Genomic DNA, 57,671 nt, shown 5'->3' on the forward strand with positions numbered 1-57,671 from the left:
AGCAGGGGTAGAGTTTGTGGAAAACATTAATGAGTTTTCCAAATTGGAAAAGGATCATACAGAACTTAAGAAGGAGATAACTCGCCAACTTGATTTAATTGATAAAAAGTATAACGAATATGAAAGAAGTATAAAATCATCAGAGCAAATGCAAAATCAAATAATTGAGGTAGTAAAAGGTATTGATAAATATCTTATCGAAAATAAGTGCGACTCAAATGATGCAATTGAAACGATGCTAAAAAAGGAATTGGAAAAAGCTCCAAATTTAATTGAAAATGTATCAAATCCTAACTTTATTGATTCTGCTTATATGTTCATAGCGGCGACAATTAACGTAAAAGGTAAAGATAGGTGGGGTAAAAGGCTATATCTCTTTTCAGCTCCTATTTTATATAAGGGAGATATTTATGATTCTAAAGAGAAAGCTATAGAAGAGTTTTTTTCAAAAGCCGAAAAAACAATACCTGACATTAGAACTAAATACAGTGGTATGCTTATTGTTTCGGAAAAAAGAAACATTGATAACTCGTACGAAAAGTTTTTGAATATACAAGACTGTTTGTCATATATGATAGAATACAAGAAAGGTTGTATGAAAGGTTGGAGTAGTCCTGATTCATTTGAAATTATTGATATTAAATAACAATCTAAACCGCTGAATTATGAAAAAAACACTTTTACTCATATGTCTCATCTCATTAATATCCTTACATCCAGTTCATTCACAAGCAAAAATAGAACTTAAATGGAGTCAATGGATTCCAATAATCGATAGAAATGAGAACAAAATTCTGTTTTCAGTCGCATATGAAAAACCACCATATAACCCTGGTGTAGTTATGTATTTTAGAATTCAAAATAAATATAATGAACCAATAACAGGGAGATTTAATATAAAACACGCTACAAAAGATGGTCGTGAAAGATTTAATAGCTTTCTATTTCATTGTATACAACCACAAAACATTCAAGTCGATGATGGAATAAAGTGGATTGGTGATGGAACACAAATGATTATGAATGTTCAGGAAATTAAAGAATTAAAATTTATAGAATTTAGTTCCTGTTCTACTACAAGCAAAATAATTGCCTACACAAAAAAAGATACAGCATTATTTCGTTTGCAGAATGCAATGATTAAAAATCAAATTCAACGGATTAAAAATGACAATGTTTCAGTTAAAGGAAATAATAAAACCAATACGTCCGCTACTAAAAATATTACTGGTAATTTTTCCGATGCTATAATTTATTATAAAGGTAAAAATCAGGAAAACATAATACAACTTCTTTCAAAAGTTAAAGGTTGGCGTACTAATTCAGGATTAAACATTCAGGACGGCATACCACCACAAGTACCGATTAATAATGCTTGCCAACGAGATCAATATGTTTTTTCTGCTGTTTTATATTCATGGGCTACCGAAAGTTATTATAGACTTAATGAAAAGAAAAAAGCAGAAACCTCAGCAGAAAAGGTTGGAGAACTTATAACTACAGTTAATAGACTTTGTGGTGATGGTATTTCCCTTATTGATATTAACTGTAAAACAGCTGAATTGTATCCATGCTCAGAAAGCTCAGCCAAATTAAATATTTCAACGAATTCTTCAGGTTCGACTATAGTAAACAGTAATATTAAAAATGATGACACAAAAAAAGAGAAGGAATTATTATATGGACTATTACCATTAGCGGCTATGGCTTTCAAATCTGACTATAACCCGTCTGACGAGAAATATATATCGGACATTATGAGTAAATTAGATGCCTATGTAGAAGATGATGACCAAAGCGATCTTGGAACCAAATTATTCATGAAACTTGCTTCTCTTAATATTCAAGATCAATTAAGCGAACTAAATGGAATGACAAACAATATGACTGGTTCTGTTATTAACAATACAAACCCAATAAACAATTTTGGAACAGTTAATTCTACTAATTCGTTCAGTGAAATGTCGGATACTGAAATAAAGCAGACATTAGCTCCATTAACTGATGCAGTTTATCAATTACTCATGGGTACGGAAGATGAATATGGACAAACGAAAACTGAAGAAAAATATTTAAATAAAAGATTAGAGGAATACAGGGAAACAAACCGGGAACTAAAATTAAAACATGGGTATACCATGGACGATTTTACATTAGCTATAAGAAATTTTGATGATGAGTTACTGGATAAAATACTTGCTACTGGTTTCCCAGTAAACATACCCATTCGATATAAAAAATCAGATGCAGGACAAGAGATTGGGTTCGACAGATATGGATTAGCCTTCGGCAACCAGTTGGAAAACCCGATTCACTATGCGGCTAAATATGGAAATGTTTATGCAATTAAAAAACTTGTTGCCAACGGGGCAAATATTAGAGGACCTAAGACTTCGACTTCTTGGAAACCACCCATTTTTCATGCAATTGAAAACAACCATTATGAAGCTGTACAAGTTCTTTTTGAATTAGGTATTGATCCTGGAGAAAAAATTTGGGGAAAAAGTAAACCCATAGACCTCGCAAGGGAGTTGGGGAGAGATGAAATTGTAGACTTAATCAAGAGTTTTGCTAAAAAGTAAATACAGATAGAATTTTAAAACGTAGATACAAAAATAAAAAGCCTATCCATAACAGGAGGGCACTGAAAAAGTCCCTCTTTCCAAAAAACTATTAAAAAAGCGACTAAATAAGGCTTTGATTTTATTTAATCTCCGTTTTTTATTCAAATTTAATTTTATGAGACCACAAGGTCTTTATAACAACTAAAAGGAGCGAAACCATAGTGTTTTCGCTCCTTTTTAGGTATTTTCATTTTCCGTATTTCAGGTAGTTTTTCAGTGCCCTCCATAACAGGCTAGGCTTTCATATAAATTCGGAAAAAGGTTACCAAGCCAAACCCGAATTATTTCTTTTTAAATTTTGTCAATCCTTTTAAAAGGAGCGAAACCGTAAAACTTACAATTGCTCCAACGACCGCTAAGATAATTGTTTTTACAATATCTTCAGAAAGGATGTTGGGTACAATACTCAACAAAGTTCCTGATGCGGTGCCAATTCGGAGGGAAATATTAGTCTCCATCACGAGGCCTATTTTGGTTCTCTTGCTTATTTTCGGTTTTATCACCCACGGTCATTTGACTAACTGCCGAAATAACACCTCCTGCAACGGCCAAATATCCCGCTACCGTAACAACTGCCACTGGCAAAACAACTGGCGCTGCAATGACACTTCCGCTTATGGCCAACAAAGCCAATCCAATACTTCTCAAAACCCTAAAAAACTTCGGGGTTGGCGATTTTGCTCTTTCAATTAAATTCATAGTTTATCTATTTGTTTTTCTGTCTTGTCGTCCTGAGCAGAGTCGAAGGATTAGATTGGACAATTATTTTTACTTCTTCTTTGCGATCTAAAGCGGCATAAACCAAAGCTTTCAGCTTTTCCAACGCTTTTCGGGAATAACTTCCCTTTCCAATTCCAGTGTGAGAAGTTACAGGAGCAATACAGCCCAATAATTCTGTTGCGGCGTCATTGGCGGGATGGATTAAAATCAAATCTCGTCCCGGAACATTTCTCAAATGCAAGTGCCATTTGAATTTTGGGCTAAACCGCTTCTGCAAAACATATTCCCCTTCGGGAATACAAGAAACTCGTTGTTGGTTATTCAACCAGGGCAACTCGATGGTATAACAAACTATTGTGCCGTTCCATTCTAAAGTCCCTTGCGTTCCCTCGGAAAAATACGTTCTATTCAACACCAAAATCATCTTACAATCCGCTCACCTGAACCAACGCCAATGGGTTATATGAACCATTTTTCAAAGGATACATTCTACCATTTACCTCTTGATAAAACTCAACTCCAAGAGCTAAAAACAAAGGTTTTGTACTATTGGGAGTTACCGCATTCAAATGATTGATAGCTACAGTTGGAGTCATATCCCAAGGAAGAATTGCCGTTTCTGAACTTGTAGTAACGAAAACTTCCGCTTCAAAATCAATTTCTGCCCCAGCTGATATAATTTTGAAATGGGTTGTTCCACTTGGAGCTGCAATCATATTGGCAGGAATAAACGATTCTAAATCAACAGTGATTTCACCAGTAACTCGATCAATTGTTCCTACAAATGGTACAAATAAAGTAGTTCCCAATTTCCCACCGATATTGAACTCAAATCCTACAAGCAATTCTGCTTCGCCATCAATTACATTACGTAAACCACGTTCGTTGGTTAAATCCGCTTGAATTACCTTAACCATTGTTTGAGTAAGTCTACTCACCATTCTACTATCCGCAGAATTCAAGAGCAAAGTTCGCAATGCAGTTCGCAAAGTTTTGCCTGCCTTCCCTGCTCTACCAAATTCAGAACCATTTTCACGTGTTCTCTGGAACGCTGGATCATTTGCAATTCTGCTGGCATCGATTCCTCCTTTTTCACGTGCTAAATGACCATCTTTGGTTTTGTAAAAAGTAATATCCCCGATAGTACCTTTCAATTTAATTATGCCCTTCTGTCTTGCCATAATTACTAAATTTAGATTAAATTATTACTTAAAACTCTTTCAATCATCATCTGTTGCAACACCTTTCGATTGATTATGAAGCAAATTTTAGCCAATTAAACCACATAAAAAAGACTCCCCTATTCCATATGTCACTTTGTGACACAAATGGCAGAAATCGACATAAATACCCATTTAAACCCATCATAAATGGAAACAAATCGTCGCTTCTGAACGAAAGGAATTATTTACTATTTTTATTGAGTGCAAGAACTTGGATCATAAGGGTTTCAAGTTAGGCAAAGCCCAATCAAAGCTATATATAGAGTATGAGAACCGAAAACAAGAGATTATGTATCTACCCAAAAGATATACAACGCATAACTGGAAAGAGTTATCGTCAAAGCATTAGACTACTACAAAAAATAAGAAAGGAGCTCAATAAGCTCCAGAATGAGTTCGTGTCAATCGAGGAATTTTGCCAATACACGAGCTTAAAAATTGAACAGGTTGAACCTTTGATTATTGGTTAGAATTCATCTTTTAGATGTTCAAAATTTAAACTTTATCAGTTCAATAAATAATAGTTAACCTGTTCATATTTTGATAAATAAGAGCCCTTTTTTAGACGTATTTTTTGTAAATTTACATTCATCAACACAGCTGAAAAACTGTAAAAATTTGAAGGGGCACATGTAGGGGCACTTGAAAAAAAAGTATATATAGAACTCTATATATCAACCACATAGCAAAGAGTTTTCAATCCCTCTTTCTCCGCCAGTAGAAATACAAAACGAAGCAAACCCCACTAAATCGTACGATTTAGTGGGTTTTTCGCTTTTATACCATTCCAGATTATTCAAATAATCGCATAACTAAAGTGTCTTTATCGGTGTCTCTAAAAATTGTCATTTTACAGACACCGAATTTATCGAAAAGACTTGTATAGCAAGGTGTTCAGCTAATGAACATCTTGTAAAAACTAATCTTAAACAATAAATTTAGTATTAACTTAAAGTCACCACACAATGCAAAACAAAATCTCCATTCTCTATTACATCAAGAGAACAAAACCCAACTCTAATGGACAAGTTCCAATCTATTCCAGAATTACTGTAGATGGCAAACGATTTGAAATAAGTGCCAATCGTTTTATTGAACCTAGCAAATGGTCATCAGAAGGTAATAAAATGAAGGGACAATCAGAGGAAGCACGTTCAATTAATAGTTACCTTGATATTCTAAAAGGCAAAGTCAATGATGCACAAAAAGAATTAATCCATAATAACATTCCAGTTAATATTGATACAATCAAAAATAAGGTTATTGGAGTTGAGTAAAGAGCCAGAATGTTAGTTCCCATTTTCCAAGATCATAATAACAAAGTAGAAATTCTAGTAGGTCAGGAATTTGCTCCAGGAACATTAGAGCGTTATGAAACATACGATTGAATTTCTACAATGGAAATATTCCGTTTCTGATATCGACATTAAACATATTGACCATTCTTTCATAACAGAATATGAATTCTATCTGAGAAGTGTCCGCAAATGCGCCAACAACACTGCAGTCAAATACATTAAGAACTTCAAGAAAATAATCAAAATCTGTATTTCAAATGGGTGGTTAGACAAAGATCCATTCGCAGACTATAAATCAAAAATTCGTGAAGTCGAAAGAGATTATCTAACACAAGAAGAAGTTCAGGACATCTATTCTAAAGTATTTGCAACCGAGAGATTGAACCAGGTTAAAGATATTTTCGTTTTCAGCTGCTTTACTGGTTTGACTTACATAGATGTCAAAAACTTAACGGTATCGAATATCAGTATGGGTATTGATGGTGGAAAATGGATATTCACCCATCGTCAAAAAACAGAAACAGCTTCTCGCATTCCCCTCCTCCCTATTCCGGAAGAATTAATTCTGAAATATGCCAATCACCCACAATGCATAAATGAAGACAAATTATTACCTGTTTTAAGCAATCAAAAAATGAATAGCTACTTAAAGGAAATAGCGGATGTTTGCGGCATCAAAAAAGATTTAACCTTCCACATTGCTAGACATACTTTTGCGACAACTGTAACACTTACAAATGGTGTTCCCATGGAAAGCGTGAGCAAAATGTTGGGGCATAAAAATATAAGAACTACACAACATTATGCAAAAGTCTTAGATAGAAAAGTTAGTGAGGATATGGATTTATTAAAATCAAAGCTGAGTAATTTTAAGGGTCGTAATGTCTCGAATGGAACAAATTTATAAAGAAGCCTTCAAAGATCACAAATAAAAATGTTTGCTATTTCAGACAAATAAGATGAATTTATCTGAAATAACAAACATTCAAAAAATGAATTACAAAAAAACCTATTCTTTTAAAACCAAAAATATTAAGAGTAAATAGCGAATCTTATTTACGTATTTTTCGTATTATAATCGTTAGCTTAAGGAGTCAATTTGGTGTGAATATGTGGAATTACACCCAACGCGTTAATAGAATCACAAACTATTTTTTTATACTTTTTTTCTCAATTTTCATATAATCACTAACTACTTTTTCAGAAATCTTAGGATTAGCTCCTTCTTGTCCAGCTACTAAAGCACCTATTGCACAAGCATAATTCAATGATTTTTGAGGTGACTTCCCTCTTAGTAATCGTACTATTATTGAAGCTAAAAACGAATCCCCAGCACCAACAGTGTCTACTACTTTTATAAAATAACCACTATTATAATAAAATTTATCATTATAGTACAAAACTGCTCCAAATTCTCCCTTGGTAACGCAAACCTGTTTTGTATTTGTCTTTTCCGCAATAAATTTAATATTTTGTTCAAATGAATTATATGGTGATCCTAATTCGCTGCTTATTGCACGCAACTCTTCATCATTCAACTTAATAAAATCAGCTTTTAACATAAGTTCATTTAAGACATCGGTGGTGTAATATGGAGCTCTTAGATTTACATCAAAAATTTTATACTTTGCTTTCTCTAAAAGATTGTTCAAAGTGGTTCGAGTAACCTCATCCCTACATGCTAAGCTTCCAAATACAAAAACATCCGCTTCAGCAGTTACCTTTTCCATCATTTCTGTTTCTATGATCTTGTCCCAAGCTGACGGATATAAAATGTCGTAGGAGGCATTTCCCTTTTCATTAATCATTACATGAACAGCTCCCGTTTTATATTCCTCCGTAATTTGAATTAAATCGGTAGTAAGCTCTTGATCGTTTAAAAAAGATAATATGTTTTTTCCATTTTCATCATCCCCAACACGACTTATCATAGTCGTTTCTACTCCCATAGAATTCATTCGCAAAGCGACATTCAATGGTGCTCCCCCAATTTTTTTATGAGTAGGAAAAATATCCCATAAAACCTCTCCAAAACAAACCGCACTTAAAGTATATTTTTTTTCCATTTTTTAATAAATTAAATTAAAGGGCAGGATAAACCTGCCCAATAAAACCACAAGCCAAAAAATTATTATTTTGTATTTAAATAGTCTATCGAATTACGGTAGATTCCTTGTATATTAGATGCATAGGCATTCGTTCTTCCATCATTCATAGCCCATTCCATACCACCTATACCAATTGCAATAATAGTTCCAGCATAAACTGAATTCGATTTGAACTCAATAATACCCGGACAACATTCATCTCCAACTCCAGCCCAAACAGCAAGTACTTTACCTCCGTATAAATTTTCGAATTCAGCGAATTGTCCTTTTTGATGTCCTGGCGCCAATAATGATCCTAAATCCCAAAGATTGTTGTGATCTTCTTTGTATCCCCCATTAATCACAGGAAAATACCCATTAGAATCAGTAGAAATTACTTGAGTAAAGTTATAAATAGGATTGTTTCTTTGATCATTTTGGAAGTTCACTCCACCATCAATAGCCCAAGTTCCACCATCCACGAATCCAATACCATTCCCTTTTATGGTTAAAAGACCACTTTTATCACGTCCTATTACTTCAGCATAACTAGTTGCCATACCGCCTAAGAGCATTTTACCCCCTTCAACAAGATATTGAGTTAATATATTCTTTTTATCTAAACTTACTTGCGGCAAAGCAGATGTACCTTCAGTGTCATAAAAAAAGAAAACAACATTGACTGTTTTTAAAGAATTAATAGTTAAATCTGAGAAAGGTATAAATACAAACCTACTACCATAGGTGTTTTTAGCCCATTGAGCAGCCGCTTTTACATCTTCGTCAACAATCTTATCTATAGATGTGGCGTCACTAACAAAAGCTATTTGATTCGGCAGTACACGTGCATTAATAATATAATGTCTGGTTTTACCTCCTGATATTGCAGTTACTTCAAGAGGATTTGTCAAATCTACAGTTGTTCCTGATGCAGGATTTATAATTACACCCTCTGGGGTATTAATTTCCAATACAACTGAGGCTATATCTGTTTCAGAAGGCAAAACAAAATTTACAACTCCTGACAAATTATCTATCGTAGCACTTGTTTGACCTATTTTAACTGATTCAATTACATTCAACGTACTTGGCAATTGGTCGTCATAATTGAGACGTTCTTCACAAGAGTATGTGATTGTTGCTATTACTAGCAACAATACATACTTAAGTTGAAATGTGTTTATAAGTTTATTTTTCATATTAAAATTTTTGAAATTAATTAATCGTTATTGATGCTATATAAGTAATCAATAATATTTTTTGTGAAATCTTTCACATTATTTTGATACGCATTTGCTGAACCATTTGAATTCCATTCGTAACCTACAATTGTATTTGAAATTGTAAATACATGCCCTTTGTAATCTGTTGGTATTTGAGAATCAAATGAGGCATCATTTGTCAAGTCTGTTCTTTTGAATTCAACTGCTCCATATCCAAAAGCATCGCCAATGTGTCTTAGAGTTCCAAATTTAACAGCTGCCAACGTTTTTTCAAATTTAACCGCTGCATCAGAGCCACAACAGCTTGGGTTAAGAATTCCGTCGAAGTGTTGCCACCAGATTAATCTAACTTCTCTATTGGCACTATTTTGTAATGGCAAGTATTCATTTCCAGCTCCTCCATCAAAAGTCAAACCATTAAAAATAGCGTGAGTACGTCTGTTTCCAGAATTGTTTGTGTCTCTCATTCCCAATCCCCAAACATCATCAGCAGGTTTACCCGTGTCATAACATCCTGATGCACCAGCACAACCAAATTCAGAGAATACATAATTTCCAGGTGCTCTTGCAGCTCCAAAATTAGCAGGAACTCTTCCTAAAGAAAAGATAAACGGACTAGGATCTCCAGCAATTAACATATCTCCACCACCTTTTACCCAAGATTTAAGAACATTTGCTTGAGAAGCTCCAGCTCTTAAAGCCGCTGGCAACATTGTTGAAACATCGGATGGTGATGCTGAAAAGTTTTGATTTTCTGAAGGAGTAAGGTAATACAACATCGCAACCTTAACATCTCCTATATTTTGAGCTGAAATATCCGCAATTTTAATGTATTTAAAATTTGCACCGTAGGTAGTTTGCATCCAAGTTGCGGCCGCTTTTGCATCATCGTCAACTAAAGAACTAATATCATTTTCCAACCCTAAGAAAGCATATTTAGTAGGGGCTATAGATTCAACAGTTACATCATATACTTTTGTTAGATTTTCCTTGTTTTTAACCGTATAGGTAACTTTACCAGTACTAAAGTCTTGTATTACACCAGAAGCAGGTGTTACTGTTTGTTCAGCAGGCAATGTAATTACTGGTGCTAAACTAGCTAGGTTTGATCCTGGAGGCAAAATAACCACAATTGAATTTGCAGCATTATCAATAATACCAACAGTTCCATTTATTACAAATGAGTCAATTCTAGGCACTTGTATTTGTGTAACCGTTACAGTATATTGTTTAGCGGTGTATCCATTATTTGATAAAACAGTATACACTTTTGGAGAAGTAAAATCACGGGCAACTCCAGAAGCAACATCTACTGTAGTTCCTCCAGCAATTACAAATGAAGGTGCTAAATTATTTAAATTACCATCTTGACTTCCGATTTCAACTGAAATAGTATTATTTGCTTCATCAATTACACCCAATTTATCTCCAATCGAGAATGATAATATTTTGGGATCACCATAAGACCCAATACTAGCTGTATAGGTTCTATGAGCTCCATTTGTAGAAACTACCTCAAAGGTTACTGGACCATTACTGAAATCTACTGTAGATCCTGAAGCTGGTGTTACTGTAGCAGATTCTGGTAGTCTAATTTCAGGTATAACATTTTTCAAATCAGTTCCAGAAGGCAATGTCATTGTAATTGTACCAATGGTATGATTAATATCGGCATATTTAGATCCTACTTTAAAAGATTGAACAATAGATTCCGTATAATCCGGAACATTATCTGAAAAATTATCATCTTTTGAACATGAGATTACAGTAAAGATAAGTATCAAAAATGCTAATGCTATTTTATATATAGCTAGGTGGTTTTTAATTGTTTTCATATTGTATAATATTTGGTTAGTTTTTTAATTAATATCCGGCTCTTTGTATATACACTCCTGAACTTGCATCAATTTCAATTTGTGGTATAGGCAAATATTGTTCGTGAGCTTGTAATGAAGCACTTTGTAAATAAGTTCGACGAGTTTTTTCAACTTGAATATAGTTGTTTACATAAGTTTCAGCTATGCCCCATCGTACTAGGTCATAAAAACCGTGTCCTTCATTTGCCAATTCTAATCGTCTTTCCATTCTAAGGGCTTTTCTTGCTGCATCTTGCGACAAACTCAAAGGATATAGATTTATTAAATAATTAGCTGCATTTACTGATGGATTATTGAAATCTTTCACATAAGGTGAATTTTTGGCTCTATTTCTAATTTCATTAATTATGGCAACCCCACCGGAAACATTTGTTCCAGATTCAATTAAAGCCTCTGCTTTCCATAACATCAAATCACTGTATTTGATAAGAGGAAAGTCTAAATTACCTAGTGCCCAAGGGAATCCTGTAGGATTTGAAGCCAAACCGTTTGAATTTGGAGAAATCATATTTTTCTTAGGTTCAAAATAACCATAAGTAGCAGCATCTCTACTCCAAGTAGTTTGTTGAGGTTGTGCTTTCCAGTCTTTCCAAGAAATTCCAGGTCTACCAATAACGTGGTCCAATCTTGGATCTACAATATCCGTAGCAGTAACATTAGCGTTATTATAACTGTCAAATAGAGGAAGTCCATCGGCACCAACTTTAAATACATTCGCTAGATTTTGTGAAGGTTTGTCAAAATCATCTCCATTCAAATACGGATGGTTTATATCGTCTCCTGCGCTATCAGGGGAACTTAATAAATTTCCAAAATTTAGATTTCCAAATTGAGAACCGTCATTTATAGAAAACTGAACTGCAAATATGTTTTCACGATTTCCGTAACCCGGGATTGAATATAATTTTTCGATATCGGTTACTAAACCATAATTTCCAGAATTAATAACATAGTCTGCACTTACAATTGCTTCAGGCCATTTTTTTTGAAAGACTTGTGCTTTACATAAGTAAGCATAAGCTACCACTTTGTTTACTCTACCTAATTCCGTTTGTGTATCTGGTAAAAGAGCAATTGCTTCGGTTAAATCACCTTCGACTTTAGACCACATAAAACTAGTATCAAAAGTGTTTGGAATTTTATTAATATCAGCAACGGGTGTATTTTCATCATACCAAACTATAGATCCAAAATTTTTAATGGCTTCAAAATAAAAATGAGCTCTCAAGACTTTTAGTTCACCAATCCTTTCTTTCTTGTTAGGAAATTGAGCTTCATCTATTGTATTAATAGCTCTTAAAGCCGAATCCACCCTTTTAATTCCAAAATAAATCGCTCTCCAAACATTGTAAGCATTTTCACTTGAAGGGAATAAATCGTGTGTTTCAAGCTGATGCATTCCTCCTCCAGGATTATCACCAGTTCCACCACCCCCTTTATAGGAATCACCACAACGTATATCACTTGTTGCCCAATTGGACGGAGCGTGGTCAAAAGGCCATAAGTCTCTAAATTCACCTGTATTATAACGATAATCAAGTGCACTATATGCCGCTATTACTAATTGCTCAGGGTCAATATTATCTGCCGATAACACATAATTCTCCTTTACATCTAAATCACTGTCATTTACGCAAGAAAGCAATTGAATGCTTATCATTATAGTAAATGCTATTTTAAATTTTGTTTTCATGTTTTAATATTTTAAAAATTTGCGTTAATCCCGAAAGTCATCGATTTTGTATGAGGAATTCCGTAACCTGCCACACCAATTCCTCCAGCACTTAAACCAGAAACCTCATAGTCAAAGCCCGTAAAAGAAGTTAGAGAAAACAAATTTTGTCCCACTAGATAAAATCTCAATTTATTCATTCCTAACTTTTTGGTAAAGTCATTATCAAAATTATACCCGAATGTTATTGTTTTCAGTCTCACATAAGAACCGTCTTCAACAAAATAACTAGAAGGTTGTAATTCATTATTACTATTTAAAGTTGATAATGCAGGAATATTAGAATTTGCGTTACTTGGTGTCCAAGCGTCTAAAGTATTTGTATTGTGATTGAAACTAAAATAATCAAAATCGCCTATTGAACGCTGTGCATTATACAAATCATTTCCTTGTTTCCCATCAAAATATAAGGTCAAATCAAATCCTTTGTAAGAAGAATACAAGTTTACTCCATATATGAAATCAGGATGTGGGTTGCCAATGATTGTTCTGTCAAATTGGTCAATTTTACCATCAAGATTTACATCTCTGTATCTAATTTTACCCAATGCTTTTCCGGGTTGATCTGCGTGAACAGCAACTTCTTCTGGGGTTCTAAATAGTCCGTCAGCAATTAATCCGTAAAAAGAAGCTATTGGGGATCCTTTTTTAGTTATTGACACACCATTAAGTAAAAAATTGGACTCTGTATCTAAACTTTCTACGTTATTTTTATAGGTTGAGAAATTCAAATCAACCCCATATTTGAAATCATTTTTGGAATTACTTTTGTAACTCAATACCGCTTCAAAACCTTTGTTACTAACTGAACCTGCATTAATTAATGGCGGTTGACTTTCTCCATTTATGGATAAAGCAATTGGTCTTAAAATTAGATCATTGGTAGTTTTCGTATAGAAATCAGTTTGTAACGATATTCTTTCGTTTAAAAATCCTAAATCGAATCCAACATTATATTGTTCTGTTGACTCCCATTTAAGATCAGGATTCGCCTGACGTGATTGCAATACACCACCTGAAGTACCAAGACCTGTTCCACTAATGTCATAATCTGAAAACTCGACAACATTACCAACAGTATTATCTACATAACTTGAAAGATAAGAGTAATCAGCTATTTGATCATTTCCATTTACACCCCAAGATGCTCTCAGTTTGAAATTAGAAACGTACTTATTGTCCGTTAAAAACTTCTCGTTTTTTGCATTCCAAGCTACCGAAGCTGATGGGAAAATACCATATTTATTATTTTCTCCAAACCTTGATGATCCGTCTCTTCTTACTGTACCCGATACAATATATCGGTCATCAAAAATATATTTAACAGAACCAAATTGTGAAATCTTAAATGTTTCCACTTTTCCTACTAATGTTTTATATTGCGCATTATCATTTATCACATAACCGGCAGGATCAGTAATGTTTACACCATTAATTTGGTTGTTATGAAAATTTTCTTCTCTGGCTGAATTTTCTATACCTCCTAATAATGACAACCTATGTTTTCCAAAACTTTTATCATATTTTAAAGTATTAGTAAAAATGGTAGCTAGATAATCATTATCCACATCATCAGTAGTGATTTTCTGAAATACAGAAGGAATTGTTCCATTTGTTGAAAATGCTTGAGTCGCAGTATTAAATCTATAGGTGCCTTTATCAAAATTTAAAGTTGTATTGAATACCAATCCTTCAATAATTTTAAAATCCAAATAAGCATTTCCTAAAAACCTTTGATTCTTTTGTTCGTTTTTTCTATTACTCCATAAATTTGCTACAGTGTTTGGTTTATCTTGCATTCCACCAGTTATTAAAGTAGCGTAATCTCCAAGATTAGAATATACTGGAAGCAATGGGTTTTGTAGAATGGAATTTTCAAATTCATTTGCTTTCACCTCATTAAATTTAGAGTACAAGAAATTTTCACCTATAGTTACTCTTTCCTTAAAGAGTTTATATGAGGTATTTATTCTCGCATTGAAGCGGTCATAACTTGTATATCTCTGTACACCATTATCTTCCGAATAACTCAATTGAGTATATAAACTTAAGTTTTCAGTTCCTTTTCTATATCCAAAATCGGTGTTGCTCGAAAATGAATCATTTGTAATTTCATTTACCCAATTTGTATTGGCTGCCGTTTGTAAACCATTTGGATCTAAATATTGAGGTATTGTAAAACCAGACCCATTATTAATTAAAACGGGATGTGTCGGAGAGGCAATTCCAGCACCTAATTGCGCTTGATATTCCACATCTGCCCATTGTTGTGAATTAAGCAAACTGATTTTATCTCTTAAGGTATTGACAGTTACTTCAGATTTGAAACTAAATTCAGAAACTCCTTTTTTACCTTTATTAGTAGTAACTATGATAACTCCATTTGCAGCAGAAGTTCCATAAATAGCTGCAGATGCTCCATCTTTTAATACTTGAATAGATTCTATTTCTTCAGGATTTAATGAGGATGAGCTTGTAGTTTGAACTCCGTCAATTACCCATAAAGGTGCAGAACCACTAGTTACAGTAGTTAAACCCCTAATTAATATTTGAGAGTCATTTCCTCCTGGCGTTCCTCCGGAATTAATTTGCAAACCAGCAACTCTACCTTGTAAAGCTGTTAAAATATTAGGACTTGATTCTTGAGCAATGTCTGATACTTTAACAACCGTAATAGCACCTGCTAAATCTGATTTTTTCTCTTTTGTATACCCAACAACTACAACTTCTGAAAGATTATTTGAACTAGATTGTAATTTAATACTGTAAGTTACTTTTGAAGTTACTTTTATTTTAGCATCTAAGTAACCAATATAAGAAACCATCAAATTTACTCCTTCATCAACAGAAATTTTAAATTTACCATCTATATCTGTAGTTGTTCCATTTTTTGAACCCTCTACTAGAATATTAGCCCCTGGTAAAGGTTGACCATCGTCTGCTAAGACTGACCCATTAATTTGTCTTTGTTGCCCTGAAGCAATAAACACCAAGAAAAACAAGCATATTGACAATATGTTTTTCTTGTTTTTAAAATACTTAATTTTCATACATTTATAGTTTTAGTTGTTAGTTTTTAAGTTTGTTTTTATTCTTTCAATTTGCTTTTTTACATTTATTATTTACTTTTTAGTTGGTTTATCATTACATTTTTAAGTTCGAAATCAGAATTCGATTTAACTATTGAAAAAGAATCCATTGGTTTATCCGAGAAATAAATCTCAGTCATAACTGTCTTTCCATTATCATAAAATACTTCGATTGAGGTTTTATCGATAATCACTCTCACTTCGATTGAATTAAAATCTGTTGTAATGGGTGCTTTTGATATTTTATTGGCAAATACATCAGAGAAAGTGGTTTGACTTACCTTTTTTCGATCAATATAGAAATACTTGTCTTTTTTATTAATTCCAAAATGGATGGCATTATTTTCTTTATTGGAAAGGATAAAATCATAGTTGTCATCCTTTAAACCATTCATAGTAAAACGAATATCTAAACTTGACATATCTAGAGTAGATTTGTCGACAATTACAGTTGTATTATCAATGGTAAGAAGATCCTTTTTAATAGTCTTTGAAATATACTTTTCCAATTCTTTTACTGGCAGAGAAACAATTCGATAATGCCCCTCAGTGTTTATAAGTTTCAATTCTCTTGGAATGGTCATAGCACTTCTCCACTTTTCAGTAGGTACTTTTTCAGCATATTGCCAATTGGACATCCAACCTATAAATAATTTACGACCATCAGAATCTGGAATATTAGACCAAGTAACTCCTGCATAATTATCCTTGCCGTAGTCAACCCACAAAGCTTCAAATTTGTTTAAATCTTGGGCAAATGAATTATCTAGTGTAAAAGTTTTTCCATCGAAATCACCGACAAAATATTGAGTAGCCGATCCTCCATTTGGACCTCCTGGATTAATACTTTGTAAAAGCACCCATTTCATTTCGGTTGAACCTTCAACTTTAATAGGAAAAAAATCCGGGCACTCCCAAGGCGCTCCATGCGCACCTAGATTCTTGCCAAATCCAGAAGCCAATTCCCAGTCAATTAAATTGGAAGAACGATATATTATAGTTTCCACATCGGCAGCAAGAACCATTATCCATTGATTATGAATGGCATCCCACGTTATTTTTGGATCTCTGAAATCTTTAATATTTGGGTTTTTAATTACCGGATTATTCTTGTATTTTGTCCAAGTCATTCCTTCATCTAAAGAATAAGCAATAGCTTGCGATTGAAAATCTATTGCTCCAGTTTTTGCTTTTACAGCATCGTGATAAGTAAACATTGCTACAATTGGTGGATTTTTTAAACTCCCAAATCCAGAAGTATTATTTACATCAACTACTGAACCTCCTGAAAATATATACCCCATCTCATCTGGATAAAGTGCAATTTTTTCTTCCTTCCAAGTAATCATATCTTTACTTGTAGCGTGTCCCCAATGCATCGGACCCCAAACGTTATCATTTGGATAATGCTGAAAGCATAAATGATACAAGCCTTTGTAGAAAAACATCCCATTGGGGTCATTCATCCATCCACTTTTAGGCGTGAAATGAAAATTGGGTCTATACAATTCTTCGTTGGTTACTACTTTTTCATTACTTGTTTTAGTAGAATTACAACCATTCATTACAACCAATATTAAGATAATAAATACTCTTTTAAAAATTCCAAATTTTGCTATATTCATCATAATTCTTATTTATTAATTAATCCCTTACTTACGTCTTCCAAAGAAATTCCTTTGGTTTCCGGCATCATAAAAATGACAAACAGCAATTGGAAAACCATCATAAAAGCAAAAAAGGCAAATACATTTCCAACGCCAAAACTTGTAAAAAGGATGGGTACCATCGAAGGGATAATAGCTGCTAAAACCCAATGTACAGAACTACCAAAAGACTGTCCGGAAGCTCTCAAATGATTGGGAAATATTTCAGAAATAAATACCCAAATAACAGCTCCTTGACCGATTGCGTGAGATGCAATGAAGAGAAATAAAAACCCAGGCACTGCCAGTCCAGTCCAGTTTAAGTAAAACGAAGTTGCCACCATTGAAAGTGAGAAAATATAACCAATAGATCCGAAAATCATTAATTTGCGTCTTCCCAATCGATCAATAAGATAAACTCCAATTAGTGTAAAGATTAAATTTATAAAACCAATACCGATGCTACTCAACAAGGCAGTTTTTGCACCTAATCCAGCTTCTTCAAATATTCTGGGAGCATAATATAGAAAGGCATTAATTCCTGATAATTGATTAAAAGCGGCAATCAAGAAAACCAATATCAGTTGGAAACGGTATTTTTTCATAAAAATATTTTCGTTCAATGGAGTACTATTGCTATTATTACTTAATTCCTCCAAAATACTTTGGACGTCTTCTTTTGAACCAATTTTATCAAAAATAAGTTTGGCTTCTTCAATTCTAAGCATTGAATACAACCATCTTGGACTTTCAGGAATGCTAAATGCCATTAGTGTATAAAGGATAGACGGAAAAACCTGAACACCAAGCATCCATCTCCAAGCATTTGGACCTACATCACTTAGAAGATAGTTAGATAAAAAAGCAATTAAAATTCCCAATACAATATTAAATTGATACAATCCCACTAAACGCCCTCTATCCTTAGCAGGTGCGATTTCAGATATATAAGCTGGTGCCGCAATTGTTGAAGCGCCAATTCCTAAACCTCCCAGAAACCTAAAAAAAGCAAATACAAACGGATCATTTGAAAGTGCTGAACCAGCAGCAGAAATAGAAAATAAAACACCTATAATTAATAAGGTCTTTTTTCTACCTAACTTATTTGTTGGAATTCCTCCAAAAATAGCACCTATAACCGTGCCCCAAAGTGCCATTGCCATCACTACTGAACCGTGGAAAACATCACTTGAATTCCATAACAACTGTAACGTTTTGTCTGCCCCTGAAATCACTACTGTATCGAAGCCAAATAGAAATCCTGCGAAAGACGCAATGAGTGACCATCTCAAAATTTTATTATTCATAAATCATGTTTTTAATTATTATCAAACTTATTATTAAACAGTAAGATAACGTTTTCGTAATGTATCCATTTACTTCAAATTTGTTACACAAATCACAACTATTTGATTTTAAACAAATTAACATACTCGTAAGACATGATTGTATAATATTGTAACATGAAATTATGATTTCGAAACAAAAAATAAATTAAAAAAAAGTTTTAAATAATTTAAGTAGCCTGAAATTGCATAAAGTGTTTTTTTAATTTTAATTTTTTACACTTATAGCAATAACAAGACTCTAAAAGAAATAGTAATAGTTTAAAATTTTGGGATTATCACTTTAAAAAAGTAATTAATCTATAGTATTCAAACAGCCTAATTTTTGAATTTACAGATCCAAAACCTGTAGATTAACATAGGATATAGACTTTAGATTGGTTGGAATGAAATGCTAGCTTATGTGAAGTATACTACTCTGATAAAGAACAAGGCAAACGTTATGGACTACAGCATAAACGCATTGGTAAAGAAAATCTAGACGATAACCAAGAAAGAAGATTTTTATGAATGTCTTACTGGCAAAAAATGACAAAAACCCACCAGAGAGAACGCATCACAGAAGCAGTTGACAGACAAAAATTAAAACACTGGCAAGCCAAAAACAATGAAGGTCCATACCAGGGCAATGCGTTAAAGACAAAGGAAACAGGAGTAGTGAACTTACCTTTTTTTGACATATTCCAAAAAAGAATAATAACACTAAAGAATACCAAATAAAAAAACCGTCTCAATTTTTTTGAGACGGTTTCATTCAAAATGAGAGATTAGTTAATAATTGCTGCGATTGTACTTGATTTATGAACAAAAAAAGACAAACAATTATAAACTACTAATTTTGATTTCTCATTACTATTCTACTATTATTTTAGCATCAAACAATTCATTTTTCAATAGCCCTTTTATTATATAAACACCTCTGATGGCTTTATTTCCATTATCCATAATACCATCCCAATGAATTATTAGATCATTGGCATCTACTATTCTTTCAATCTTTTTAACAGGAAATCCTGTTATATCAAAAATATAAGCATAAACAGGAGTCGCCGCAGTTATATCTCCAAATTTAATGTTGAAATTATCACTTGATGGATTCGGAAAAACAACTGGATGCATTATTTCATCTTTTTTTTCGATATACTTTGATGTAGATGCAGTTCCGCCTCCTTGAATATTGTATATTTTTAAATCGGTTGCTGTTGCTGAACCTCCCTGGGCATATAAATCAATTAAATTATTCCCGGTTGAAGGAAAAGAACGTGTAGCAAAAGCTAATTCTTCATTAACGAAAACCTCTATTACAGACGCATCGACAAAAATCCTCCAATTAATATTTCCTGCCGGTAATACATAATTAGTAGATTGATTAGATAGCGGGACCCCCGTAAGAATTGACGATTTACTTCTATCTACTACAAAACTACTTGTAGTATAATCATAGTAAATTAATGTTTGTTCTCCAGTTGCGGTATTTTTATTTAAAGAAAAACCAACTTTTGTAGTAGTTCCTGGATTAATAGTAGCAACGATTTCATATTGAGATCCTGTTGAATTATTTAATACATTTGAGCTATTTTGGTCAAAAATCACATTGGTGAAATTTTTAGAAGCTCCTCTAAGACTTAATACATTTGGATGTGGAACTTGTTTTATTTTACCATTGACAAGTGTCCAAACTCTAGGTAAACTAAATGTGTGCGCCCAGCCTTGCTCTTTGTGTTTTGCAGAAGTAACGCCATCTGGAATAATTCCTATTGCGGTTAAATTTCCATTTGCATCAGGATGAATAGAAGGAGATAATAATTGATTAATTACATCTAATCGTTCCGGAACGGGATTATCCCTAACGAATTGCGATCCATTAAAATTTCCAGTCCAATACAGTGCATTTGCATTAGGTAGTTTGTTAATTAACAAAATTGATTTTGCGCCAAAATTATAATAAATAGGCATTTCCCAATATTCTCCAGTTCCATCTGCTGAAGGATTTCCCTCTAGCATTGTTCCTTGAGGGGACCAATTTTTAAAATCGGATGAAGTAGATTTATACAAATACAATGCTCCTCGTGAGGTTCCACTTCTTAAACCAGAACCAATCATCATATACCAATCAGAATTGTGTTGAAATACAAAAGGATCTCTAAAATCAGCATTTGCTGAGGAAGTTGGCGCATTTGGTATAATTGCATTTGAATTTTTAGTCCATGTATCGTAAGGAGCTATTGAAGTCGCAAGTCCTATAGCGGCTCTAGCTTTATTTACACCAGTATAAAAAATAAAGGGTTGACCGTTACTTATTATGGCATGTCCTGACCAAATCCCTACTTCGTCAAATCCAGGTTGAGGCCATAAAATTTGTTTTTTTTCTTCCCAGGTTACTAAATCACTACTCACATAATGTCCCCAATTAATATGTTCTAAATAAGGCCCGTTCAAATTTCTTTGACTAAAAATATGGTATTTATTGTCAATATATAGCAATCCGTGCGATTCATTAGTCCAACCCGCAGATGGAAGTAAATGGTATTTTGGTCGATGAATATCATTGGCAAAACGAACCGCAGTCGGAATTTTAAGATCCGGATCTGATGGTGTAAATTTAGTGTACTGAGTTAGTATCTCAGCAGCTGTTAGGTCTTTATTCCAAAGTGCTACTTTATCTATTGCTCCAGTTAAACCATTGGTATCAAATCCAGCGATTGTTTTAGACTTTGATTCTTTTCCAATATAAATTGTGGCATTATTATCCCATAAAAGTGTCCCAATATCAAACGTAGTACTTTTAATTTGAACACCATTTAAATACAATGAAGCTGTTCCGCTTGAAGCATTTATATTTAATGCTATGTTGCTCCACTTTTTAAGCACTACTTCTTGATCAGAAACAATCTGAATCACATTTGTCCCCACTTTAAATTGACCAATAACTTTCCCGTGATGATTGATTCCTAAAGCAACTCCAGCACTAGTAGATGTGTTTACATTGGAAAAAATAGCAGCGTTTGTATTTTCGGTAATTGGATCTAAATCTTTTCTTTGTACAGGAAAAGCTGCTGGTGCAATCCAGCCAGAGACACATACTTTTGAGGTTGGATAAGTTACACTTGCATTTCCGGTAGCCCAACCATAAAAACCATTAACTCTTAATGAATTTCCTTCAACGCCCACAATTCGTTCAGATGAACCAGAAGGTCCATTTATATTAAAACTGGCATTTGTTTTGGTTTCTGATAGTGTTTGTCCAGAAGTTTCATTAAAACTAAATGATAAAAGCTCGGTAGCCACATTAGGGTTTGGATTCGGATTTGGGTTCGGACTTGGACTTGGATCATTTTTGGATTTACATCCAATAAGTATAAGTCCTGACAGGATAATTGTTATGTACTTTTTCATTTTATACTATTTTTTTATAAAATTACTAGAATACTATAATGACCTAATTAAGTATTGTTACACCTGCCTAGTAATTTTAAAAAAAAACTTAACCCCAATAAAACAAGGAGTTAAGAAAAAAACAATGCTACAAAATCAATATAAAAAGACACTAAAAATCACTATATCTATAAAAATGTTACATTGTTTTAGCACAATTAATTATTTCTAAAGTCTTTTGGGGGTATTCCGTACTTAGTTTTAAAAGTAGTTGAGAAATAATTAGGAGAAGCAAAGCCGCAAGAATAGGCAATCTCGGAGATGTTCATTGTTGTGTTCATTAATAGCTCTTTTGCTTTCTCTAATCTAAAATTATTAATATAATCTCCCACTCCTATACCTAAAACTGCTTTTACTTTTCTATACAGTTGCACTCGTGAAATATTTAATTTACTGGCAAGATTTTCAACAGAAAAAGAGGAGTCATCAATGTTTGTTTCTAAAATCAAATTAATCTTATTCAAAAACTCTCTTTCAATTAAGCTAAGTCCATCGTTTTCGATTTTATTTATATTTTTAGTATAGTAATAACGTAACTTTTCTCTGTTAAACAGTAATCCTTTTATAGATTGCTTTAAGACTTTTAGATTAAAAGGTTTTGTTAAAAATAAATCTGCTCCAACTTCTAATGACTTTATATAAGTATTATTATCATCCATTGCTGTTAAAATGATTACAGGAATATGGGAAGTAATCATATTTGTTTTTAAAACTTCACAAATTTCAAAACCATTCTTCTCCGGTAAATTTAAATCACAAACAACAATATCTGGCATTAACTCCAAGGCCATTTCAATTGCTTTGGTTCCGTTACACCTGCTAACTATGTAATTTTCTTTTAATTTTGTAGCAATAAAATCTAGTAAATCAGCATTATCCTCAATAATTAAAACAGAAGGTTTGTTTTCTGGAATTAGGGATTCTGTACTAGGAGTTAATTCAGATTCTAAATACTCATATCCATTTTCACTATCTGAAGAATAAGTGCTTTCATCTATAATTTTTGATTTATCGATATGGCTATCTCCTAATTTTAAATAAACAGAAAATTCGGCGCCATTAATTGACTTAACTTCTATTATACCCTCGTGCAAATCAACAAAGTTTTTAGATAAATTCAATCCAATACCTGAACTATTTCTATAGTTATTAGAACCTTGGAAAAAGGGACTGAAAATTTGATTTATTTCCTTTTCAGGAATACCAATACCGGAATCTTTGAAATTAATTTTAACAAGCCCTTTGTCTTTTTCTTGACGTATTTTAAGTTCAATTTTACCTCCATCTGGAGTGAATTTAAAACAATTAGATAACAGGTTATAGTAAACCTTATCCATTAAATTTGGATCAAAATAAACGTCTAAACCCTCATTATCCGTTTCAATTGTATAATTTATTTTTCTTTTTTTGGCCTCTCTTTTAAATTCTTTGAACATATTAACCGAAAATTTCCAAAGATTATTTTTGGATAGTTGCAGCGTGAATTTTTTATCCTCGACCTTTCTAAAATCCAACAATTGATTAATCAATCGAAGTAATCTCAAAGAATTATTATACATTATGTCTAAATCTTTTTTAACAGAATGACTTTTATTTTGAAATTCATCGTGTAAAGATTCAACGGAACTTAATATTAGGGTCAAAGGGGTTTTAAATTCATGAGAGATACCGGTAAAAAAATTAATTTTGGATTCATTACTTTCTTTAAGTTTCTCTACAAATTTTTCAATTTCATTCCTTTGGCTAGTAATTTTATAATTAGTCACTTCTAATAGTCTTTTCTTTTTTCTCATTGAAAATATGGAATAAACACTAAAAACAGCTAAACAGAATATTACTACTAAAAGAAAACTTAGCAACTTAATTAAATTATATAATGTTAAGTATTTCTTTTCTTGTTCTTTGATTACATTCTGTTGTGTTTCAATATTAGATTGCTGTTGCGTCACTTTGTCAAATTGATTGCTCATTATATCAGCATTTAAAGAGTCAATCAAAATGGTGTTAAGTACGTTATTTTTAGAGACTATTTCTTTATTTGCAAGTTTAATTGCCAGCTTTATCGCTTCACTACCGCCTGTTGGATATAATATAGTTGCTGTCAACTTACCATCTTTAACCGCCTGTATTCCACCATTTGGATCATTCAATCCATCTATCCCTATAAATTTTATATTTTTTTCTCTACCTTTTCGTTTGGCTGCCTCCCATGCTTGAAGTGCAATAATATCATTAAAAGCAAAGACATAATCTATTTTTGGCATACTGTCCAAGACCTTACTAAAATTAGTATTTAGTGATGCTAAATTCGGAGCAGTTATACTTATCTTTTTAATGTTTGGGTATTGGTCGATAATTTGTTTAAATCCTAAACTTCTCTCTACGCCAGGTGAGATATCCGTCGTTGCCTTAATTTCCAGAATAGTTGCATGAGCCTTAGACATCGAAACAATATATTTTCCAGCAATATGACCTACTTCAACATTATCAGCTCCTAAAAATGAAGTGTAATTTGATGTATTAACTTTTCTATCAACTATAATTACAGGTATTCCTTTTTTATTAGCTTTTTCTATTACCGGTACTATAGAATCTGATCCATAAGGTGCCACTATGATAACATCTAATTGGTTATCAATCATTTTTTCTATATCTTCAATCTGCTTTTTTGTACTGCTATTTGCATTGTAAATAGTTAAGTCAATTTCTGGATGAAGTGAAGCTTCAATCTTGACAGTATTATCCATTGATTTCCTCCAGCTATCATCCTCCGATATACTTTGTGAAAATCCAATTGAAATAGTTTTTTTACTATTATCATTTGAATTACAGGAAAACAGTGTAATTAGTACCAATACTATATATATTCTTCTTGACATAAAATTTGAGGTATTCATAAAATTTATATTGAGTACTCTAAGAATTCAATTTCACTAAGTAAGACTTACTTTTCTTAGAAATTATTTAAAAATAATTCACTCTGTAAAAGTGGTCAATAATATTGAGAAATTATTTTTAATTAGGTGATTTAATAAGCTAAATCAAAAGTTAAGCAAAAGTAATTATTTTTAGAATAAATTAAGAATATCATATTTATTTCTTTAAATATAATTGCGAAAAATATTTATTTTTAGAATTAACTAAATACTTACAATGCAAATTGAAATGGAAACAGCTTTTTTTGTAATTTGTAATATATTTATCTCAGTATCTTTTATTTATGTCTGTTCCTCCAACTGCAATTATAATACCTATCCCCTAGCTCATAAATCTTCCCTCTCAGGTAAAGACCTAAAAACCAAATCACAATAAAACCTATTATTTCATACCATTCCATAACTCAAATATAGAGTGCATAGAGAATGACTTTTTTACTATGAAATTAAAAAACGATTCACCGCTCACTATTCACTCAAAAAACACAACAGCGCATAAAGGCGATTTACCAAATGCTTTTTGAAATGACAACCGAGTACGAAGCCGATTGAGGGAAATGATAAACCTTATCGCCTACGACAAAACCATCAAAAACAAACGGTAACCGTCATTGCGAGGATCAAAGCAATCGCATACTTTGAGCAAAAATTGTATCGTGTAGCAACTTTAAATATTTTAACCTTTAAACTTTCCTCACCATGAGAGCAATCAACACCTTCTGGAATTACTTCAAAAAAAACGAGCAAGAAATCGTATATGCAATCCTTCTTGGAATCAACACCGAAGAAGTCTTCTTCCAATTTGAAAAAAAACTCACTTGCGTTTCAAAAAGAATTAGCTACGTCATAAAATGTCCAAAGAACAGTCAAGACAAATACACCATAATATTCACGGGAGCGGGATACAGTAAACTATTCGCTAAAATCATTGCCTTGGAAGAACAGGCACCAACATTGGAACACTTCACTGCCCAAGCTTTTATAAAACCATATGAGGATGTTTCGAAATACCAAAACGGTTCCGACGCAGCAGTTATTTGTGATAACTACGAAATAAAAATCAGTGAAATTCAAATAGCACTAATGGATTACAATATCGCAACCAAGCAAATAAAAATCAATTTGTACCTGCCCCACTACAACGAAATCAAGCATGACGATAATCTAAAATCAAATATCGATTGGATTGTAATGCTGATTGTGGGCGAAATAGCCTTCCGGAAACACATCAAACACATCAAACACATCCAGTTAAACCAGGTACCCCAATCTGCAATTGGCTTGTTGAGTTTAGTGGAACTTCCTGAATTCATTGACTACCTCTACAAAATAAATTCAAGAAAGAAAACAAATTTGGTATCGTCAATTAACCCCAACCTATAATAAACCCATTTCGACAGCCATAAGACATTGAGGATAACAAAAACCAGCAAAATCGATGTTTATTAAAATCCGTGCTCTTTATACTGGCGATTAATTATTGTTTTTTATCTAAAGCAAATGACAATCCAAAAGTGCCTGAAAACATATGTCCATTCGAGTTATTGGCAACTTCAGAATGTTTACCGTTCCAAGTCAAATTTTGGCCATAATTATTGAAAGAACTAAAATCTAGGAACACAGCTGTTTTTTTTGAAATTCTTATTATTGGTGTAATACCAAAAACAATTCCTCCATAACTATCTCCATTGCTAACTTTTTTATTATAATCTGCTGAGATAGGTTTCAGTATGGCAAGATGTATTCCTGCATGAAACAATAAATTAAATCTAGAAATCTCATTTTTAGGTTTGACAAGACTATTTAGATTGAATATTCCTTGAATAGAAGTTCTATATTGAGCTACTTCAAAAGGTTTGCTTGTACTCTCTTCGCTGTTGATAAATCTATCAAAAGCAATATCCATTTTTAAACCAATAGTATTAGAAAAATTATATCTAGTTCCAACTGTATAACAATTCAAAATAAAACCATTAAATAATTGATTGTTGCTGCTAGTAAAATATCCATCAGTATAAGGTCTTGTGCCATTACTTACACCTGTTCCTATTTCAATAGACCATCTATTATGATTCCTTTTTGTGATTGTAGAATCTTTTGTAATATTAGTAGAATCAGTTGCGATTGAAGAGGCATTTTTCTGCTGGGAAAAAACAGTATTAAATACAAATATAAATAGAATAATAAGTTTGTTGGTTTTCATAAAAATAATATTCGGTTGAAACTATTTCGCAAATGTATTTAATTAATTTCTCAATAATTCAGTGACATGATATATATAACGATTTCTAAACATTCTATTGTTTTTCAATCTTTTTTAAAATAGATTAGTGTCTCTATTTGTCAAAAAAATAACGTTATTTTTTATTTAAAACACATTAAATCAATTATTTGCACTAGTTTATGTGTTGTGATTGTCGCTTAGAATCATTCATCATAAATTGTTAATTTTAAGTTAACCTCCATTGTGGGTTTTTGCATTTATTTTGCGATTATATTTAAAAAATTAAACATGAAGTTTTTTTACACCTTTGTTATTTTAATGATTTCGCATTCTTTTTTTGGTCAAAATAGTACTATAAGTGGATCTGTTTTGGATGATTCTAATGGTAGAACTTTACCTGGAGTAAATGTTATTATTAAAGATTTAAAATTGAGTGTTTCTACAGATTCGGAAGGAAAATTTATTTTTAGAAATATTGGTACAGGGATTTATGAAGTTGAACTTTCTTATATAGGATATAAGTCAAAAATTATTTCTGAGGTAGTTACAACAAATAATGAAATCACTTATTTAAACACAACCCTTGTAGAAAATAAAAATGAACTTAACGAGGTTGTTATTACTAGGACTAGGGCTAAGACAGAATCTGTAAAATCTCTATTGGTAATGCAAAAAAATAGTGTTAGCGTATCAGACGGTATTTCGGCAGAAACCATTAAAAGAACACCGGATAAAACTACTTCGGATGTTTTAAAAAGAGTAAGTGGCGTCAGTATTCAAGACAATAAATTTGTAATTATAAGGGGGTTGAACGATAGATACAACACAGCCTTGATTAATGGCGCTCCTTTACCAAGTTCCGAACCTGATAGGAAAGCCTTTTCATTTGATATTTTTCCTGCAAATATGTTGGACAATTTAGTGATTACAAAAACGGCTTCTCCAGATTTACCGGGCGAATTTGTTGGAGGTGTCATTCAAATCAACACAAAATCGGTTCCTGACAAAAATTTCCAATCGATTACCATTGGTGCAGGATACAATTCAATTACCACTTTTAAAAGTAAAAAAGACTATAAAGGCAGTACTACAGACTGGTTAGGGTTTGATAATGGAGCCAGAGACATAGCACCTACTATTCCTAGTAGTGAAGTTTTTAAGCCATTAAATGGTAAACCAGAAGCAGCGGAAATCGCAAAATCATTTGAGTATGATTGGGCTATTAATAAAACTAAATTTAAACCAAATACTGGTTTCCAATATTCAATTGGCCACCATTTTGATTTTGGAGAAAAAGTTTTTGGAGTACTCTTCTCTTTATCACACAGTATAACCAATAATTTAAATGAAATTAGTCGAAATAAATGGGATGATTCAAATCAAAGTTTGCCTTCAGTATTGCAAGAGACAAAAAAAGACATCAATTATAGTCAGCAAGTGCTAACGGGATCATTGGCAAATTTCACAATGAAGTTCGATGAAAATAATAGTATCTTTTTTAAAAATATTTTGAGTATCAATTCTAATGACCTAGTAGTTGAGAGAACTGGGAAAAACGATGTAAATGATGTAAGAGTGCTCAATTCGAACGTGAGATGGTTTACCAGCAATATGATTTATTCTGGTCAGTTAAATGGAGAACATTATTTTACGAAACCTAAAATTAAAGTGTTTTGGTCTGGTTTTTACAGTAATATTCAAAGGACAATCCCAAATTTGAGAAGAAACGTTTATATCATTGCGGATCCTAATAGTAATGATCCAAAGGAGTCTTCTCCACGTGCTATTATTGGTGCTCCTGGTAATAGTTCGGATTATGGTGGCGGTATGTTTTTTTCAGAAAATAAAGAATCAATTTCTGGAGGTAAATTTGATGTATCTAAAAAATTTGACATCGGAAAAGTACTCAACAATGAAATAAAGTTAGGTGGTTTTATTCAAAATCGAGAAAGGGATTTCTTCGCAAGACAATTTTATTACAGTCAGTATCAAAGTATCGGTGGAATATATGATCAAGAATTGGAGTATCTATCGGATGAACTAATTTTTAAAACGGAAAATATGGGATTACTTCCTTCTGGCAAAAATGGTTTTACCTTGTATGAATATACGAAAAAAGAAGATAGCTATGTTGCAGGTTCGAAATTGAATGCTGCTTATGTGATGCTAGACAACCGCTACAAGAAATTTAGATTAATTTGGGGAGTTCGCGTGGAAGACTTTTTGCAAACACTAAATGCAGATACCCAAACAGAGGGTGTAGTTGATCTTAATGTCAAGAAAACTGATTATTTGCCTTCGGCTAATTTAATATTTTCAATAAATAACAAGCAAAACCTCCGTTTGAGTTATTCAAAAACCTTGAACCGACCAGAATATAGAGAATTGGCTCCTTTTGGATTTTACGATTTTACAACACAGTTTTTTACGCAAGGAAATCCAGATTTAAAGAGGGCTTCTGTGCAAAATTATGATTTCCGATATGAATTTTATCCATCAAAAGGACAGTTATTTACAATATCTTATTTTGTTAAAAAATTTAAAGATCCAATCGAAATCATACAACAAGCCTTAAACAATACGATTAGTTACGCCAATGCGAATAGCGCTGTGAATAATGGTATTGAAATGGAGTTTAGAGTACTGTTAAGTTCTATATTCACATCCGAAAACACCACCGTTTTTGATGATTTTACTTTGTTTTCGAATGTGGCCATTATAAAATCCAAAGCAGATGTTACCGGAATCAACGGAGCAAATCCAGAAACTTCCAGAACCATGCAAGGGCAATCTCCTTATGTTTTTAATGGGGGTTTGCAATATTTGAACAAAGAAAACGGTTTGATTGTTTCGGCTAATATCAACAGGGCAGGTAACAGAATAGCATATGCGTCCAGTGAAAATGATCCTGCAATATGGGAAAAAGGAAGAACTTTCCTAGACATGCAAATTGCAAAATCTTTCAATAACAACAAATTAGAATTAAAGTTCAATATTCAAAATATATTGGCCCAGGACTTGATTTTTTATCAAAATAATTATAAAAATACTGTTGAATATGGTTCGTTAGAAACGTTAGCTAATCATGTTTTTACTGGAGATTATCATTATGAAGATGGTTATAATGCTGCGGATGATGATATCATTTGGAAAACTAAATTTGGAAGATCTTTTTCTTTATCGGCTACTTATAATTTTTAATTATTCATGATTTAAGATGATTTTAGATAATTTAAAAAAAAATTCGTTGTTATTGAATACTTATGATTTTGGGGATGACTTTTTTTGGGGTATGTCCTCCAGCGAATATCCAATAACTAAAAAGGCAGACGAGACCCTTTTTTCAAACCCGAAACATCAATTTTCAACTATTGATGTTTCTTTTTATAAGACGGAATTCGAAAAATACAAGCAAGATATCGATTTAATAAAGCAATTAGGAATTCCTAATTTTAAGTTTTCTTTATCTTGGTCCAAAATACTTCCCGATGGTATTGGAAGAATAAATACGGAAGCCATTAATTTTTATAATGATGTACTTGATATTTGTAAAGAAAATGGAATTGAATCCTTTGTAACACTGTATGACTCTTGTTTGCCATTAGCACTAGAGAAAAAAGGCGGCTGGTCAAATCGTGAAATCTTAGATTGGTTTGAAAACTATGTGACAATTTGTGTGACTGCATTTAAAGAGAAAGTTAATTATTGGATTGTATTAAATGAACCTTCCTTTTTTACTGGCGCAGGTCATTTTTTAGGTATTGATTCTTCAGGAAAGAAGGGGTCTAATAATTTTTTACCCGCTTTGCACCATGCTTTACTATGTCAATCTATTGGTTTTAAGGCTATAAAAAAAAACACATCTAAAACTACTCAGGTAGGAACTTTTTTTTCATGTCATTATATTATTTCAGATACATATAGTGATAAAAATATGAAAGCTGTTGAGCGAATTGATGCGTTGTTAAATCGAACTTTTATTGAGCCTTCGTTGGGGTTGGGTTATCCAATAAAATCATTGCCTTTTTTGAAAGGCTTATCTAAATATAAAAACATTGGCGATGATGATTTAATTAAAGTTGATTTTGATTTTATTGGTCTGCAAAATTGCGCTAGAGAAATAGTATGTCACGATTCATTCGTTCCTTATTTGAATGCTAAAATTATAAAAGATGACAAAGCAAGAGTCAAAAAAAATTATTTAAGTTTTAACATCTATCACGAATTAATTTACCTTATTATAAAAAAGTACAGCAAATATGAAGGTGTAAAAAAAATATTCATTGTTGAGAATGTGGCTCTTCCTTTTGAAGAAGTAGACTTAGATCCTACTATAGGTGTTCAAAAAACAAATAACATGCAATCTTTTTTGAATCAAATGTTAAATGCAAAATTAAGCGGAGGCAAAGTTAATGGTTATTTTGTTTCAAGATTAAAAGAATTTGACATCTAAATATTAGTATGCCTTTTAAATTCTCCTAAAGGGCTACTTTTCCCCATACTATTTAAATAATAATAATATTTTATTTCTTTAAATGGATTCTGTATTACTCACTATTTACTTAAAAAACATCTTATAATGGTTTTGTTATAATATAGAAATTAACTTTTTTTTGCTTAAAATGAGTTATTTACAATTCGTTAAATTTGATAACAATCAATTTACTTAAATGTTTTGTTTATTTAATTTTTAGTTGGCATTCAGTTTTTTAGTTAAATATAGATTTGTCCTGTTTAACTAAAAACAAAAAAAATGAAAAAAAACTATTTTATTGTAATGTTGGCATTAGTTTGCAACTTTGCGATTGCACAAATTCAGCAGACTTCTTATAGAGGTGCTTTTGCTCCAGCGCCTACAACAATGTGGACAGATGCATGGACTAATTTCGATCCCAACAATGCCTCCTATGGCACTGTTACAACTGTAATTTCTACGGATATTACATCAAACACCACTTGGACTAAAGACAAGGTGTATGAATTAAACGGTCTTATTACCGTAAGAAACAATGCAACCTTAACCATTCAAGCGGGTACAGTGATTAGAAGTAGTGTTTCTTCTTCTGCTTTGGTAATCACAAGAGGTTCTAAATTAATTGCTATCGGTACTGCTGCAGAGCCTATCGTTTTTACTTCTAAAAACAATGCTGGTTCAAGAGTTAGAGGTGATTGGGGAGGAATTGTTCTTTTAGGTAAAGCTAGATACAATACTAATAATGGAGTGAATTTCATTGAAGGTTTGTCTCAAAATGTTAATACTGAATTTGGTGGTGGTACAACCCCAATTGACAATGACAATTCTGGTACATTAAAATATGTTAGAATTGAGTTCGCAGGTTTTGTTTTTGCTCCTAATAATGAGCTTAATGGTTTAACCATGGGAGCTGTAGGTAGTGGAACTACTATTGATTACGTTCAAGTATCGTATTCTAATGATGACTCATTCGAGTGGTTTGGAGGTTCAGTAAACTGTAAGCACCTTGTTGCTTTTAATGGTCTAGATGATGATTGGGATGTTGATAGCGGGTACAAGGGTGTTATTCAGTTTGGATTGTCTATTAAAGATCCACTTGCAGCCGATATTTCTACTTCGGAAGCTTTCGAAGTTGACAATAATGCAGCAGGTTCAGATACTACTGTTGCAGGTCAGCCTTATGGAGATTTTACTTCTGCTATTTTCACAAACATTACCTGTATTGGAGCAAATCAACGTCCTAATGGAGTTGGTGGTTTTGTATCTCCAAATTCACTACATGACAAAGCTTTACGTTTAAGAAGAGCTAGTCAACCAAAAATCTTTAACTCTATCTTCTTAGATTTCAAAAAAGGCTTAGTAATTGAATCTCTTTCTTCAAATTTAGCCGCTACTACTGATAAATTGAAGTTCAAAAACAATTTAATTGTTTCACCAGCACCGTTTTCATCAGTAAATACGACTACTGGTACTACACCAACAACTGCAGCTGTTACTGCTTGGTTTAATGCTAGTGGTAACACAACTTATACTACAAATACAGGTTTGTTAACTCGTCCTTACGATTTAACAAATGCTCAAAATTATAAAACGATTACAAACAATACTGATACGGTAAATATTGATTACAGACCAGCAAGTATTGATGCCACAACTGGAGCTTCATTTACTGATGCTGTTTTTAATGGATTAATTGCTGTTGGAGATGCTCCAGGAGTGAGTCCTCTAGACTATTGTAAAGGTGTTGTTGCCCCTGCCTTAACTGCAAATATGACTGCTACCGGAGTTTCTTTGAGATGGTATACTACTGCAACAATTGCAACTTTCACCACCACGGCTCCAGTACCTGCTACTACAGTTGTTGGTACAAAATCATACTGGGTTGCAGAAGTTGATGCTTCAGGTACAGCGAGCAATAGAGCTAAAATCGATGTTACTATAATAGCAGTTCCTACAGTTGCTCTAGGAACAATCACTAGTACATTTACCGCTAGTGGATTAGTTGCAACTGCAGCCGTAGGTCCTTATGTAGGTACTGCAACTGAATTTACTTATACTGTTCCAGCTTCAACTGAAGTAGTTGTAACGTCATACTACTGGACAGTTCCTTTGGGAGTAAACATTATTTCAGGTCAGGGTACAAATACTTTAATTGTTAACTACAACAATGTAGCTGCTGGATTACTTAAAATTGGAAATATTGCCGTTCAAGCAAGAAATGCTGCACTATGTGGTGGTGCTTTGAAAACATTGGCAATTACTGCCGTTTTACCTGCTGCTCCTGCTGCCTTGAAAATGACGGATGCTTTATTGCCATTGCCTACTACTGGAATACCTACTGCTGTAACAAGTTTTGCTAAATATATGGGGCAAACTACTCCATTGACATTGACGGCTACTCCTGTTGCTGCTGCATCTTCTTACATATGGGAAATACCTACAGGTGTTAACTTATTGCTTACTGGTACTCCTACAGTTACAACTTCTTATTATACTGCTTTTCCTTTTACTGTTGCTGTAAGTCAGCCTTCTGCTGCGGGTAATGTTTATTATAAAGTTGTTAAAAGCACTTATGCTGATGGTATTTCTATTTCAACAGCCAGAAAAATTAGGGTTGCTGGAATAACTGGTGGTACTACTTTTACATCATATGATGTAGAATTAACAAATCTTACTAATGAAGGTGTAACAATTAATCCTGCTTATCCTATTGTTGCTTCAACATCAAATATAATCACTGTTGATTTCGCTGGTGTAACTAGCGCAAATACTTTTAGTTACGATGTGGTAAATGCCACAACAGGTGCAATTACTCCAACAAATGTATTGAGAATAGGTGTGAAAGCTAAAAATGGTGTAGGTTCTTCAGTAACTGCTAACGCAACTGCTGTAAACCCTACAACTACCTCTACCGCTAAATTGTTGACATTAAAAGCTGTTTTACCGGCTGCTCCTTCCGCAATAAAAGTAACAAATGATGCTGTTAGTACAACTACAGCCGTAACTGTTATCAGTAAATTTATAGGAACAACTACTCCTTTCACGGTAACTGCAACTGCTTCTGCAACTGCATCTTCTTACCAATGGGAATTGCCTTCTGGTGTTAATCAACTATCTGGTGGTACATCTAATGTAATCACGGTTAATTTTGCAGGTGTTGCTGCTGGTACAACATCTTTATACTTAGGTATAAAAGCTGTAAATGGTATGGGTACTTCTGTAACTAGTACTAATGGTACACTTGTTCCTGCAACTTCATCTACGGCTAAATTGTTGAAATTAACTTCAACTGTTCCGGCTGCAATTACAGCATTAGCAGGTCAAATAGTTGGTGTATGCGGAGGTAGTTCTTACAATTATACAATCACTCCTTCTTTACTGGCAAATTCTTATGTAATTACTGCTCCAACAGGTTCAGTTGTAACATCTGCAAGCAACGCATCTAATGCTACTAATGTGTTGGCAACTGCTGACTTGACATTTACAGTTGCTTATCCTGCTGGTTTTGTTGCCACTCTTGCTGCTCCTAAATCTATTGCTGTTGCATCAGTAAACGGAGTTGGAACTAGTCTTACAAACAAATCACTTGCTTTATCAACTTTGATGCCCGCAATAGGTGTTGCTACAGGTGGAACTACATTCCAAAGATGTACTAATCAAACATTTACCATTCCTGTTGTTCTTGGAGCTACAAATTATGTTTGGACAGTAGTTGATGGTGCGGTAATTGTTTCTGGTCAAGGTACAAACTCGGTTGAAATTAATTTCGCTGTAGTTTCTACATTAAAAACTACAAATAAATTAACCGTTGCTGCTGTAAATGCTTGTGGTGTTTCTAGCGCTATTAAGTCAATTACATTAGCTACTACTTCTTGTCCTACTGCTAGAATGTCCTCAACTACTAAAGAGGCTCTTACAGTTAGTACTACCGAGGTTTATCCTAATCCAGCATCAAGTGATTTCAATATTGACATAACTGCTTCAAAAGCAGGTGTTCTTGAAATTGCAATTTATTCTTTAGATGGTACTATTGCAGTTAATCCTAAATCAGTACAATTGCAAGAAGGTGCTAACACGATCAATGAAAATATTTCTTCATTAAAAAGTGGAATTTATTTAGTTCAATTAACTAACTCTTCAAACAGTGAAGTGATAACTAAAAAATTAATTAAAGAATAATTCAAGTTTTTCTTAAGTTATATTTAGGCCGCCAATTTTGGCGGCCTTTTTATTTAAATGCTTTAAAATTTGATTTTTGACTTTTAGTGTTTTCCAAGCTTGAATGCCTACTATTACAGATTTTTTTAGTTGATTTAAATAGTGTTATTAAATGATTAACTTTAAGTTTTACATATTTTTTTTATAAGTATTTATATATTTTTACATCATCAATTTATTGATGATTTTTTTTAAATACCATAAATTATTCAAGTTGAAGGACAAAAAAAAAATATATTTATCTTCTCCACATATGAGAGGTAATGAACAAAAGTATATTAGGGAGGCTTTTGATTCTAATTGGGTTGCACCCATGGGTACCAACGTAGATTTATTTGAAAGGGATTTAAAAACATATTTAAATAATGTTCATGTGACTACATTATCTTCTGGCACCGCAGCAATTCATTTGGGATTGATACTTCTAGGTGTAAATGCAGGAGATGAAGTTATTTGTCAGTCATTGACATTTGCAGCTTCTGCTAATCCAATTTTATATTTGAAAGCTATTCCTGTTTTTATTGATAGTGAAGAGGATACTTGGAATCTTTGCCCGATAGCACTGGAAGAAGCAATTATTGATAGAATTAAATTAGGTAAAAAGCCAAAGGCTATAATTACAGTCCACTTATATGGTAATCCATATAAAATTGAAGTGATACGATCAATTGCCGATAAATATCAAATTCCAATACTTGAAGACGCTGCAGAAGCTTTAGGAAGTTCCTACAAGGGTCAAAAATGTGGTGTTTTTGGAGACATAAGTGTTTTGTCATTTAATGGCAATAAAATCATTACCACTTCTGGTGGTGGAGCTCTCGTAAGTCATTCAGAAGACATTAAGTCCAGGGCCATTTTCTTGGCAACACAATCTAAAGACGATGCAATTCATTATGAACATTCGGAAGTCGGTTATAATTATCGACTGAGCAATATTAGTGCGTCGATAGGTCGTGGTCAAATGGAAATTTTAGATGAGTTCGTAAATTTGAGAAGAAAAATGCAGGTCTTTTATAAGCAACTATTTGAAGACGTACCTGGTGTTTATGTGTATGATGTCCCAGATAAGGATTACTTTTCTAATCATTGGTTGTCGGTGATAACAATTAATCCAGCCGAAACTAATGGAATAGATTGTAATGATTTGCGCTTGGCATTTGAGGCTGAAAACATAGATTCCAGACCATTCTGGAAACCCTTGCATTTGCAACCCTTACACCAAGATTTTCCTTATTATGGCGGTAACGTTGCCGAAAGTTTATTTGCAAAAGGGCTCTGTCTTCCTTCAGGATCGAATACTTCCGAAGAAGAAAAAGCAAGAATCCAAAATGTTATTGACTGTGTTTTTAAAACAAAAAAGAAAATTAAAATCAAGTCTCTTTTTTCCAAAAACAAAAGTCTCTTCGAGAACAATGTGTTCGTTAATTTTTTCTCAAAAATCAGGTTGGAAACCACCTAAATTATTTTTCATTAAAAAATTAAGGCCTAATTTTTCAACTATCCCTATTTTTTTAATTGGTTAATAGTGAATTGTTTTGACTAAAGTTGGTGTCGAAAATGGGACTGGCATTAGCGAAGCTACAATAAAATGTAATATATTATTAATTAAAAAAAATGTCTTTAAAACAACAAGCACTCAATGGATATATTTGGACTTATGCAGAACAATTTGGAGGGCAAATCATAAATTTTTTCGTAAACATAATATTGGCAAGAACACTATTTCCTTCTGATTTTGGGGTTTTGGGCATATTGTTTGTTTTTATAACAATATCCAATGTTCTTGTGGATGGCGGTTTGACGATTTCTATAATCAGAAAAAAAGAGGTTACTGAAAAGGATTATTCCTCGGTTTTTTTCGCAAACATTTTGATTAGTATTATCCTTTATGTGATAATTTTCTTTTTGGCACCCTATATTTCTGATTTTTATAAAAAACCAGAATTAGTAGCTATATTAAGAATTTTTTCTTTGACCATATTACTACAAGCTTTCGTTGTTGTTCCATCTGCAATTTTGACTAAAAGTTTAAATTTTAGACAGCAGACCTTAATGAAAATACCTTCCATTATATTAAGTTCTGCTATAGGAATAATTTTGGCATTACTTCATTATGGCGTTTGGAGCTTGGTTTGGATGTATTTAACACAAAGCTTTTTTTGGGCACTTTTTCATTGGCTTTTTAGTGATTGGAAACCCAAATTAATATTTGATAAAGCACTTTTTAAATCCCATTTTAATTTTGGCTATAAACTATCTTTAGTTGAAATTTTAAATGCTATTGTAGCTAATATTTATCAAATATTTATAGGTAAATATTACAATGTTTTGAATGTTGGTTATTATACGCAATCACTAACATTAAGACAATTACCGATATCCAATATTTATGGTTCTGCAAGCAAGTTGTTCTTGCCTATTTTTTCTAAAATTCAGGATGATGAAGTTAGACTAATACAGACATACAAACAAATTCTTTCTGTTTTGATAGTTGTAATTGCACCTATTTTATTTTTTTTAGCGGTTTTTTCTGAACAAATTATCGTTTTTTTTTATTCTGAAAAATGGAGAGTAGCGGCTCCTTTCTTATTTCATTTAGCTATTGCAGGGATTTTTGCGGTTGTCTGTAATTTTAATTTAGCTGTTTTAAAAATTATAGGAGAATCAAAATTGATATTAAAAATCGAATTTATTAATAAATTACAAACTTTTATTTTTATAGCAGCTACAATTATTTTAGGTTTATCAATTGAATATTTGCTTTATACAATTTCAATTTCGGCCGTGGTTGGTTATTTGATTGTTACTTTTTTTGCAGCGAAGCATTTAAAAATAAAAATTTTAGAGCCATTATTTATTCTTTTGCGCTTACTTACTATTACCTTTTTATCTGCTTTTTGTGCTTATGTGCTTTTCACGTTTTGCTTTCAATTAATTTTTATACAGTTTATAAATCTTTTGATATCCGTATTGATTGGGTTAATTTTGTACGTTAGTTTGACATTTGCATTTAACAGAGTAATTGTCAATAATTTAATTTGGTTTTTGAGAAATGGGAAATAAAATTACACCTTAGTAATTTAAATAATGGATAAAAATCCAAAGAATTAAAAATGAAAATAATTAGATTAACAACATTACTGGATTTTGGAGGTCAAGAACGCCAATATATTTCATTTGTTGAAGATGGAATGAGTGATATTGAAAATGAATATATTTTTGCAGCCATTGGCTATGGAGGTTATGCAGAAAATTATATTCGTGAGAGAGGATTTGAAGTAAAAATATTTAATAGTAAACCCAATATTTTAAATATAATCAATATTTGGATTTTATTCAAATGGTTTCAAAAAATAAAACCAGACATTGTTCACACAGCTGCTGCCGAAGCCAATTTCCATGGAGTAATTGCTGCAAAATTAGCTCGAATTAAAGTTGTTATAGCTGAAGAAATTGGAATTCCAAATCATTCCAATAAAGCAAAGTTTATTTTTAAATATATATATAAATTATCAACAAAAGTTATTTGTGTTTCGGAATCAGTTAAAGATAATTTAATTAGAATTAAAGAAATTGAGAATAAAAAAGGGGTTGTGATATACAATCCTGTAAGTGCATCTAAATTGGTGGAGCGTAAACTAAAGAACGAATTTACTATAGTGACTGTGGGTAGATTAGAAAAAGTGAAAAATCAGCAGTTATTAGTCAAAACGATTTCAAAAATAAACGATAAGTCAGTGAAATTAATTATCGTTGGAGATGGAAAAGAAAGACTAATGCTGGAACAATTAATACTTGAGTTAAAATTAGAAAATAGAGTTACTATTACAGGATTTGTTCCTAATCCGGAATACTATCTTTCTCAATGTCACCTTTTTGTACTTCCCTCCTTGTCCGAAGGTTTCGGAATAGCTGTTGTTGAAGCAATGCAACAACAAGTTCCTTGTTTGTGTTCAAACGTTGGAGGCATTCCTGAATTTATTAATGAAAATGAAACCGGTTGGTTATTTAATCCCAAAAGCGAATCAGAATTACTAGAAAAACTCAATAAAATTATAGCGACTGATTATGACATAATTAATAAAATTGGAATTAATGGTCAAAATTATGTTGATAAACGTTTTACAACAAAAAAATATAAACATAATTTAGAAAATCTATATAAGAAATATTATGATTAGAGTATTGAATATTCAAGAAACGATAGGTTATGGCGGGGTTGAAAGAACTCGTTTATCATTGGCAAAGTTGCTAGATAAGGATAAATACGAATTGAAAATTATTTGTACTCGAGCAGTTGGTTCAATTGCTGATGATATCAGAGCCAATAATGTAGAAGTAATTGAAATTGGCATATTTAATTCCTTATTTAATTTATCACAACATAAAAAGGTAATGAAAATTATAGATGAGTTTAAGCCTCATATCATCCACGGAGCAGTTTTTGAAGGCGTCACAATGGCGGCAATCAATGGTTTTTTGAAGCGTGTTCCTATAGTCGTTCTCGAAGAAACCTCTGATCCAAAAAATAGAAGTTGGAAAGCTAATTTATTAATGAAACTTTTTGTTAAAACTTCTGATAAAGTTATCGGTGTTTCTCCTGGAGTTGTTGATTATTTAAAAAATGAATTAAATATAAAAAATGAAAAAATTGCATTAATTGACAATGGAGTGGTCATACCTGATATTTTAAGTGAAAAATATAAAAAAGAACTAAAAAACAAATTTTGTATTCAGGACGATGAAATTGTAATAGGTTCAGTTGGAAGAATGCTACATAATGAACACAAGCGGTTTTCAGATTTGATAAAAGCATTTAGTAAACTTATTAAAAAAGGATTAAAAGTTAGACTAATCCTAGTTGGAGAAGGAGTGGAAAAAGCAAATTATCAAAAATTAGTTAAAGACCTGAACATAGACGATAAAGTGATTTTTACAGGCTATCAAAGTGAAGTGAATAAATTTTATGGCATTTTTGATATATTTAGTTTGGTTTCGGCATATGAGGCCTTTGGACTTGTTTTAGCGGAAGCTATGTTACATAAATTACCCGTAGTAGCAACAAGAGTAGGTGGAATGCAATATATAGTTGATGATAATGATACAGGTTTTCTTATAGAGAAATATGATGTTAATTCTATCGCTGATAAATTGGAAGTCTTATGCCTGAATGAAGAATTACGATTAAACTTTGGCCAAAATGGGTACAAAAAAGCCATAAACAATTATACGGAACAGATATATGTTGAAAATGTTGATAAATTATATGACAGTCTGGTAGTCAAAAAAAAGATTAATAAATAATTTTATCAAATTAATAGTGAAAAGAATGATTAACAAAATATATTATTACATACTTTTTAAAGTGACTTATTTTAAAAATTTAATTTTAGAATTTTTTAAATATCAGTTTAATAAATCAAAAGGAATAATTCTTATTGAAGGCCATGGAGATTCTACAAACTTTGGGGATGCTTTAAATTACCCTTTTGTTGAGTACTTGTCTAGAAAAAAAGTGATTTTATCTAAATATCTTTCAAAAAAAACAGTTGAAGCAAATGCAACCTATTCTGTTATTGGAAGTATTATTCAAATGTCAAGTGATAATTGTATCATTTGGGGTGCAGGATTTATATCAAATCAAAAGATAAAGATACCAAAGCCACAAAAAATTTGTGCGGTGAGAGGACCATTGTCAAGAAAAATTTTTTTAGAAAATAAAATTGAATGTCCCGAAGTATATGGAGATCCTGCGCTATTAATGCCTTTTATGTATAATCCTAGCATTGAAAAAAAATATGATATTGGTTTTTTTCCGCACTATGTTGATAAAAAATCTGAATTCATAAAGTATTACGAAAATAATGGGGCAGCATTTTTAATAGATGTTGAAATAGGACAAGATTACAAGGGTATAATTAATCAGATGCTTTCTTGTAAATGTATTGTTACGAGTTCTTTGCATGGGTTGATTTTATCTCATAGCTATAATATTCCTGTTTTATGGGTGAAATATTCTGACAAAATAACAGGTGGAAGATTTAAATATGATGACTATTTACTTTCGGTAAATAAGCAGAATATAAATCCATTGTTTATAAATAAACATTTTGAAATAAATGAGTATGTCAAATTAATGGACGTGGAAAAAATAGACTTTGATTATAGAAGTTTATTAGAAGCTTGTCCTTTTATTAGTGGCATTTCAAAAAATGAAGTTTTAGCTACAATTGATAAAAAAGAACGATTACATTAAGCTTAAATTGGATTATAGTAATACTGATAAAATTGAGTTTTTGATGACTAATAAAATTTATTTACCAGGTTTAAATGGACTAAGGGCAATAGCGGCTTCGGCTGTAATTATCTCTCACATTGGCTTGCATTTGGATATGTTTGGATTAGTAAAAACAGGTGGATATGATTTAGGAAGTTTTGGAGTAACTATTTTTTTTACCTTGAGTGGTTTTCTAATCACTTATTTATTATTATGTGAAAAGCAACTAAAAAGTTGTATAGATATTAAGAAATTTTATATTCGTAGAATTTTACGAATTTGGCCTCTGTATTTCACTTATTTATTTATTGTGTTATTATACATACATTTTAAAATTAATTCTGATGTATGGTATTATATTTTCGTAGTGCCTAATGTTCCTTTTGCAATGAATGCGGCAGTTGGTGGAGTTTTGTATATACCATTTATAGGACATTATTGGTCACTTGGTGTTGAAGAACAATTTTATGCGTTTTGGCCTTGGTTCATAAAAAAAGCTAAAAACTTGAAATGGTTCCTTATTTTATTTATTTTGATTTTTTTTCTTTTAAAAATAACTTTAAGCATAACTCATACTTTAAGAACATTTCAGGTTTTTTTGCATTATACTCGTTTTGGTTGCTTGGCAATAGGAGGATTTGGAGCCTATTTGTTTTATGAGAAAAAAGATGTTTTTAAATTTTTAAACCTCCCAATTTTTGAACTTTCAGCATGGTTTGTGATTATTTTGATAGCCTTGAAAAAGTTTCATTTATTTTCAATACTTGATCATGAAATTGTCTCAGTAGTAACCTTTGTGATTATATATAATCAGATAAATAATCCTAAAAAAATAATTTCTTTAGAAAATAAAATTTTTGATTATTTAGGGAAAATATCCTTTGGGATGTATATTTATAATCCATTAGTAATTGCAATTGTTGCAAGATTCTTAAAGAAGATAAGTTATAATAACGGAACAGCATATATAATTTTAGTTTATTGTATCGTCTTTGCATCGGTTATTTTAATTTCGCATATTTCCTATAATGGATTTGAAATAAAGTTTTTAAAATTTAAAGAAAAATTTATGACAGTTCCCAGTGCAGCAAGTAAATCTGAAAATTTCTCATGAAAAACGTTCTCTTCATCACTTGGGATGGCCCCCAAACCAGTTATATGGAAGGATTGTTTATGCCAATTTTAAGCCAAGTTCAAACGCAATCAGAATATGTTTTTCATATCGTACAATTTACTTGGGGATCACCTGAAAAAATAGTGATTACCCAAAAAGCAGCGCAAGATTTGCACCTTGTTTATTCTTCAAGAACGATTGTTAGAAAACCCATTACGGTTTTGGGTAATTTATTTACATTATACAAAGGCATACAATTCTTGAAGAAATACATCAAAAATAACAACATCAGTATTGTAATGCCAAGAAGTACAATGCCGGCCATAATGATCAATCGAATACCAAAACGTAATTTCCAAGTCGTATTTGATGCCGATGGATTGCCAATAGAAGAGCGGGTTGATTTTTCGGGTTTGTCCCGAAGCAGTAAACAGTACCAGTTTTTTAAGAAGGAAGAAGTTAGAATGCTGAAGCGAGCCAATGCTGTATTAACGCGTTCCGATGCTGCTGTAAATATTCATTCTCAAACATTGGAGAATAAACATTCAAATAAATTTTCGGTAGTGCTTAACGGAAGGAATACTGATTTATTTAAACTGAATCCCTCCGAAAGACAAAAAATGCGAAAGGAGTTGTCTATTTCGGATCAAGCCAAAGTTTTGGTCTATTGCGGTTCATTGGGACCGCAATATGGTTGGAACGAAATGCTGGCTATTTTTAGAAAGTATAAAGGAAAAAATTCGAAAGCACTGTTTTTGATTATAACCGGAAATGTTGCTTTTGCCAATGAAAGAATTCCAAATGAATTGAAAGAATTTATTATTATAAAAACAGTTCCGTTTGCTGCAGTTCCCAACTATCTTTCGGCTGCTGATGTGGCGTTTGCCATTAGAGAACCAAAATTTAGTATGCAAGGCGTCGCTCCAATTAAACTTGGCGAATACCTGTTGATGGGAATTCCAACAATTGCATCAGTAGGAATTGGGGATACAGAGCAAATTCTTAATAGTATTCCGAATTGTTTTTTATACCACCATCAAAATCCCAATCGTGTTGATGATGCAGTTGAGTTTATCAAAAATTTAGGAGATACTAACTTTGAAGAAATACGAAAATATGCTATTCCTTTTTGTTCGATAGAAAAAAGTGCGACTAGTTACTGCAACGCTTTAGACAAATTAAGATGAAAATACTTTATTTAACAAAATACAGCAGAAACGGTGCAAGCAGCCGATTGCGAAGTTACCAATATTTCCCATTTTTGGAAGCAAAAGGAATCTCGGTTAGCGTTAGCCCTTTTTTTGACGAGGACTATTTAATTAATCTGTATTCCGGCAAGCGAACAGCAAAACGTAAGCTCCTGAAATTTTATCTAACCCGATTTTTTACGCTGTTTTCTATTTATAAATACGATAGAATCGTTATCGAGAAAGAACTTTTTCCTTATTTTTTTAGTTGGTTTGAAAAGGTTTTACATCAATTAAAGGTAGAATATGTAGTCGATTATGATGATGCCATCTTTCATAATTATGATTTAAGCACTAACAAATTAATCTCGTTTTTATTGAAAAACAAGATTAATAATGTCATGAAATATAGTGGTTGTGTGGTGGCAGGAAATGGTTATTTGCTCGTAAGAGCCAAAGAGTCCGGTGCTAAAAAGATAGTAATACTTCCAACGGTAATTGATGTCGATGTGTATAAAGCCAAAAATAATTATGTCACTTCTAAAATTATTATAGGTTGGATTGGTTCTCCATCAACTTTCAAATATGTCAAAAATAGTAAATCTGTTTTTTCGAAATTACTCGAGAAAGAAAATGTCGAATTGCATATAATAGGCGCAACGGAAGATCTTGGGTTAGGTTCCAATGTAAAATACTTGAAGTGGACAGAAGAAAGTGAAGTAGCTTTGATTTCACAATTTGATATAGGAATCATGCCACTCGAAAACACCCCTTGGGAATTAGGAAAATGTGCCTACAAATTAATTCAATATATGGGTTGTGGGATACCTGTGGTTGCTTCTGCAGTTGGAATGAATAAGGTAGTTGTTGATGAGGGTATAAATGGTTTTTTGGTACGAGAGGAAGCACAATGGCTGGATAAATTAAGCCAATTAATTGAAGATAGCGCATTGAGAGAAGCATTAGGAAAAAAAGGCAGAATAAAAGCGGAGTCGGAGTTTAGTATTCAAAAAAAACAGGCTGTGTTACTATCAGTTTTAGCAAATGAATAGCAAATCTAATAGTCGATATCTGGATGTTTTACAACTATTTAGAGGAACAGCCGCTTTGATGGTGGTGTTGCATCATACCATTGGTTCCATAAAATATTACCATAAAATAGACTATCCTTTTCTAAATCATATAGCTTCTATTGGAAAATTTGGGGTCGATTTCTTTTTTGTGTTATCAGGATTTATAATAACTTATTCGGCTTTTTACAAGTATAATGAACCAAATTCCTTTAGCAATTATATAAAAAACAGACTCGTCCGAATTTATGTTCCGTATCTTCCCATAGGGATTTTTATGTTGGTTGTCTATACACTCATACCCAGTTTTTCCAACGGAAATAGGACTATCAGTGAACTAACTTCATTGACCTTGATTCCTCACGGAAATCCAGCTTTATCCGTGGCTTGGACACTTTCATTTGAACTCTGTTTTTATCTTTTGTTCAGTATCTCTTTTTTTTCAAAAAAGGTTTGGAATTGGTTTGTTTTGGTATGGTTTGTTTCCATAATCATCTTTACTTATTCGCCATTTGCTTCCTTGCCTTTTTTGAAAAATCCGTTTTTTAGAATCCTGTTTTCAGCCTATAATATTGAATTTATTTTAGGCTTTGTTCTCGCATTGTTGGTGGTTCGAAAAATGCAACTAAATATAATCCCTTTATTTTCGTTGCTTTTTTTGGCTCTTATGTCTTTCTTCTATTGTACATTTAACCATTTAAAACTGTTTGCCTTTGATGCAAATTTGTTGTTTGCAATAGTGGCATTTTTATGTATTTTTGTAGCAACTAGTGTTGGTGATTTCAAGATTAATAAAGCGTCTGTATTGATGATGGTGGGCAATGCAACGTATTCCATTTATTTAATCCACAATCCTTTGCAAATGATTCTGATTCGATTATTTCCTAAAATCACTTCTGTTGCAAGCTTGATTGTTGCTTTGGCAGTGGTATTGATTCTTTCTTGTGTTGTCGGGTATGTGTATTATTATATTTTTGAAAAAAAGGCAATTCACATCATAAAATCTAAATTGATAAAGTAACGCATGGATTTTTTTATTACTGTCTTGATTTTTGTATTAGGGTATTCATTCATTCAAAGTTTTAAAGATAGACTTTCGGAAGAAAATTTGAATACGCTAATAAAATTGTTTCTGTTTCATATCCTGTTTGGTGCTTACTTTTGTTTTTTTGTTCAAGGCGATGCGGTAGGTTATTGGAGACAAGCTAAATTTATGTCTTATACAGATTTTATCTATTCGTTAACCCAAGATCAGGGAACTTATTTTGTTTATGCCTTAAATTATTATCCGTCCAATATTTTAGACTTGTCTTATTTTACGGGGACAATGTTATACAGTTTAATTGGTTTCATTGGATTGACGTATTTTTACGTAATGGCGGTAGAATTGATTCCCAATAATCCAAAATACAAAGAGTATTACTTGTTCCCAATGCTTTTTTTTCTTCCAAATCTACATTTTTGGAGTTGTGCCGTGGGCAAGGATGCCTTGTTGTTTTTTTGTATTGCCATCTTTACTTATGGTTTAATGCAACCATTCAAACGGATGCCCATGATTATTTTGGGATTGTTGTTGGCCTATTTTATTAGACCCCACATCACTTTGTTCATGCTTTTAGGATTTGGAATGGCTTATTTTTCAGGACGAAATATTTCGGCAGTGCAGCGAGTGTTATTTTTCGGGGCAATGATTGGAGTTTCGATTGCCATATTGCCAATGGTAATGGAATTTGCCAAAATAGAAGAAGCCTCTGTTGATAGTTTTGATAAATTTTCAGAAGGAAAGGCCGCTTTATTGAGTAGATCTCACACCGGTTCGGCCGTTGACATTTCTTCTTATCCCTTTCCTCTAAAGGTTTTTACTTTTTTGTATCGCCCATTCTTTTTTGACATCAATGGAATTCCCTCCGTTTTGGCATCATTTGAAAATTTGCTTTTATTGGTGTTGTCCTTTACGGTTCTTAAAAACAAACCCTTGCAAACTTTTAAAAATGCACCTTATGTTATTCAAGGAATGGTTTATTTTTTAATCATCGGTACGCTTTCATTTTCACAAACTTTAGGAAATGTTGGCATAATGATCCGGATGCGAAACATGTTTTTACCGGGTTTGATTATATTTATCTTTTGGCATTTTTCGTACCGGCAATCGCAAGAATCCGAAACATGATTCATTGTTATTTCTTAACAATTTATGCGGTTTTTAACAGCATAATCCTTCTCCACTTTAAATTATTGTAAAGGTTTTTAATTGATTTCGCATACGTCGAATTTTGATATTATTTTTACTGAAAAATGGTGCCTATTAATCCTTTTTTCCAGATAAAAATAATATTTTTTTTAGCTTTTTTTTTAAATCTTCTTTAGGTTTAATTCAAAGCAATAAAGAGAAAGACGACCATAAATTGGCATGAAAACAATTGAAAATAAATTAATCCGAATCACTACTGTTCCTCTCTCATTAGATAAATTGTTGTCAGGTCAATTGAATTACATGAATTCCTTTTACGAAGTAACCGCAGTGGCTTCAGAAGATGATTATTTAAAAAAAATTGGAATCAAAGAAAATGTAAAAACGTTTACTATAGAAATGTCCCGGAAAATTACCCCAATACATGATTTAGTGGCGGTTGTAAAATTGTTTTTTTTCCTAAAAAAAGAAAATCCGCTAATCGTTCATTCACACACGCCAAAAGCTGGAATACTGGCAATGATTGCGTCAAAATGTGCCGGTGTTCCAATCAGGTTGCATACCGTTGCGGGATTACCGCTAATGGAAACAAAAGGATTGAAACGCAATGTATTAGAAAGGGTTGAAAAACTTACGTATTCGTGTGCCACTATGGTTTATCCAAACTCAAAAGGGTTGCATGATTTTATTGTGGCAAATAAATTTACGGAACATAGAAAATTAAAAATCATCAGTAATGGTAGTTCAAACGGAATCAATACAAACCATTTTTCTCCGGAACAAGTTTCGCAATCCCAGCAGCACATCTTGAAAATAAAGTTGGGAATTGAAGCAGAAGATTTTGTTTTTGTTTTTGTTGGACGTTTAGTTGGGGATAAAGGAATTAATGAAGTGGTACTGGCTTTTAAAAAATTAATAAAACAAAATTCGAGTGTAAAATTACTTTTGGTTGGAATGGAAGAAAAGGATTTAGACCCGCTTGATTACTTGACTCAAAAAGAGATAAATAGTAATAAAAACATTCTTTTTGTAGGGTATCAAGATGATATTAGACCCTACTTGACTATTAGTAAAGCATTAGTTTTTGCCAGTTATCGGGAAGGATTTCCAAATGTTGTCCTGCAAGCCGGGGCAATGGGCTTGCCCTCAATTGTGACCGATATAAATGGGTGCAACGAAATTATAATAGATGGAAAAAACGGGATTATTATTCCTGTAAAAAATAGTGAAGCAATTGGAAAAGCTGTTTTGAGAATGATTGATGAAAAAGATTTTTTTCTTTCTCTACAATCGAATGCAAGAGAAATGATAACCTCTCGATATGAACAGCAAGTGATTTGGGACTGTATTTTAGAAGAATACAAACAAGCAGAGTACCTATTAGCAAAACCTAAAATGGAATATGTATAAAAAGTGTTTCAAACCTTTTTTGGATTTTGGTTTCGCCTTTTTTGGATTGATTGTTTTGAGTCCACTATTTTGTATCGTTGCTTTGGGGCTGTTTTTTGTTAATAATGGCAACATTTTTTTCTTGCAAAAACGTCCGGGAATTGAAGGAAAATTATTTACCATAATCAAGTTCAAAACGATGAACGATAAAAAAGATGCAGTAGGAAATTTATTGCCAGATGCTGAAAGACTGACGGTAATAGGTAAGTGGATTCGCAAGGCTTCAATAGATGAACTTCCACAATTGGTAAATGTATTAAAAGGCGAAATGAGCATCGTGGGACCAAGACCTTTATTACCTGAATATTTGGATTTATATTCTGATTTTGAAAAAAGAAGGCATGAGATAAAACCAGGTATAACAGGATGGGCACAAATTAATGGTAGGAATGCAATAGATTGGGAAACTAAATTTAGATATGATGTTTGGTATGTTAAACATCTATCTTTTGGGTTAGATTTTAAAATTATTTTTAAAACCCTTCTAAAATTGTTAAAAGTTGAAGATATCAATGCTGCAAACAGCGCAACTATAGAACGATTTAATGGAAAATAGAAAGCTATATATTTTTGGAGCGAGTGGTCATGGCAAAGTTGTTGCAGAATTGGTAGCAAGTACTTATTCTAAAATAGAAGCAATGATTGATGATGCACCCAAAACTGCTAGTTTTGGACAGGTACCTATTCTCAACACTATGTCGATAGTACCACCTAAATCCGATGTAGCCATGATTATTGCCGTTGGGAATAATTTAATCAGAAAAAAAATTAGCTCGAGATTTAGTAATTATAATTTTTTTACCAGTATACATAAAACAGCTTTTGTTTCTCCATCAGCAACTGTGGGGTTAGGAACCGTCGTTATGGTACATGCGATTATTAATTCTGATGCAAAAATAGGAAATCACGTGATTATTAATACCGCAGCTCTGATAGAACACGATTGCAGTATTGCGGATTTTGTACACATTTCGCCAAAAGTAACATTGTCAGGTAACGTTAGTATTGGTTTAGGCTCTCATTTAGGCTCAGGAGTCATTGTAATCCCCGGGATAAAAATTGGAAAATGGTGTACAATTGGAGCTGGTTCAGTGGTCATAAACGATATTCCGGACGGAGCAACTGTTGTTGGTAATCCGGGGAAAATTATTGAGTATACTACTATTCTTGAACCATCAGTAACAAGTGAAAAGATTTTGAAAAAGAAAAAAGTAATCAAAATAAATAGCGATTACAGGAAATTTAATACTTACAAAAGCATAAAGTAGGTTGTTTTATTGGCATAAAATATAATTGAAAATATTTCACCTTTAGTTAATACTAACACCACAGATTTTCGTTTAATGAATTTAGCTATTTTCAGTTATTTTTTAAATACATTTTTATACCATTTCTTAATTTTGTATTGGACTGACGTGTTGGTAACCGGATCATTATCATAGCCGTAACCATATCCGTAGTTATAGGAATAACTATATCCATACCCTTTATTTTGGCCTACATTATTTAAAATAATACCCATATTTTTAATAGTGTTTAACGTCTTTAAATTTGAGATAAATTTGAGTAGTCTTTTTTCAGTAAAATTCGCACGAGTAACATAAAGTACAGTATCGGCTAGATGTGTAATTAGAGTTGTATCTGCAACCAATAAGGTGGGAGCAGTATCAACAATAATATAATCATAATCATTTTTTATTTCATTCAATAACAATTCAAATCGACCATTTGATAATAATTCAGCAGGATTTGGGGGAATAGTACCTGAAAAAATGATGTCAAAATTTAAATGGGTATCAGTTAGATGTTTCGCTTTTATATCATCAATTTTTATACTTGTGTCGTATAAATAATTCGTAATCCCTTTTAAGTTAGGTCTTTCTAGGTCTAGTTTTCGGTGTAATTGCGGATTTCTTAAATCGGCACCTATTAAAATTACTTTTTTACCAAGTGTAGAAAGTGTTATTGCTAAATTCAAAGAAACAAACGTCTTTCCTTCTCCTTTTATGGTTGAGGTAACAAACAAAATGGAGCCTCGCTCTTTTTTTGGGTTGATGTAATTGATGTTATTTCGTAGAATTCTAAAAGACTCTGATAATATGGAGCGGTCTAAGAACTGGATCGTCTTACTTTCTGTTTCAATAAAAGGAATCTCTGCTATTACGGGAACATCTGGTATTAATGACTCCAAATCTTCTTTGCTATTTATTTTATTATCAAATAAATAATAAAAATAAAGTATTCCAATAGGAAATAATATACCCAAAAGCAGTGCTGCAATAAATATTACGTTTCGCTCTGGAGCTATTGGACGAGCCGAAAAAATAGCATAATCCACTACTTTGATAGATGGATTTGTTATGGCTAAATTAATGGCAGCCTCTTCTCTTTTTTGCAATAACAAAATGTACAACGATTCTTTTATTGATTGTTGCCTTTCAATTGAGCGAACCCCTTTTTCATTAAAGGGCACTTTGTTGTATGCTACATTATCTAAATTGCTAATTCTGCTTATTTCATTTCTGTTGAATTCTAATACGTTTTGATATCCAATGATGGAAGCTCTTATGTTATTTTTTATTTGCAAAGCAAGTGATGTCGTTTCTTTAACCATAGGATTTGATTCTCCTCCACCAGATAACATCAATTTATTGCGTTTTAAAATTTGTTCATTGTAATTGGCAACTAATCCGTTTACTTCCTCATTTTCAATTCCAATATTTGAAGGTAATAGTTCAAGCCCTTTACTGGTGTTTAGGGCACTCATCATAAGTTTTGTTAATGCTAATTGAGTATTTGCAGTTTCTAATTTTGATTTTGATTCATAGTTGTTTTGCATTAAAACACTGGCATCAGCTTCAACAAAACTTAACCCTTTAGCCATTTTGAAATTCGCCTTTGAAATCTCTATAGAATCTAATTCGTTAAAAAGAAATTTAAATCGGTCATCAACAAATTCGATAGTTTTCTTGGAAACAAGTTGTCGGTCTTGAATACCGTCTTGGTTGAATACTTCAATTAATGTATTGACAATATCATTAATTTTTTCTTGATTAAAACCATTTAAAGTGAGGCTTAAAATGTCACTTTGTTTTACAACATAATCAATGACAATTCTATTTGAAATAGATTGCACGACACTTTTTCTTGTTTTTAAAATTATTTGATATTCATTGCCATTTACTTTCTTTAAAAATTGCTTGTTTTTAATGATTATTTTGAATGGAACAGCAGTGTTAAAATTTGTTTCTCCAAATTTATATTCTTTATTATTTTCTTTAACCTTGTATCCATTTTTTGTCAATACAATTTGAAAAGAGGCCTGTTGAGTGGTCAAAGAATCCTTTTCTTTTGCCCAAATGACCGTAAATGGGGCATTTTTCCATAATTCAATAGATTTTATTCTTCCTACACCGTAAATTTCAGTAGTCAGATTTAAACTATCGACTACTGCACCTATTATTCGGGAAGATTTCATAATTACGATTTCATTCCCTTTGCTAATCTCATTATTTCCGAAAATAGAAACATTGTCAGTTGGCAATTTAAAGGCCGTATTTGTATTGTCCAGGATTTTAATTTTGGCACTAGTTTGATAAATATCACTGGCATATCTCAAATAAAAAAAGCAACTAATCAGCGCAATTGTTACGGACAAAACAATCCATTTCCAATAGGATAGGTATTTTAATAGCTCTTCTTTAATATTGAAATTATTTTTTTTGCTTTCCAATTGTTTTGGTTATTTTGTTACTAATAAGAATGTTGTAATGGCAATTGAAACTATTGCCAATAAATTACCCAAACTAGGTATGTAGCCTGATGAAGTTATTTTTGAACCATTTGGATTGACATAAATCACATCATTTGGCTTGATATAATAAGAAGGAGAATCAAACCACTTTTTTGATGTCAAATCAATAGTAGTATAGGTTCTTTTATGGTCTTCTTCTCTAATTATTAAGATGTTTTGCCTTTTGCCATGAATAGTCAAATCCCCTGCGTAGCCTAATGCTTGAAGAATGCTGATATTTTGTTCATTAAAAGTATAAGTGCCTGGGCTTTTTACTTCGCCAAGAATTGTAAACTTTGCATTGGTTAACCTTACAGTAACAGTTGGATTTACAAGATGATTTCCATCAATCAATTTTTTGACTAAAAAATTCTCTAATTCAATTATTGTTAAGTCTTTAACTTCTATTTTTCCTAAAATTGGAAGAGTAACAGTATCATCCATTGTTACTAAATAACCATTAATGGCGGAAGAAGTAGGCTGGTTTGTATTATACATTGAAGCTAAATCTGGAGAACTTGAAGATACAATTATGCTTAAAATATCATTTGCTTGAATTTTACCTTCCGAAAAAATAGTTTTATCATGTTCATTTAAATTGACATCACTAAAGTATATCAAATCTTTTTTTGAAGCACAGGAGCTAATAATTAAAATTCCTAAAATAAGGATTAGGATTTTTTTTTGAGGTTTAATCATTTTAATGAAATTGTCTTTACGGGTTGCTTTGATTCTAGTTAAAATTTAACGTTCAGTAGTTTTTATCAAAAAATAATCTGGTTCTTTTTAAATAACATATTTTTGATAATGGATTGTTTTAAAGCATTTGTTTTTATATAAATTACAGGTTTTTTTGCTTATAAGTGCCATTTCCCCTTTTGTATCAGGAATTAATAGAGGTTTATTTTGCAAAATATAGCATTAGAAGGTATAATTAATTGAGGGAAAATGAATTTTGTTTTTTGTTTAACTAAAATAATCAAAATCCATTTTTTTAACTTCGGAGGTCTTGTATAAAATGCTTTTGTCTAAACACCTGGTAATTGTATTGTCCAATTTTTCAATAGCCAATTTTTTTATAAAAGAGGGGTAAAAAGGATTATATATTTTATAAAAACCTATTTTGTATTTTTGTTTTCTGAGAATTCCATATTCAATGTCGTTTAAGGATAAACGACATTGAGAAAATTTAATCCTCTTTAGTTTAAAAATTTTTTTATTTTGTATTTGCTCATTTACCATAATTAGGAGGTAGGCATTATAAATATTTACCCAAAAATTTTTCTTTAATTCATCAGTTTTTATTTTGGATTCTAAACTGCTAATCCTTATATAAAACAATTCTTTTCTAAGGGAAGTGGAATCCTCTTCCATTTTTGCTTTTACGAGAATACGTTCAGATAAATCGATGTAATAGTTTAACATAGTAAATTTTCTAATCTTTATTCTTAATAATTAGCAATAATAAATCAAAATAATTCAATCTATTATCTTGAAATTCTACATAATTATTTCAAGGCAAATATTCAATCTTTATTTGTTTTTAATTAGTGTATATTGTTAATTTTCTCTTCTCAAAATTAAATTTATGTTAACTTAAACTCATAACCGTACTTGACTTTTCTTTGCATAAAAATACCCCTAAAGAGTGTCTAACTTTTTTAGGGGGGGGGCATTACCAAATCAGGATTTATCTGATTTTCATTTTGAAATTATTCCTTTATGAATTTAGAAGTTGTACTCTCTTTATCCGAATTTATTTTGATAAAATAAATGCCGGTTTTAAGTTGCGAAACATCTATTGCTGTCGTATTATTATCTGCATTTATAAAAGTTTGGACTAATTGTCCAAGCGTGTTGTAAATAGTTATGGAACTAACTTCGAGTTGCTTTTTATCCGCTATATTCAAAATATTTTTTACTGGGTTAGGATAAATTGTAAAAAAATCTGAAAAAACATAGTTTTGTATTTGCAACGCCTGAATACTTGTTATTGCTATGTTTGTTGCAAGGGGTTGATTATAATCGAAATAAATAGTTGCTGAATTTGTTATTTCATTACCATTTACAAGAGCAGGCACTGTTTTAATTTTAAAGGCAACATACCCGTTATTATTGCCTGCATCAAAAGGTAAATTGATGTTTTGGAAAATAAATTCCACGGTAGTATTGCCTGTAATTTTTGTGGTAAAAGGATGACTTCCGTTTAGAGGCACAAGTGTTGCAATATCAAATTTTGAGGTGTCAATAAGGTCTTTTAGTACTATGTTTTGTGCTGTGGCTGAACCGGAATTTTCAAAACGAATCATATAATGCAAATAGTCTCCCACTTTTGTAGGTGAAATAACACTGCCTTCTAAACATATTTTGTCATTTAAATTTAAGGAAGTCACCACAATTTGACTTAAATCTGCACTATTGTCATTGGGTGTTTCATCCGTGGTGTTTGTTATAGCTACGTTATAATTTAATAGATGTCCATTATTTACAGAAGGCTTAACTTTTAAGGTTACTAAAATAGTTCGCGTTTCTTGCGGCAGTAAATTTGTAAAATTCCAATTCAAATTACTGGTGCTTTGAGAGGAAACGCTAGGATTTGCAGTTACTAAATTTAAAGCATTTGCATCAAAAGTTAGATTTACTATTCCAGATTGTGTTACAGTTCCTTTGTTTTTGTAGATAATTTTATACGTGCTGTCAAAATTGGTTCTAGCATTGTCAAATGGTAAAAAAGTAATTTCTAAATCAGTGTGACTGCCATTTGGAGTGATACAAAAAGAAGCAGTAAAAGGACTTGAGATATCAGGGAAAGTAACTGCGCTGCTGGCTGGAGAAATAGTGTAATAAGTTGGATTTTCAAGTACAGGCGATATGATATAAGTACCTTCTTTTACTCCATGGGAATAAGTGCCTGTCAAATCCGGAACTAAATTTACTGTAGTTGCATCATCAGTAATAGTCAATTTAAGATTTGGAAAATTATCGTCCAAAGCATCGCAACCATTATTGTTGTAGTCCTGTTTATTTTTGCCTTCAATAGTGTAATAATTTCCACCTGGAACAAAGGAGCAATAACTATTTACAAAACAATTAGTGTAGCCATTATTGGAAATTTCATCCTGAACATGCTCCATTTCCGATTCATCGGCACAGATATAATTTAGATTTGGATTTCCTGAAAGTAGTAGGGAGCTCTCATTACTGCCATTTTTTATAAACAGACTGTTGAGTAGATTGTCTGCAACAAATAAAAATTGCAATCCTGTTTGGTTACTTGCATCTAGCGTGACAAGTTTGTTATTGGTACAATATAAATATTGAAGATTTGTCAATCCGTTGATGTCTAAAGTTGTAATTTGATTATTGGTAAAATCTAAAACTTTAAGGTTCATCAGACCATTTACGAGTAATGATTGCAAGTTATTGGTGTTACAGTATAAATAGGTAATAGCCGCCAAACTGGTTGTATTTAATGTAGTCAGCTGATTATGATTGCAATTTAAACTAGAAAGGTTTACCAATCCATCAATTGTTAAGGATGCTAATTGATTATTAGTACAGTTTAAGCTGACGAGATTTGGCAAAATACTTACATCTAAAGACGGAAGTTGGTTAAAATTGCAATTTAAACTTGTAATATTGGTTAACTTGCTTAAGTCAAGTGACGTAAGCGTATTTCTGCTACATTCAAGTGTTAACAGACTAATTAAATCATCTAAATATAATGAAGAAATGGTATTGCTATTGCAAGTTAAAGATTGAAGATTATTCAGATTATTTAAATTTACCGAAGTAAGTTTATTGTCGCTACAATCTATCGTTAGTAGATTGGTTAAATCATTTGCATTTAGAATAGTCAGTTTATTTGATTGACAATATAAATTTTGAAGATTGGTTGCTCCATTTATAGTAAGAGTATTTATTATATTACTATTGCAAATCAAATCCGTTAATATTGTTAAATTACTAATATTCAAATTGCTAATCTGATTGTTACTGCATTGTAAAGAAACAAGATTTGTAAAGTTTTCAATTCCAATTAAGGAGCTTATGGAGGAACTTTCTAGGTCTAAAATGCTTACTTGTAATGCCTCGGTAATTTCTATTTCTCCATTTTTATTAACATCAATTGCAAAATAATCGTCAGATAAATTTCGTGCAATAGTATTACTGATATCGGATTGTAATAATTTTACTTTAAAATCAGCATCAGGAAAAGTTATTGTTTGTGCTGTTAAAGTGCTGCTTACAAGGGCTATAATTAATATAAAGTATTGATTTATCATCTCTTAAATTTCTAATTTTCAAAGATAAAATTTCACATCTGATGACCTTTTTTTAGATGTTATATAAAGGTTATGTTTTTATACCAAAGACTTTGAAACAAATAAAAAATGTTTTGAATTATGGATAGCTAGAGTATATCCACTAATTCTCT

Annotated in this window: 40 protein-coding genes (1 of these 40 only partly in view); 22 read left to right on the forward strand and 18 right to left on the reverse strand. The window is 32.1% G+C overall.

Annotated features, from left to right (window positions below; translation table 11 throughout):
* Nucleotides 1–646: the 3' portion of a hypothetical protein gene (locus tag ACM55F_RS07730; RefSeq protein WP_416853230.1), read on the forward strand. 557 nt of this gene lie to the left of the window's left edge; the window shows 646 of its 1,203 coding nt (coding positions 558–1,203); the start codon falls outside the window, past its left edge; it ends in the stop codon at nt 644–646.
* A 19-nt stretch (nt 647–665) separates the two neighbouring features.
* Nucleotides 666–2,582 (forward strand): ankyrin repeat domain-containing protein, encoded by a 1,917-nt coding sequence (locus tag ACM55F_RS07735; protein WP_416853231.1) that lies wholly within the window; start codon nt 666–668, stop codon nt 2,580–2,582.
* A gap of 323 nt (nt 2,583–2,905) precedes the next feature.
* Here the strand turns inward: ACM55F_RS07735 and ACM55F_RS07740 are convergent, their stop codons facing one another.
* The 4 genes from ACM55F_RS07740 to ACM55F_RS07755 are packed head-to-tail and all read right to left on the reverse strand — an operon-like array spanning nt 2,906 to nt 4,525.
* On the reverse strand, nt 2,906–3,082 hold the full coding sequence (locus ACM55F_RS07740) for a hypothetical protein (RefSeq protein ID WP_416853233.1): 177 nt from the start codon (nt 3,080–3,082) through the stop codon (nt 2,906–2,908).
* Nucleotides 3,072–3,323: a hypothetical protein gene (locus tag ACM55F_RS07745; protein ID WP_416853234.1), complete on the reverse strand. Its 252-nt coding sequence runs from the start codon at nt 3,321–3,323 to the stop codon at nt 3,072–3,074. The genes ACM55F_RS07740 and ACM55F_RS07745 overlap by 11 nt, the downstream gene beginning before the upstream one ends.
* 7 nt (nt 3,324–3,330) lie before the next feature.
* The gene (locus ACM55F_RS07750) at nt 3,331–3,768 is read right to left on the reverse strand and encodes a DUF5675 family protein (RefSeq protein WP_416853235.1); all 438 of its coding nucleotides are present in this window, start codon (nt 3,766–3,768) and stop codon (nt 3,331–3,333) included.
* A 1-nt stretch (nt 3,769) separates the two neighbouring features.
* Nucleotides 3,770–4,525: a hypothetical protein gene (locus tag ACM55F_RS07755; RefSeq protein ID WP_416853236.1), complete on the reverse strand. Its 756-nt coding sequence runs from the start codon at nt 4,523–4,525 to the stop codon at nt 3,770–3,772.
* 1,007 nt (nt 4,526–5,532) lie between these two features.
* On the opposite strand from ACM55F_RS07755, the gene ACM55F_RS07760 reads away from it, so the two are divergent.
* Complete coding sequence (locus tag ACM55F_RS07760; RefSeq protein ID WP_416853237.1) at nt 5,533–5,844, forward strand: Arm DNA-binding domain-containing protein; 312 nt, start codon at nt 5,533–5,535, stop codon at nt 5,842–5,844.
* Nucleotides 5,845–5,938: 94 nt separating this feature from the next.
* Nucleotides 5,939–6,772, forward strand: a complete 834-nt coding sequence (locus ACM55F_RS07765) for a site-specific integrase (RefSeq protein ID WP_416853238.1) — start codon at nt 5,939–5,941, stop codon at nt 6,770–6,772.
* A 241-nt stretch (nt 6,773–7,013) separates the two neighbouring features.
* On the opposite strand, the gene ACM55F_RS07770 is transcribed toward ACM55F_RS07765, so the two are convergent.
* From ACM55F_RS07770 to ACM55F_RS07800, 7 genes are all read right to left on the reverse strand, one after another.
* Nucleotides 7,014–7,931, reverse strand: coding sequence for a carbohydrate kinase family protein (locus ACM55F_RS07770; protein WP_416853239.1), 918 nt, complete (start codon nt 7,929–7,931; stop codon nt 7,014–7,016).
* A 65-nt stretch (nt 7,932–7,996) separates the two neighbouring features.
* On the reverse strand, nt 7,997–9,151 hold the full coding sequence (locus ACM55F_RS07775) for a DUF4960 domain-containing protein (protein WP_416853240.1): 1,155 nt from the start codon (nt 9,149–9,151) through the stop codon (nt 7,997–7,999).
* Between the two features lie 20 nt (nt 9,152–9,171).
* Entirely contained in the window at nt 9,172–11,010 is a 1,839-nt protein-coding gene (locus ACM55F_RS07780) for a hypothetical protein (RefSeq protein WP_416853242.1), read from the reverse strand.
* Between the two features lie 28 nt (nt 11,011–11,038).
* Complete coding sequence (locus tag ACM55F_RS07785) at nt 11,039–12,745, reverse strand: RagB/SusD family nutrient uptake outer membrane protein (RefSeq protein WP_416853243.1); 1,707 nt, start codon at nt 12,743–12,745, stop codon at nt 11,039–11,041.
* Between the two features lie 11 nt (nt 12,746–12,756).
* A complete protein-coding gene (locus ACM55F_RS07790; protein WP_416853244.1) occupies nt 12,757–15,834 on the reverse strand; it encodes a SusC/RagA family TonB-linked outer membrane protein in 3,078 nt (1,025 codons plus the stop codon).
* A 68-nt stretch (nt 15,835–15,902) separates the two neighbouring features.
* Complete coding sequence (locus ACM55F_RS07795; RefSeq protein WP_416853245.1) at nt 15,903–17,501, reverse strand: glycoside hydrolase family 32 protein; 1,599 nt, start codon at nt 17,499–17,501, stop codon at nt 15,903–15,905.
* Between the two features lie 5 nt (nt 17,502–17,506).
* Nucleotides 17,507–18,826, reverse strand: a complete 1,320-nt coding sequence (locus ACM55F_RS07800; protein WP_416853246.1) for a sugar porter family MFS transporter — start codon at nt 18,824–18,826, stop codon at nt 17,507–17,509.
* Nucleotides 18,827–19,393: 567 nt separating this feature from the next.
* Between ACM55F_RS07800 and ACM55F_RS07805 the strand changes: the two genes are divergently transcribed.
* The gene (locus ACM55F_RS07805) at nt 19,394–19,585 is read left to right on the forward strand and encodes a hypothetical protein (protein ID WP_416853248.1); all 192 of its coding nucleotides are present in this window, start codon (nt 19,394–19,396) and stop codon (nt 19,583–19,585) included.
* Between the two features lie 132 nt (nt 19,586–19,717).
* Here ACM55F_RS07805 and ACM55F_RS07810 read toward each other — a convergent pair whose 3' ends face one another.
* Together ACM55F_RS07810 and ACM55F_RS07815 are read right to left on the reverse strand one after the other, a co-directional pair.
* On the reverse strand, nt 19,718–22,261 hold the full coding sequence (locus ACM55F_RS07810) for a glycoside hydrolase family 32 protein (protein ID WP_416853249.1): 2,544 nt from the start codon (nt 22,259–22,261) through the stop codon (nt 19,718–19,720).
* A gap of 197 nt (nt 22,262–22,458) precedes the next feature.
* Nucleotides 22,459–25,197: a substrate-binding domain-containing protein gene (locus ACM55F_RS07815; RefSeq protein WP_416853251.1), complete on the reverse strand. Its 2,739-nt coding sequence runs from the start codon at nt 25,195–25,197 to the stop codon at nt 22,459–22,461.
* A 738-nt stretch (nt 25,198–25,935) separates the two neighbouring features.
* Here ACM55F_RS07815 and ACM55F_RS07820 point away from each other — a divergent pair.
* Nucleotides 25,936–26,619 carry a hypothetical protein gene (locus tag ACM55F_RS07820; RefSeq protein ID WP_416853252.1) on the forward strand — a complete coding sequence of 228 codons (684 nt, stop codon included), beginning with the start codon at nt 25,936–25,938 and terminating at the stop codon, nt 26,617–26,619.
* A gap of 94 nt (nt 26,620–26,713) precedes the next feature.
* On the opposite strand, the gene ACM55F_RS07825 is transcribed toward ACM55F_RS07820, so the two are convergent.
* Nucleotides 26,714–27,439, reverse strand: coding sequence for a hypothetical protein (locus ACM55F_RS07825; protein ID WP_416853253.1), 726 nt, complete (start codon nt 27,437–27,439; stop codon nt 26,714–26,716).
* A gap of 309 nt (nt 27,440–27,748) precedes the next feature.
* On the opposite strand from ACM55F_RS07825, the gene ACM55F_RS07830 reads away from it, so the two are divergent.
* The 16 genes from ACM55F_RS07830 (at nt 27,749) to ACM55F_RS07905 (ending at nt 50,708) form a co-directional block, all read left to right on the forward strand.
* The gene (locus ACM55F_RS07830) at nt 27,749–30,661 is read left to right on the forward strand and encodes a TonB-dependent receptor (RefSeq protein WP_416853254.1); all 2,913 of its coding nucleotides are present in this window, start codon (nt 27,749–27,751) and stop codon (nt 30,659–30,661) included.
* A 16-nt stretch (nt 30,662–30,677) separates the two neighbouring features.
* Complete coding sequence (locus ACM55F_RS07835; RefSeq protein WP_416853255.1) at nt 30,678–31,913, forward strand: glycoside hydrolase family 1 protein; 1,236 nt, start codon at nt 30,678–30,680, stop codon at nt 31,911–31,913.
* Nucleotides 31,914–32,213: 300 nt separating this feature from the next.
* Nucleotides 32,214–36,113 carry a T9SS type A sorting domain-containing protein gene (locus tag ACM55F_RS07840; RefSeq protein WP_416853257.1) on the forward strand — a complete coding sequence of 1,300 codons (3,900 nt, stop codon included), beginning with the start codon at nt 32,214–32,216 and terminating at the stop codon, nt 36,111–36,113.
* Nucleotides 36,114–36,333: 220 nt separating this feature from the next.
* Nucleotides 36,334–37,611, forward strand: a complete 1,278-nt coding sequence (locus tag ACM55F_RS07845; RefSeq protein WP_416853258.1) for a DegT/DnrJ/EryC1/StrS family aminotransferase — start codon at nt 36,334–36,336, stop codon at nt 37,609–37,611.
* A 155-nt stretch (nt 37,612–37,766) separates the two neighbouring features.
* On the forward strand, nt 37,767–39,215 hold the full coding sequence (locus tag ACM55F_RS07850; protein ID WP_416853259.1) for a lipopolysaccharide biosynthesis protein: 1,449 nt from the start codon (nt 37,767–37,769) through the stop codon (nt 39,213–39,215).
* 50 nt (nt 39,216–39,265) lie between these two features.
* Nucleotides 39,266–40,333: a glycosyltransferase family 4 protein gene (locus ACM55F_RS07855; RefSeq protein ID WP_416853260.1), complete on the forward strand. Its 1,068-nt coding sequence runs from the start codon at nt 39,266–39,268 to the stop codon at nt 40,331–40,333.
* Nucleotides 40,334–40,337: 4 nt separating this feature from the next.
* Entirely contained in the window at nt 40,338–41,456 is a 1,119-nt protein-coding gene (locus ACM55F_RS07860) for a glycosyltransferase family 4 protein (protein ID WP_416853261.1), read from the forward strand.
* A gap of 25 nt (nt 41,457–41,481) precedes the next feature.
* A complete protein-coding gene (locus tag ACM55F_RS07865) occupies nt 41,482–42,408 on the forward strand; it encodes a polysaccharide pyruvyl transferase family protein (protein ID WP_416853262.1) in 927 nt (308 codons plus the stop codon).
* Between the two features lie 43 nt (nt 42,409–42,451).
* Nucleotides 42,452–43,543 (forward strand): acyltransferase family protein, encoded by a 1,092-nt coding sequence (locus ACM55F_RS07870; protein ID WP_416853263.1) that lies wholly within the window; start codon nt 42,452–42,454, stop codon nt 43,541–43,543.
* Nucleotides 43,540–44,730, forward strand: coding sequence for a glycosyltransferase (locus tag ACM55F_RS07875; protein WP_416853264.1), 1,191 nt, complete (start codon nt 43,540–43,542; stop codon nt 44,728–44,730). The genes ACM55F_RS07870 and ACM55F_RS07875 overlap by 4 nt, the downstream gene beginning before the upstream one ends.
* Nucleotides 44,727–45,782, forward strand: coding sequence for a glycosyltransferase family 4 protein (locus ACM55F_RS07880; protein ID WP_416853265.1), 1,056 nt, complete (start codon nt 44,727–44,729; stop codon nt 45,780–45,782). Before ACM55F_RS07875 ends, ACM55F_RS07880 begins: the two co-directional genes overlap by 4 nt.
* Nucleotides 45,775–46,821: an acyltransferase family protein gene (locus ACM55F_RS07885; protein ID WP_416853266.1), complete on the forward strand. Its 1,047-nt coding sequence runs from the start codon at nt 45,775–45,777 to the stop codon at nt 46,819–46,821. The genes ACM55F_RS07880 and ACM55F_RS07885 overlap by 8 nt, the downstream gene beginning before the upstream one ends.
* Before the next feature lie 3 nt (nt 46,822–46,824).
* Nucleotides 46,825–47,970 (forward strand): hypothetical protein, encoded by a 1,146-nt coding sequence (locus ACM55F_RS07890; protein ID WP_416853267.1) that lies wholly within the window; start codon nt 46,825–46,827, stop codon nt 47,968–47,970.
* Nucleotides 47,971–48,210: 240 nt separating this feature from the next.
* The gene (locus tag ACM55F_RS07895; RefSeq protein WP_416853268.1) at nt 48,211–49,401 is read left to right on the forward strand and encodes a glycosyltransferase family 4 protein; all 1,191 of its coding nucleotides are present in this window, start codon (nt 48,211–48,213) and stop codon (nt 49,399–49,401) included.
* Nucleotides 49,394–49,996 carry a sugar transferase gene (locus ACM55F_RS07900; RefSeq protein ID WP_416853269.1) on the forward strand — a complete coding sequence of 201 codons (603 nt, stop codon included), beginning with the start codon at nt 49,394–49,396 and terminating at the stop codon, nt 49,994–49,996. The genes ACM55F_RS07895 and ACM55F_RS07900 overlap by 8 nt, the downstream gene beginning before the upstream one ends.
* Nucleotides 49,986–50,708, forward strand: coding sequence for an acetyltransferase (locus ACM55F_RS07905; RefSeq protein ID WP_416853270.1), 723 nt, complete (start codon nt 49,986–49,988; stop codon nt 50,706–50,708). The genes ACM55F_RS07900 and ACM55F_RS07905 overlap by 11 nt, the downstream gene beginning before the upstream one ends.
* 95 nt (nt 50,709–50,803) lie before the next feature.
* Here ACM55F_RS07905 and ACM55F_RS07910 read toward each other — a convergent pair whose 3' ends face one another.
* From ACM55F_RS07910 to ACM55F_RS07925, 4 genes are all read right to left on the reverse strand, one after another.
* Entirely contained in the window at nt 50,804–53,173 is a 2,370-nt protein-coding gene (locus ACM55F_RS07910) for a GumC family protein (protein ID WP_416853271.1), read from the reverse strand.
* 9 nt (nt 53,174–53,182) lie between these two features.
* Nucleotides 53,183–53,932 (reverse strand): polysaccharide biosynthesis/export family protein, encoded by a 750-nt coding sequence (locus ACM55F_RS07915; RefSeq protein WP_416853272.1) that lies wholly within the window; start codon nt 53,930–53,932, stop codon nt 53,183–53,185.
* A 267-nt stretch (nt 53,933–54,199) separates the two neighbouring features.
* Nucleotides 54,200–54,658 (reverse strand): DUF547 domain-containing protein, encoded by a 459-nt coding sequence (locus tag ACM55F_RS07920; protein ID WP_416853273.1) that lies wholly within the window; start codon nt 54,656–54,658, stop codon nt 54,200–54,202.
* Nucleotides 54,659–54,945: 287 nt separating this feature from the next.
* The gene (locus ACM55F_RS07925) at nt 54,946–57,519 is read right to left on the reverse strand and encodes a T9SS type A sorting domain-containing protein (protein ID WP_416853274.1); all 2,574 of its coding nucleotides are present in this window, start codon (nt 57,517–57,519) and stop codon (nt 54,946–54,948) included.
* Nucleotides 57,520–57,671: the final 152 nt, after the last annotated feature.

Source organism: Flavobacterium melibiosi, assembly GCF_048158545.1.
In the GTDB taxonomy this organism is placed as follows: domain Bacteria; phylum Bacteroidota; class Bacteroidia; order Flavobacteriales; family Flavobacteriaceae; genus Flavobacterium; species Flavobacterium melibiosi.

Bases quoted from the DNA above. Each gene is read 5' to 3' on its own strand.
- ACM55F_RS07835 (WP_416853255.1), top strand. From the start codon at position 30,678: ATGATTTTAGATAATTTAAAAAAAAATTCGTTGTTATTGAATACTTAT.
- ACM55F_RS07750 (WP_416853235.1), bottom strand. From the start codon at position 3,768: ATGATTTTGGTGTTGAATAGAACGTATTTTTCCGAGGGAACGCAAGGG.
- ACM55F_RS07885 (WP_416853266.1), top strand. From the start codon at position 45,775: ATGAATAGCAAATCTAATAGTCGATATCTGGATGTTTTACAACTATTT.
- ACM55F_RS07740 (WP_416853233.1), bottom strand. From the start codon at position 3,082: ATGGAGACTAATATTTCCCTCCGAATTGGCACCGCATCAGGAACTTTG.
- ACM55F_RS07830 (WP_416853254.1), top strand. From the start codon at position 27,749: ATGAAGTTTTTTTACACCTTTGTTATTTTAATGATTTCGCATTCTTTT.
- ACM55F_RS07760 (WP_416853237.1), top strand. From the start codon at position 5,533: ATGCAAAACAAAATCTCCATTCTCTATTACATCAAGAGAACAAAACCC.
- ACM55F_RS07770 (WP_416853239.1), bottom strand. From the start codon at position 7,931: ATGGAAAAAAAATATACTTTAAGTGCGGTTTGTTTTGGAGAGGTTTTA.
- ACM55F_RS07755 (WP_416853236.1), bottom strand. From the start codon at position 4,525: ATGGCAAGACAGAAGGGCATAATTAAATTGAAAGGTACTATCGGGGAT.
- ACM55F_RS07920 (WP_416853273.1), bottom strand. From the start codon at position 54,658: ATGTTAAACTATTACATCGATTTATCTGAACGTATTCTCGTAAAAGCA.
- ACM55F_RS07890 (WP_416853267.1), top strand. From the start codon at position 46,825: ATGGATTTTTTTATTACTGTCTTGATTTTTGTATTAGGGTATTCATTC.
- ACM55F_RS07850 (WP_416853259.1), top strand. From the start codon at position 37,767: ATGTCTTTAAAACAACAAGCACTCAATGGATATATTTGGACTTATGCA.
- ACM55F_RS07925 (WP_416853274.1), bottom strand. From the start codon at position 57,519: ATGATAAATCAATACTTTATATTAATTATAGCCCTTGTAAGCAGCACT.
- ACM55F_RS07875 (WP_416853264.1), top strand. From the start codon at position 43,540: ATGAAAAACGTTCTCTTCATCACTTGGGATGGCCCCCAAACCAGTTAT.
- ACM55F_RS07810 (WP_416853249.1), bottom strand. From the start codon at position 22,261: ATGAAAAAGTACATAACAATTATCCTGTCAGGACTTATACTTATTGGA.
- ACM55F_RS07805 (WP_416853248.1), top strand. From the start codon at position 19,394: ATGACAAAAACCCACCAGAGAGAACGCATCACAGAAGCAGTTGACAGA.
- ACM55F_RS07870 (WP_416853263.1), top strand. From the start codon at position 42,452: ATGACTAATAAAATTTATTTACCAGGTTTAAATGGACTAAGGGCAATA.
- ACM55F_RS07790 (WP_416853244.1), bottom strand. From the start codon at position 15,834: ATGAAAATTAAGTATTTTAAAAACAAGAAAAACATATTGTCAATATGC.
- ACM55F_RS07780 (WP_416853242.1), bottom strand. From the start codon at position 11,010: ATGAAAACAATTAAAAACCACCTAGCTATATATAAAATAGCATTAGCA.
- ACM55F_RS07825 (WP_416853253.1), bottom strand. From the start codon at position 27,439: ATGAAAACCAACAAACTTATTATTCTATTTATATTTGTATTTAATACT.
- ACM55F_RS07845 (WP_416853258.1), top strand. From the start codon at position 36,334: ATGATTTTTTTTAAATACCATAAATTATTCAAGTTGAAGGACAAAAAA.
- ACM55F_RS07865 (WP_416853262.1), top strand. From the start codon at position 41,482: ATGATTAACAAAATATATTATTACATACTTTTTAAAGTGACTTATTTT.
- ACM55F_RS07765 (WP_416853238.1), top strand. From the start codon at position 5,939: ATGAAACATACGATTGAATTTCTACAATGGAAATATTCCGTTTCTGAT.
- ACM55F_RS07900 (WP_416853269.1), top strand. From the start codon at position 49,394: ATGTATAAAAAGTGTTTCAAACCTTTTTTGGATTTTGGTTTCGCCTTT.
- ACM55F_RS07905 (WP_416853270.1), top strand. From the start codon at position 49,986: ATGGAAAATAGAAAGCTATATATTTTTGGAGCGAGTGGTCATGGCAAA.
- ACM55F_RS07815 (WP_416853251.1), bottom strand. From the start codon at position 25,197: ATGAATACCTCAAATTTTATGTCAAGAAGAATATATATAGTATTGGTA.
- ACM55F_RS07775 (WP_416853240.1), bottom strand. From the start codon at position 9,151: ATGAAAAATAAACTTATAAACACATTTCAACTTAAGTATGTATTGTTG.
- ACM55F_RS07735 (WP_416853231.1), top strand. From the start codon at position 666: ATGAAAAAAACACTTTTACTCATATGTCTCATCTCATTAATATCCTTA.
- ACM55F_RS07800 (WP_416853246.1), bottom strand. From the start codon at position 18,826: ATGAATAATAAAATTTTGAGATGGTCACTCATTGCGTCTTTCGCAGGA.
- ACM55F_RS07820 (WP_416853252.1), top strand. From the start codon at position 25,936: ATGAGAGCAATCAACACCTTCTGGAATTACTTCAAAAAAAACGAGCAA.
- ACM55F_RS07795 (WP_416853245.1), bottom strand. From the start codon at position 17,501: ATGATGAATATAGCAAAATTTGGAATTTTTAAAAGAGTATTTATTATC.
- ACM55F_RS07915 (WP_416853272.1), bottom strand. From the start codon at position 53,932: ATGATTAAACCTCAAAAAAAAATCCTAATCCTTATTTTAGGAATTTTA.
- ACM55F_RS07880 (WP_416853265.1), top strand. From the start codon at position 44,727: ATGAAAATACTTTATTTAACAAAATACAGCAGAAACGGTGCAAGCAGC.
- ACM55F_RS07745 (WP_416853234.1), bottom strand. From the start codon at position 3,323: ATGAATTTAATTGAAAGAGCAAAATCGCCAACCCCGAAGTTTTTTAGG.
- ACM55F_RS07855 (WP_416853260.1), top strand. From the start codon at position 39,266: ATGAAAATAATTAGATTAACAACATTACTGGATTTTGGAGGTCAAGAA.
- ACM55F_RS07785 (WP_416853243.1), bottom strand. From the start codon at position 12,745: ATGAAAACAAAATTTAAAATAGCATTTACTATAATGATAAGCATTCAA.
- ACM55F_RS07840 (WP_416853257.1), top strand. From the start codon at position 32,214: ATGAAAAAAAACTATTTTATTGTAATGTTGGCATTAGTTTGCAACTTT.
- ACM55F_RS07895 (WP_416853268.1), top strand. From the start codon at position 48,211: ATGAAAACAATTGAAAATAAATTAATCCGAATCACTACTGTTCCTCTC.